Genomic DNA, 57,671 nt, shown 5'->3' with positions numbered 1-57,671 from the left:
GGCGATTCACAAGAAGAAGCCACTAAAACAACCAAATTAACGTTTACGGAACCGGGCTATAGCGAGCATCATACCGGGTTGGCCATCGATGTCGTGGATAAAGCGTGGTATCAAGATCATACCACCGATGTCTTAGATCATCAGTTTGGGGATACGGACGGGGGCAAGTGGATTCAAGTCCATGCCCGAGAATATGGGTTTATTGTGCGCTATCCAAAAGGTAAGTATGCCATTACGCAAATCGATTACGAACCATGGCACTTGCGTTATGTCGGCGTCGAAGCAGCTACCTATATTGAAGACAATCAATTGACGTTTGAAGAATTTATTGACCAAGCAAAGGAGCGGTAATCACTGAATGGCACGAAAAAAGAAAAAGAATAGCCGTTTTCCTTTGGTCTTTTTAGGGCTGATATTGATCGGGATCGCTTTTATTTTTACATTGAATAGTTTAGCGGATCCAGTTCCGCAAAGTGATCAAGCGGCATCTGAAGAATTGACGCAGCAGGAGTTTATCGATTATTTGGCCCCTCATGCCGAGGAATTGCAGAAGGGCTATGGCATCTTACCCAGCATCATTTTAGGACAGGCGATTTTGGAATCTGATTGGGGCAAAAGTACCTTAGCGAGCGAATATCACAATTTATTTGGTATTAAATCATTTGGTCATTCAAAAAAAGTGACATTAGATACCCAAGAGTTTTATAATGGAGAATGGGTAACGATTCAAGGAGATTTTCGGGTATATGACTCATGGGAAGAATCAATGGATGACCACACCATGCTGTTTGTGAATGGGGTCGATTGGAATCCCGCACTGTACGAGCAAGTCCTAACTGCCACTGACTATCAAGCGGCTGCACAGGCGTTGCAAACGGCAGGTTATGCGACGGATCCAGATTATGCCACTAAGATTATTTCGGTGATCGAAACCTATCAATTGGATCGTTTTGACCAATAAATGATAAAGAGAGTTGGTTGGCGATGGAAGACAAATATATGCCAAAAATCACCACGGATCTGCGCAAAGATATCGTGAAAGTACCAAAAGTGATTCGGGAAGCCAGTGGGATACAAATATTCGGTAAACAAATTCGTTCAATTATTTTTACAACAGATATCGCGATCATACGCAATACCAATGCGGATGCTGTGATTGCTGTTTATCCTTTTACACCGCATCCGGCTATTACCAAAGCAATTATTGAAGCGGCGGATATCCCGGTCTTCTCTGGGGTAGGGGGCGGCTTGACACAAGGCTTTCGTTCTTCTTATATGAGTATGTTTGCAGAAGCGCAAGGTTCGATCGGGGTGGTATTGAATGGCCCGACACCACTGAAGACCGTCGAGCAAGTTTGTAAAGTGGTAGACATTCCGGTCATCAGCACGGTCACCAGTAAATATACGGAAATCGATGCAAAGTTGGAAGCAGGCGTGAAGGTCATCAACATCAGTGCCGGAAAAGATACGGCTGAGACAGTTGCTTTTTTCCGCAAAAAATATCCGAAGCTGCCGATCATTGCGACTGGCGGACCAACAGAAGACAGTATTTTGGAAACCATCGAAGCAGGCGCCAACGCGATTACGTACACACCGCCTTCAAATGGCGAGTTGTTCAGTAAGAAGATGGACCACTATCGTGATATGGAAAAACCTGAACAATAAATGAGAATAATCTTATTATTTACGGGGTTTCTGGACTTGCTATTTTAATCAAATCAAGGCATAATCGATTTTATCATAAAAAATTACTTGTATATCGTCGAAATATGGTCGACAGTATCTACCCAATACCTTAAATATTGGACTATGAGTAAAAATCGTGCCTGAGGACACTTTTTTTGCTTTTCGCAGAAGAAGTGTCTTTTTTTAGGATGAAATAGAAAGGAACGAACGTTAGGATGGAAAAATTGGTTGAACGTATCAAAGAACAAGGAAATGTATTGGATGAAGGTGTATTGAAAGTCGATGCTTTCTTGACGCACCAAGTCGATCCCCACTTGATGAAAGAAATCGGCAATACCTTTGCAGATGTGTTTAAAGACAAAGGCATCACGAAAGTCGTGACGATTGAAGCATCTGGGATCGCACCGGCATTGTATACAGCTGAGGCATTAGCGGTACCCATGATTTTCGCCCGTAAAGCGAAGAGTTTGACGATGAATGAAGAACTGTTGACGGCTTCTGTGTATTCATTTACCAAGCAAGTGACAAGCCAAGTATCGATTTCAAAGAAATTCTTATCCAAAGAAGATACAGTCTTGATCATTGATGATTTTTTAGCCAATGGACAAGCTGCCAAAGGGTTGATCGAATTGTGCCAACAAGCCGGCGCAACAGTGGTGGGGATTGGCATCGTGATTGAAAAGTCTTTCCAATCTGGCCGGGCGTTATTAGAAGATATGGCGATCCCTGTGGTGTCATTGGCCCGTATTGCCTCTTTATCTGATGGAGAAGCAGCCTTTCTAGAAGGAGATGCCTAACATGAAAGAAACCAATAGTCGTGCTGCTGTCTTAGGTTTGCAGCATTTGTTGGCTATGTATGCTGGTGCTGTGGCAGTCCCTTTATTGATTGGTACTGGCTTGGGATTCAATGAAAGCCAAATGACCTATTTGATCTCGATCGATATCTTCATGTGTGGTGTGGCAACCTTGTTGCAATTAGTTGTGACACGTTTCTTCGGTATCGGATTGCCAGTTGTGTTGGGTTGTGCGATCCAAGCTGTGTCTCCTTTGATTCTGATAGGGACCAAATCTGGGATCACCGCCATATATGGTGCCGTCATCGCAGCGGGTATCTTCATCGTGTTGATCGCTGGGATTTTTTCAAAAATCAAAGTCTTGTTCCCCCCATTAGTGACGGGGACTGTGATCACAGTGATTGGATTGACACTTATTCCAGTCGCTATTACGAAGATTGGCGGCGGCGATGCTGCAGCTGCTGAATTTGGCAGCAGCACCAACTTGCTGATCGGTTTTGTGACGATTGCATTGATCATTGGCGTGCAAGTAGTAGGCAAAGGCTTTGTGCGCTCGATTGCTGTGTTGGTTGGACTCGTAGGGGGAACGATTTTGGCGGCTTTTCTTGGCCTTGTTGATTTATCTGCAATCAGTCATGCGCCGATGTTTCATTTGCCCCAACCTTTTTATTTTGGCAAACCGACCTTCGATGTTTGGTCGATCTTGTTGATGATCATTATTTCAATCGTGAGTTTAGTCGAATCGACAGGTGTCTATTTTGCGTTAGGCGATATCACTGAAAAACCTATTACTGGCAATGACCTGAAAAGAGGCTATCGGGCAGAAGGGTTGGCGGTAATTCTAGGGGGCATCTTTAATACATTCCCTTATACCGGCTTTTCTCAAAATGTTGGTTTGGTGCAATTATCTGGGATCAAAACTCGAAAACCCATTTTTTTCTCCGCAATCTTTCTGATCATATTGGGTCTTTTTCCGAAAATAGGTGCAATCGCCCAGATCATCCCAGAAGCTGTATTAGGTGGCGGGATGCTGGTCATGTTCGGTATGGTGGCTGTTCAAGGTATGAAAATGTTGAGCAAAGTTGATTATGCCAACGACAAAAATCTACTGATTATCGCAGTGTCGATTGGTTTTGGGTTAGGATTCAACACGATGCCCGCTTTATTCAGCCAGATGCCAGAAACGCTGCAAATGTTCACTGGCAATGGCATCGTGATGAGTAGCCTAACAGCAATTGTATTGAATGTACTCTTTAATGGCCTACCAAAAAAGGCTGAAGAAAGTGCCACAACTTTTTCTGTAGAGACAACGAAAGAAGCGTAGTCTTTGGTGTTCTTAACACATACACTACCAGATGTATCCCTTGTTAGAAATAGCAAAGGACATCTGGTTTTTTTCGTGAAAAATGTGTTGAAGAAGTGTTGTAGTACGATTTTATTGATTAAAACGAGTATAAAGCGAACATTCGGGTGGTAAATTATAAAATAGTTCGAAATCGTTTTGACTTTTCCTCCCTCTGTTGCTAGTATTTAGGAAGAAGTGACACGTATTTGTTACAAGCTTTTGATACGTTCAATCATGTGCAATCAATCATTGGAGGAGATAAGATGAAACCATTAGTGGCTGTAATCATGGGCAGTACATCGGATTGGGAAACAATGCAAGCAAGCTGTGCGATTTTAGATGAGTTAGAGATTCCATATTTGAAAAAAGTTGTGTCTGCACATCGTACACCAGATTTGATGTTTTCTTTTGCTGAACAGGCGAGAGAAAATGGACTAAAGGTCATCATAGCAGGAGCTGGTGGGGCGGCCCATCTGCCTGGTATGGTGGCTGCTAAGACGACATTACCTGTCATTGGTGTGCCGATCCAGTCGAAAGCGTTGAATGGATTAGATTCACTGCTATCCATCGTTCAGATGCCAGCTGGCGTGCCAGTAGCGACAACTGCAATCGGAAAAGCAGGAGCTTCTAATGCAGGACTACTTGCAGGACAGATGCTTTCCATGTATGATTTAAAGATAGCGGAGAAATTAGATGCGCGAAGAAATAATATAAAAGAAATCGTAATGGAAAGTAGTGATCAACTTGATGAAACCATTAATGCCTAATGGCACCATCGGCATTGTCGGCGGCGGTCAATTAGGACGGATGATGGCAATGAGTGCAAAAAAAATGGGCTTTCGTGTCGGCGTCCTAGACCCAGCAGCAAATTGTCCTACGGCACAAGTCGCAGATTGGCATATCGTTGCAGCGTATGATGATGTTTTTGCTTTAGAAGAGATGGCGCGCCGAGCAGATGTGATCACCTATGAATTTGAAAACGTCAGCGTCGAAGCGTTGAATTCGATCTTGCCTTATGCCAGCATTCCTCAAGGAACCGATCTATTGGCGATCACCCAAGACCGCTTATTAGAAAAATCATTTTTAGAAGCCAATAATATTGTGATTGCACCTTATGCCACAATTATCAGTCCAACGGATATTCAAGACGCGATCGAAAGTATTGGTTATCCTTGTGTGTTGAAAACCACCCGCGGCGGATACGACGGCAAAGGACAGTATGTCTTATATAGCACTGCTGATCTTGCGCCTTCAATGAATTTACTGCGAGAAGGAACCTGTGAATTAGAAGCTTGGATTCCATTTGAAAAGGAATTATCGATTTTAGTTGCGGGGAATGGCAAAACGTTTACCACATTTCCAGTGGTGGAAAACATTCACCGAAACAATATTTTGCATCAAACGATTGCACCAGCAATGATCGATCCAGAAGTGGCTGAAGAAGCCAAACGAATCGCCCATATTATTGCCAAAGCATTGGACTTGCAAGGTGTCTTGGCTATCGAAATGTTCTTGACCAAGAGTGGCGGATTGTATGTCAATGAATTGGCACCGCGGCCGCATAATTCTGGTCATTACACGATCGAAGCTTGTTCGATGAGTCAATTTGATGCCCATATTCGCGGGATTTGCGGGTGGCCATTACCAGAAGTTGATTTATTGTCACCTGCATTGATGGTCAATGTGTTAGGCGAAGTTTTGACAGATACCTATGATTTGATTGCTGTCAAACCAGATTGGCAATTTCATTATTATGGAAAAGAAGAAGCCAAAAAAGGTCGCAAAATGGGACATATCACGATTTTGACCGAGGATATTGCCGAAGTTTCAGAAGAAATCTATCAAACCAATATTTGGGATTAAAGGAGAAATGACATGTTAGAGCGTTATACAAGACCTGAAATGGGTGCAATTTGGACCGATCAGAATCGCTATCAAGCTTGGCTTGAAGTGGAGATTTTGGCAGACGAAGCGTGGGCTGAATTAGGAGAAATCCCGAAAGAAGATGTGGCTTTGATTCGTGAGAATGCCACTTTTGATATCGACCGAATCTTGGAAATCGAAACGCAAACAAGACACGATGTGGTTGCCTTTACCCGTGCTGTTTCAGAATCTTTGGGTGCTGAAAGCAAATGGGTCCACTATGGATTGACATCAACGGATGTTGTGGATACTGCTTATGGCTATTTGATGAAACAAGCCAATGATCTGATTCGCGAAGATCTTGCGCGTTTTGTTGAGATATTGGGCAACAAAGCCAAAGAGTATAAAGATACAGTCATGATGGGCAGAACCCATGGTGTCCATGCAGAGCCAACCACATTTGGTTTGAAACTGGCATTATGGTACGCTGAAATGAAACGCAATGTGGAACGGTTTGAACGGGCTGCGGCTGGCGTAGAAGCAGGGAAAATCAGTGGTGCGGTGGGGACATTTGCCAACATTCCACCTTTTGTAGAAACGTATGTCTGTGAAAAACTAGGGATTCGCCCACAAGACATCTCCACCCAAGTCTTGCCACGGGATCTTCATGCAGAATATTTTTCTGCTATGGCATTGATTGCGACAAGTATTGAAAAATTTGCGACAGAGATTCGCGGATTACAAAAGTCTGAGACCCGAGAAGTGGAGGAATTCTTTGCGAAGGGGCAAAAAGGCTCTTCTGCTATGCCGCATAAACGCAATCCAATCGGCTCTGAAAATATGGCAGGTTTGGCCCGTGTCGTACGGGGACATATGGTGACAGCCTATGAAAATGTTTCATTGTGGCATGAACGGGATATCTCGCATTCTTCTGCAGAACGGATCATTGTACCGGATACCACGATCTTGATTGATTATATGTTGCATCGTTTTGGCAATATCGTCAAAAACTTGACGGTCTTCCCAGAGAATATGAAGCGCAACATGAATGCGACCTTCGGCTTGATATATAGCCAACGGGTATTATTGAAGCTGATCGATCATGGACTGACTCGAGAAGAAGCGTATGATTTGGTCCAACCGAAAACAGCGGAAGCTTGGGATGAGCAAACCGATTTCAGACCGTTATTAGAAGCAGATCAAAAAATTATGTCGATTTTAACCACTGAAGATTTAGACGATGCCTTCGATTATCGCCACCATTTAAAGCAAGTCGATACGATTTTCGAACGTGTAGGATTAGGGGAATAAAACAGAAAGAAGCTTTGCCGTCTAAGGATAGGCAAAGCTTCTTTTTTATCTTGTGACACTGGAAATGGAAAACGAATTCCTCAGTATTTCCCAGCCAAATAGGTTAACAAATCCGGTGCCAATTTGGTTGCTGATTGACCTTCTTCCCGGTCATCGAGCATCGACAACAGAAGGTAGCCTTGGTCTTCGCTGTCAAACGCGAAGAGGAAGCTGTTTTCTTGTCCTTGTTCGTCTTGTGTTTCTTTGATTTCAGCGGTTCCGGTTTTGGCTGCTAATGGTATGCCTAGGCTAGCCAATGTATGGGCGGTGCCATTTTCATCAGACACAACGGCTGTTAGATCTTGATTGATTTGGGTGATGGTTTCAGCTTTGAAGACAGCTTTGTCTCTGGTATCGGCATCCAGCAATAATTTAGGGTAAACAAGTGTCCCTTGATTGGCGAAGACGGAGTAAGTAGTTGCTTGTTGGATCGGATTCATCAACAGTTCACCTTGACCATAGCCAGTATCGGCCAAAAGAATCTCGGAATCGAAGGTATCATCGTTTGAAATCTGAGCAGCGTTCATTGAAAATGGCAAGTCTAGATCTTCACCAAAAATCAAGGAGGACAAACCTTCACGAAATGCATCTTCCCCCATAGCTAAGGTTTGTTGTGCCATATAAATATTGTCCGAATAGACCAAGGCTTGTTCTAAATTGACAGAAGCGACATCCGTTACCCGTGTCACATAATAATCACCCCATGAACTGTCTTTTTGCCATTTGAGTCCAGAAATCGCTACAGATGTATCGGGATCGATCGTCCCGTTTTCCAATCCAATGGCAGCTGTGATGGTTTTAAAGGTTGAACCTGGTGCATAGGAGGTAGTGAAACGACTAATGAATGGCAATTTTTCGTCATTCTCATAGGCATCATAAGCTTCTTGCGAGATGCCATTGGTCATCAAATTAGGGTCATAGCTAGGTGAACTGGCTAATACCAGTAGATCGCCCGTTTTTGGTTCAGAGACCACGGTGGCACCCGCTTGGCCGTTTAATGCATCAAAGGCGATTTGCTGGGCTTCTTGATCAATCGTCAGTTGGATGTCTTTTCCGTCTTGGCGTTCTTTGGCCAATAAGACCTCTTTTTCCGTGCCGTTTTCATCCGTGATCGAGATTTGACCACCGTTTTCGCCACGCAGCTCTTGATCATAAGCTGCTTCCAAGCCTGCTCGGCCGATTTGATTATTACTAGATAATTCAGGATTATTTTCAATATCTTCTGCAGTGACGGTGCCGATATAGCCAATCAATTGTGCGGCTGCTTCTCCAAGGGGATAGGTTCTGCCGGATGTTTCTTGAATTGATGTGCCGGTCGGCAAATTAGCGGTTTGGTCCACGATTTTCAATGGGACAAAATAATCGTCTTGGACCCAAGATTGAGAAAGTGCGGCATTGATTGTGTCTTCTGTCATATTAAACTGTGCGGCGATCGTTTTGATATTTGCCGTTTTTTCATCGCCGGTACCCAATTGACCAGGGGTAACGCCTAGCTGGTAAAGGGTGCCGTTTTCTGCCAATGGCTGCTTGTTGCGATCCAGGATTGCACCGCGGTTGGCGTTGTCGACAGTGATACTGACTTTGTCATTGCCGCTCATCGTTGGAAAAATCAATTCAGGAGACCATTCAATCAACGCTTGATCGCCATCAACGGCAATGCTGCCACTGTATGTTAAATCGGTCAATTCACCCAAAGAAGTCGACATGGATGCTGTGTAAGTGAAATCATAGACATCTGCATTCTGAGTGTTTTGGGTGACGGTCACATCATCGCTTGTATAATTTTCAGCACCGATCCCTGTCAAGATGGCTTGATACTTCTCAATCAATTGGTCTTGATCGTAATGATTTTCGGTTAAACTATTCTCGGTCATCAATGCAGGGAGTGCGTCAAAGTCATTGTCCTTCAACGCATTGACGAATGTTGTGAGCACCTGTTTGGCTGCGTTCATTTTTTGATTGGTTTGATAGGTCTGATACCCATAAAAACCGCCGCCAATCAGTAGGGCTGCAAGAGGGAGCAACAACCATACCCATTTGCGCTTGGTTGATGTAACTGGTTTGTTTCTGCGGGATTTATTCATGATTTGATCGACTCCTTTTCTTTGGTGCCATGTCGTTGCATGTACAAGGGCAGTAATGCTTCATAGGCAGCTAAGATGTCTGACAGGGTCGCTTCATTGATTTGTTCTTTGGGAAATATCTTACCAATTTGGCATTCACTTTTTTTGATGGTCTTCAAACGTGACAGTGCTGCGGGCCATTCGCTGATAGAAACAACATCGTACCGGGTATGGTCCGGCGAAAGCACAAAGTCAGCAGGTAATGCTGAAAATAAATCTGGCGCGTCAAGCCAAGCATCAGCAATGGTCTGTTGGTTTTTCGGTTGATCGATCACGCTTAACCAAACAAAAACATAGTCGGCGTTGATCCCGATTTGAAAGTGGGCATCCATTTTGTACCCCCGCTTATTTGGTCCGATCCCTGCCCATGTTTCTGCAGGAGGATACACTGTGCGGCGGCGATGCTGCGCGATATGGAGATAAAAGGGAACGTGGCACTCTTTTTCGAATAAAGGAATCGCTGCATCACCGATCTGTTGGAATACCGGTTGGATCTGGGCGCGGATCTGCGCCATACGCGCTTCCAGTGTGTCAGTTGTAAATATATCAAAATGTTCTTTTGTAAATAGCATAGTCAAGTCCTTTCTTTTCACTATGTACAGTATAACAAAAAAAAGCACGAAAAGATTCGTGCTTTACCTTTTTCATTTTATGACAGGAGCATTCTTTTTCCACACTCAAGCTAGTTTGGGTGTCCACAGAGGGGCGGACTGCAGCGCTTGCAATCGTTCCAATAAAACATCGATAAATACTGCATCCATTTCCACTAAGTCAAAATAGACGCGGAAAGAATAGATGTGTTTAAACAAGTGCTGGCGGTGGATCTGGTGAATGATCAATTCTTCATTGACACCATTCCGATACTGCAATACCCGTTTTCGTTCTTCAAGATAGTGGGGACGACTGCCTTTCTTTAGTAAACCAAATGCATAAAAGCTGGTTTGCTGGTTCAACGCCACAATTTGATTGACGGCCAGCAATTCGTTATGCAATGCCACTCTTTCTTTGTCTGTCAAATGGGCCAAAAAATGATCGGCACGTTCCTTAAGCGACCACATAGATCTACGCCTCCTCGAATGATCCTGATTACGATCTTATAATAGCATGAAACAAAAATGATGTAAACGCTTCATTTGGACGAGATGCGCTATGGCAAGAGAATAGCTAGAAAGTATCTGTTAATAAATACGAACGTTCGGAGAAAAACATCTGATAAATGTCCATATATTCGTTGACCCCTTTTCGAACGGTTGCTAAAATAGAATCAATCAACAGAAGTGTCATTGCTGTGTGAATCTGAAAGATTGAATGAGGTGGCGTATGGAAACGGAAGTGCTTCTTTATGAAGGAAAAGCGAAAAAATTATTTAAAAAACCCGATTCAAAAGAGTTAAGAGTCGAATATCTTGACCAAGCGACAGCCTTGAACGGTCAAAAAAAAGATGCGATCCAAGGCAAAGGCGCCTTGAATAATCAAATCACGAGTATTCTTTTTCAATTGCTGGCCCAAGAAGGCATTCAAAGTCATTTCATTAAAATCATATCTAAACACGAACAATTGATCGAAATGGTAGATATGATCCCTTTAGAAGTTGTTGTACGCAATGTGGCGGCGGGGAGTTTCTCTAAACGATTGGGCATTGAAGAAGGCACGACTTTACCGCAGCCAATCGTTGAGTTTTATTACAAAGATGATGCATTGGATGACCCGTTTATCAACGATGACCATATTGCCTATCTTGGTTTAGCAACTGAAGCGGAACGCCAACAACTGCGGACGTTAGCTTTGACGGTCAATCGCGCTTTGCAGCATATTTTTGCGCAAATCGATATTCGCTTGATCGACTTTAAAATCGAAATTGGCAAAACGGCGCAGGGGCACTTGCTTTTGGCCGATGAGATTTCACCGGATACTTGCCGTTTGTGGGATATGGCCACAAATAACCATTTGGACAAAGATATTTATCGTCGTGATCTAGGTGATATTTTGCCGGTCTATCAAGAGGTATACAATCGATTAGAAAAGGAGTTTTCATCATGTATTTAGTCAAAGTCTATGTTACGTATAAAGAATCTGTTTTGGATCCTCAAGGAGAGGCGGTAAAAGGGGCTGTTCATCGTTTGGGATACCAAGATGTCACGTCGATTCGGATCGGTAAATATTTTGAAATCAAGGTAGCTGCTTTAGATGAGAAAACTGAAACAGATGTGCAGCGAGAAATCGAAGCGATTTGCGACAAACTGTTAGCCAATGTCAATATGGAAACCTATCGCTATGAAATCTCATTATTGGAGGAAGTCAGTGTATGAAATTCGCAGTGATTGTTTTTCCGGGATCAAACTGTGATGTCGATTTGATGTGGGCGATCAAAGATATTATGGGTGCAGAAGCAGCGTATGTGCGGCATGATGCTGATAGCTTGGCGGGATTTGATGGTGTGTTATTGCCTGGTGGTTTTTCGTATGGTGATTATCTGCGTTGTGGCGCAATTGCGCGTTTTTCGACGATCATGACTGAAGTGATTCGTTTTGCCGAAGAGGGCAAACCAGTTTTTGGTACCTGTAACGGATTTCAGATTTTGACAGAAGCAGGTTTGCTGCCGGGGGTGTTGCAACGGAATAAATCCTTGCATTTTATCAGTAAACCGGTCCAACTGATCGTTAATAATCAAACGGCATTCACCTCAGAATATGCCGAGGATGAAGTCATTACGATTCCCGTGGCCCATGGTGAAGGCAATTATTATTGTGATGAAGAAACGTATCAAGAACTGGTTGCCAACAATCAGATCGTTTTTCGCTATACCGAGAATGTCAACGGCAGTATCCACAATATTGCAGGAATCTGCAATCGTGCCGGCAATGTATTGGGAATGATGCCACATCCGGAACGAGCAATGGAATCTTTGTTGGGTTCTGAAGATGGCAAGCGTTTCTTTGCTTCGATCCTAAAAAATTATGGGCAGGTGCCAGTGAATGGATAAATTACTTTCGAATGAACCCTCTCCCCAAGCAATCAAAGAGACCAAGCTGTATGAACAATGGGGATTGACTGAAGAAGAATACCGAATGATCAGTGAGGATATATTGGGTCGGTTGCCTAATTATACTGAAACCGGCTTGTTTTCCGTAATGTGGAGTGAACACTGCTCTTACAAGAATTCTAAACCGGTCTTGAAAAAATTTCCCACAAGCGGACCACATGTCTTGCAAGGACCGGGAGAAGGTGCGGGAATCGTTGATATCGGGGACGATTTAGCGGTTGTTTTCAAGGCAGAAAGCCACAATCATCCATCTGCTGTGGAACCATATGAAGGAGCAGCAACCGGTGTCGGCGGTATCATTCGCGATATTTTTAGTATGGGCGCGCGGCCGGTGGCTATCTTGGACTCGTTGCGTTTTGGCGAATTAGACAACCAACGGACGAAGTATTTGTTAGAAGAGGTCGTGGCTGGAATTAGCGGTTACGGCAATTGTATCGGCATCCCGACTGTGGGGGGAGAAGTTGCCTTTGACCCTTGTTATGAAGGAAACCCATTGGTCAATGCCATGTGTGTGGGGATCATTGAGCACAAAGATATCCAAAAAGGACAAGCCAAAGGTGTTGGCAATACGATCATGTATGTCGGAGCGAAAACAGGACGCGATGGCATCCATGGTGCGACGTTTGCCTCTGAAGAATTCGTCGAAGGCGAAGAACAACAACGCTCAGCCGTGCAAGTAGGAGATCCTTTCATGGAGAAGCTGTTGTTGGAAGCGTGTTTGGAGTTGATTGTGGATCATGCAGAGATTTTAGTAGGGATTCAAGATATGGGGGCTGCAGGTTTGGTTTCTTCTAGTGCCGAGATGGCGTCAAAAGCTGGTTCTGGTCTGAAATTGTACCTTGATGATGTCCCACAAAGAGAAACCAACATGACCCCTTATGAAATGATGTTGTCTGAATCACAAGAGCGGATGTTGATCTGTGTCAAAAAAGGCCATGAAGCGGAAGTAGAAGCATTATTTTTGCAATATGAGTTAGATGCAGTCGTTATCGGTGAAGTAACAGATGATGGCAATTATCGGTTGTTCCATCATGGTGAAGAAGTGGCGAACTTGCCAGTTGATGCATTGGCAGAAGATGCGCCGACGTACCATAAGCCGATGGCTGAACCAGAACGAATTGTTCGATTTCATGCGTTGGCTGATTTTGAACCACAAGGGGTTGCTAAGGACTTGTTCTTGCAGTTGCTGCAACAACCGACGATTGCTTCAAAACGCAGTATATTCGAAACCTATGATTCAAAAGTACGGACCAATACAGTGGTCGGACCAGGTAGTGATGCGGCAGTGATTCGCATCAAAGGAACCAACAAAGCATTGGCGATGACGACAGATTGCAATGGGCGATATTTGTATCTTGATCCTGAAGTAGGTGGACAGATCGCGGTGGCGGAAGCTGCCAGAAATATTGTTGCATCTGGTGGCAAACCATTGGCGATCACGGATTGCCTGAACTTTGGTTCTCCAGATAAACCGGAAGGCTTTTGGGAGCTGGCTACAGCTGCGGATGGTATCTCAGCTGCATGTACAGCTTTGTCTACACCAGTGATTTCCGGAAACGTATCATTGTACAACGAAACAAATGGACAAGCGGTCTATCCAACACCTGTAATTGGCATGGTTGGTTTGATTGAAGATTTGGCGCATATCACGACACAAGACTTCAAACAGGCGGATGATCTGATTTATGTGATTGGGGCCACCCAGGCTGATTTTAATGGCAGTGAAATCCAGAAGTTATTGACCAAAGACATTGCGGGTCGATTGATGGCATTTGATCTAGCGGCTGAGAAGAAACATCAAGACATTGTGTTGCAAGGGATTCAAGCGGGTGTCATCAATAGTGCCCACGATTGTGCCGAGGGCGGATTGGCTGTTGCGATGGCCGAAGCGGCTTTCGGCGGCGGGTTTGGTTTTGAGGCAACGTTTGATATGCCTGCCACTTGGTTGTTCGCTGAAACACAATCACGTTTTGTCGTTTCCATAGCAAAAGAAAACCAAAAGGCTTTTGAAGCCATAGCAGGAGATGCCGCCAAACAAGTGGGACAAGTGACTGCCTCAGGCGAGATGATGTTTCGCACGCAAGATGAAACCTTTGTTGTGCCGGTTAATGAGGCCAAAGCCAAATGGGAGGATGCGATTCCATGTCTTATGAAGTAAGAAGTTTAAATGAGGAGTGCGGTGTCTTTGGTGTCTGGGGTCATCCAGACGCCGCCCGTGTGACTTATTTTGGCTTGCATAGTTTGCAACACCGCGGTCAAGAAGGTGCAGGAATCGTCGCCAACCACCAAGGCAAGCTTTCTGGACATCGCGATCTTGGTTTGCTGGCAGAAGTCTTTTCAGATGAGCGTATTTTGGATCGCTTGACGGGGGAAGCGGCCATAGGACATGTGCGTTATGCGACTGCAGGCAATGGCAGTGTCGATAACATCCAGCCGTTTTTATTTAAGTTTTTTGATCAGCAGATTGCGTTGGCTCATAATGGCAATTTGACCAATGCCAAAACATTGCGTAAAGCGTTAGAAACGGATGGGGCGATTTTTCATTCAAATTCAGATACTGAGATTTTGATGCATCTGATCCGCCGCAGCAGTCAACCTGTATTTATGGATCGGATCAAAGAGGCATTGAATCAGGTCAAGGGTGGATTTGCGTACTTATTGATTACAGAAGATTCAATGATCGCAGCACTCGATCCCAATGGTTTCCGGCCGTTGTCGATTGGCCAAATGGTCAACGGTGCCTATGTGGTCGCTTCAGAGACCTGTGCCTTAGAAGTGATCGGGGCATCATTTATTCGTGATGTCAAACCTGGTGAAGTGGTGATCATCAATGATGATGGTGTGCAGATTGAGCAGTACACGGATGATGTGCAACCGGCAATCTGCTCAATGGAATTTATTTACTTTGCGCGGCCTGATTCGAATATTGCCGGCGTCAATGTGCATCGTGCCCGTAAGAATATGGGACGTCTGCTAGCACAAGAAGCTGCAATCGACGCAGATATGGTGATCGGTGTACCGAATTCTTCCTTGTCCGCCGCTAGCGGATATGCAGAAGCTTCTGGCATTCCGTATGAATTGGGATTGGTCAAGAATCAGTATATTGCCCGAACGTTTATTCAACCGACGCAAGAATTACGGGAGCAAGGCGTGCGGATGAAGCTATCTGCAGTCCGTGGTGTCGTGGCAGGAAAACGGGTAATTCTAGTTGATGATTCGATCGTTAGAGGAACGACGATACGGCGGATCGTTCAGTTGTTGAAAGAAGCAGGTGCCAAAGAAGTTCATGTGCGGATTGGGTCGCCCCCGTTAAAGTATCCTTGCTTTTACGGCATTGATATCCAGACACGGGAAGAGTTGATCGCGGCACAATATAGCGAAGCGGAGATTTGTGAAAAAATTGAAGCAGATTCTCTTGCGTTTTTGAGTGAAAATGGGTTGATTGAGGCAATTGGCTTGCAATTTGATGCCCCTTATTCAGGGTTATGCATGGCGTATTTCAACGGAGATTATCCAACCCCTTTGTATGACTATGAAGCGAGTTATTTGGCATCTGTGGAGTAAATCAAAGGCAGGCTGATGATCACATGCCGTGGCTGAAGGTACAGCGTGTCTCATCACGGCAATCAAGGTGTTTACTTTATCCAACCCAAGGAGGAAAAAAAGTGGCAAATGCGTATGCAAAGGCTGGCGTGGACGTTCACGCTGGTTATGAAGTAGTTGAACGGATCAAAAAACATGTGAAAAGAACAGAGCGTTTAGGCGTGATGGGCGCAATTGGTGGTTTCGGCGGTTGCTTTGACCTCTCTGCCTATCAGTTGAAAGAGCCAGTGTTGGTTTCTGGAACAGACGGCGTCGGCACCAAGCTGTTATTGGCGATCCAACGTAATCAGCATCAGACGATCGGTATCGATTGTGTAGCGATGTGTGTCAATGATATCGTGGCCCAAGGAGCAGAACCACTCTACTTTTTGGATTACGTAGCAGTGGGCAAAAATGATCCCACCAAAATCGAACAAATCGTTGCAGGTGTAGCAGAAGGTTGTGTGCAAGCTGGTGCCGCACTGATTGGTGGCGAGACGGCTGAAATGCCTGGCATGTATGCGCCAGAGGAATATGATTTAGCCGGTTTTGCGGTAGGTATCGTGGAAAAACAGCAACTAGTGACCGGAGAGTCGATCAAAGCAGGCGATCATTTGATTGGATTGCCATCATCAGGCATCCATTCGAACGGCTATTCATTGGTGAGAAAAGTCCTATTTGAGCAAGCGGGATTAACAGGAGATGAAGTTTTTGCCGAGTTGGGGGACCAATCTTTAGGAGATGTCTTGTTGGAACCCACCAAAATTTACGTGGATGCGTTAAAACCAATTTTGCAACAACGATTGGCGGCGGGACTTTCCCACATTACGGGGGGCGGATTTGTTGAAAATATTCCTCGCATGTTGCCAGCTGGATTAGGCGCTGAGATTCAGTTAGGGACTTGGGATGTTTTACCGATCTTTTCATTGATTGCGTCTCTTGGTGATATTCCTGCACATGAATTGTATGAAATTTTTAATATGGGCATTGGTATGGTCATTGCAGCAACACCGGAAAATAGCCGCGAAATCCTTGATTTGCTGGCTGCAAATGGGGAACCAGCTCATATGATCGGCAAAGTGGTAGCACTTGAATCAGCAGACCAGGCGGCCGTTCGTTTTGTTGAGGAAATACGATGAGAATCGCTGTGTTTGCCTCAGGAACAGGCTCCAATTATCGTGCCATCGCTGAGGCAGCTGCCAATGGACGCTTACCTCAAGTAGAATTGGCGTTGGTATTGTCAGACCGTCAAGACGCACCTGTGCTGGACAAAGCCGCTGCTGACGGTGTCTTGCACAGGTTTGTTGATCCGAAAGGCTATGAGACCAAAGCTGATTACGAGACAAAACTATTGCGTATCCTAGAGGAACAGCGAATCGACCTGATTGTGTTGGCTGGCTACATGCGGATTATCGGTCCAACGCTGCTACATGTATACCGGGGCAGCATCATCAATATTCATCCATCATTGTTGCCCAGCTTTCCTGGAAAAAGCGGCATAGCGGATGCCTTTGATTATGGGGTCAAAATCACAGGAGCCACAGTCCATTATGTCGATGATGGAATTGATACCGGACCAATCATCGCCCAAGAAATGATTCGGATCACGGCGAATGATACATTAGCGACCGTGACGGAAAAAATACATCAAATCGAACATCAATTATATCCAGCTGTATTGGCTGAACTGACTGAAAAGGGGTAGTATTTTGAAAAAAAGAGCATTGATCAGCGTTTCAGATAAGAATGGAATTGTCGCCTTCGCACAAGCATTGCATGACATGGATATAGAAATCATCTCCACTGGAGGAACCAAAGCAGCCTTAGAAGCAGCAAATCTACCAACGATCAGCATCGAAGAAGTCACAGGTTTTCCCGAAATGATGGATGGCAGAGTGAAGACATTGCATCCACTGATCCATGGCGGTCTATTAGGACGACGTGATCTATCAAGTCATATGGAAGCCATGGCACAGCATAATATCCGACCAATCGATTTGGTCGTAGTCAACTTGTATCCTTTTAAAGAAACAATCAGTAAAGAAGGTGTTGCTGAAGCTGAAGCGATTGAAAACATCGACATCGGCGGACCAAGCATGCTGCGTTCGGCGGCCAAAAACTTTGCTGCTGTGACTGTCGTGGTAGATCCAACCGATTATGAGGTGGTCTTGGCAGAATTGGCAAACGGAGAGACGACAATGGATACCCGAAAAAAATTAGCCGCCAAAGTCTTTCGCCATACAGCTGCTTATGATGCACTGATTGCTGGGTATCTAACGGATCTCGTTGCGGAAGAACAACCGGAAACGTTGACGAAGGCCTATACATTGAAACAAACATTGCGTTATGGTGAAAATAGTCACCAACGGGCGTTGTTCTATCAATCTGCTTTGCCAGTACCATATTCAATTGCCAGCGCTGAACAAATTCACGGCAAAGAATTGTCTTATAACAATATCAAAGATGCCGACGCCGCTTTGCGAATCGCGCAAGAATTCAGTGAACCGGCTGCGGTGGTCTTGAAACATATGAATCCTTGTGGTATTGGGACAGCTGATACGATTGCAACTGCTTTTGCAAAAGCCTTTGAAGCAGACCCTGTATCGATTTTTGGTGGCATAGTTGTCTTGAATCGCCCAGTTGATGTAGCGACCGCTGAACAACTTGCTACGATCTTTTTAGAAATCGTGATCGCGCCTAGTTTTGCAGCCGATGCATTAGCCGTGCTGACGAAAAAGAAAAACTTGCGTTTATTGACAGTGACTTTCGCAGAAACTGCCAAAGAACCAGAAATCGTTTCGGTTTTAGGCGGCTTATTGGTTCAAGACCAAGATGATCGCATAGAAACAGCGGATGATTGGCAAGTGGTTACGAAGCGGGCCCCTTCAGCGGCAGAAGCAGAAGCTTTGGCCTTTGCTTGGAAAGCGGTCAAACATGTCAAATCAAATGCTATCGTTTTAGCCAACCAGCAGCAAACGGTCGGCATCGGAGCTGGACAAATGAATCGCGTAGGTTCCGTTAAACTTGCGATTGAACAAGCAGAAGCCAGTGGAATGATCAATGGTGCGGTTTTAGCCAGCGATGCCTTTTTCCCGATGGATGATAGTGTCGCTTATGCGGCTGAGCATGGCATCAAAGCAATCATCCAACCAGGTGGCAGTATCAAGGATCAAGCGTCGATCGACATGGCGGATAAATATGGCGTAACGATGGTCTTCACTGGCGTCCGTCATTTCAAACATTAAAAGTAGGTGGACCAAATGAAATTATTGATTATCGGTAGTGGTGGTCGAGAGCATGCCATCGCCAAAAAATGTTTAGCAGATCCAGAAGTACAGCAGGTGTTTTGTGCCCCGGGGAATCCCGGGATGCAAAAAGATGGCATTGACTTGATTGCGATTGCAGAATCAGATCATCAAGGGCTGATCGACTTTGCCATCGACCAGCAGATCACTTGGACTTTTGTTGGGCCTGAAGTACCATTATTGAATGGTATTGTGGACGACTTTCGTGCTGCTGGTTTACCGATTTTTGGCCCAAGTAAGCAAGCAGCGATGATTGAAGGATCAAAGGAATTTGCCAAAGAAATCATGGTCGCTAATCAGATTCCGACAGGGGCATATCGCAGTTTCAGCAACAGCCGCGAGGCCAAAGCCTATATAGCAGACAAAGGTGCACCAATCGTCATCAAAGCGGATGGGTTAGCGGCTGGCAAAGGCGTGGTTGTCGCATTGACGCTTGAAGAAGCTTTTGACGCAGTGACAGCGATGCTGGAGCAAAATGCCTTTGGCGAGAGCGGCGCCAAAGTCGTCGTTGAAGAATTTTTAGCAGGGGAAGAATTTTCGTTGTTGGCTTTTGTCAATCAGGAGAAGGTCTATCCAATGGTGATCGCCCAAGATCATAAGCGTGCCTTTGACCATGATTTAGGACCAAATACTGGTGGTATGGGGGCATACTCGCCAGTACCACAAATCAGTCAAGCCATCGTTGATCAAGCGGTACGGGAAGTTTTGCGACCAGCGGCCCAAGGAATGATTGATCATGGCACACCGTTTATCGGGATTTTATACGCCGGATTGATCGCGACGGCAGAAGGGCCGAAAGTCATCGAATTCAATGCCCGCTTTGGCGATCCAGAAACCCAAGTCGTCTTGAATCGTCTTGATAGTTCGTTGCCGCAGATCATCAGCGCGCTCTTGGCCGATGAGGAACCGGAAATTGTTTGGAACAACCAAGCGTCCATTGGTGTGGTCCTGGCTGCTGAAGGGTATCCTGGCATCTATCAAAAAGGGATGATCGTACCAACAGAAGCGCCAGACGCTGCGCAATTGTATTATGCTGGTGTCGCAACGTCTGCTGAGGAAAATCTTTTGGTCGCAAACGGTGGTCGGGTGATGCTAGTGGAGGTCACGGCGCAAGATTTAGCAACTGCGCAAACTGGCGTGTATCAGGTCATTGATGAACTGACGTTAGACGGTTTGTTTTACCGCAAGGATATAGGGGATAAAGCCTTGCGATTAGCGAAAGAAATATAGAACCGAAACAGCGGACTGTCAATCGGAAGGTTGACAGTTTTTTGTTTTTTTTTTCGAATAATCTGTATAGCGTTTTCATAACATTGTGTTAAAATATAATGGTACTGTATAAAGGAGGAACACGCATTGAAAAAAATGAAATTTGGACCAACAGATATTGAGGTTTCTAGTGTTATTCTGGGCTTGATGCGCATCAACAACGCCAAAGACCCTGTAAAAGTATTAACAACAGCGATCGAGAACGAGATTACGTTCTTTGACCATGCGGATATTTATGGCGGCGGCGAATGTGAAACGATTTTTGCCGATGCTTTGGCGAAAACAGATGCGAAGCGGGAAGCATTGTTTATCCAATCTAAATGTGGCATCGTACCTGGTAAAATGTTCGACTTTTCTAAAGAACATATCATTGCTTCAGTGGAAGGCAGCTTGAAGCGGTTGAATACAGACTATCTAGATGCGTTATTGCTGCATCGTCCAGATACGTTGTTTGAACCAGAAGAAGTAGCCGCAGCCTTTGATCAGCTTGAAAAAGATGGCAAAGTCAAACATTTTGGTGTCAGCAACCAAAAACCTGGACAAATCGAATTGTTGAAAAAATATGTATCACAACCATTAGTAGCCAATCAATTACAATTTGGTATTATGCATACTGGCATGATCGATCAAGGCATTCACGTCAATATGACGGATGACGGCAGTGTGGATCATGATGGCGAAATTCTAGAGTACTCACGCTTACATGACATGACGATCCAAGCATGGTCACCTTATCAGTATGGTTTCTTTGAAGGTGTCTTTATCGGCAACGAGAAATTCCCAGAATTAAATGAAAGATTGACTGCATTAGCAGACAAATACCATACAACACCGACAGGGATTGCTTCTGCTTGGATTTTGCGCCACCCAGCGAATATCCAAGTAATTGCGGGAACGATGACACCGCATCGTATCGAAGAAATCGCCCAAGCCTCTGAAATCGTCTTGACGAGAGAAGAGTGGTATGACGTCTACAAAGCAGCGGGCAATATTCTGCCTTAATTCAGATAAATCGGCAAAATCGCGATGAATAAAGTATTAATGTTCGTAAAACACGAACGTTAATACTTTTTTTTATAAAAATATTTTGATAATGCTTGAATTAAACGTGGCACTGGTTTAAATTGTTGTGGGCGCTAAAAATAGGCTTGGCCATTTATCGCTTGCTTCACTCTTAGTAAGATTTGGAGGATATTTTTATGTTTGACATGAAAGTTTTTGATTACGAGGATATACAATTAATCCCAAATAAATGTATTGTGGATAGCCGTTCCGAGTGTGACACGACTGTGACACTAGGAAAGCATTCTTTTAAAATGCCGGTCGTTCCTGCGAATATGCAAACGATCATTGATGATACGATTGCCGAATTTTTAGCTGAAAATGGCTATTTTTACATTATGCACCGCTTTGATGAAGAGGCACGGATTCCTTTTATCAAGAAAATGAAAAGTCGCGGCTTGATTGCTTCGATCAGTGTTGGTGTCAAAGAAAACGAATATCGTTTTGTAGAAGAGTTAGCTGCTGAACAATTAGTCCCTGATTACATCACGATCGATATTGCCCATGGTCACTCAAATGCCGTGATCAATATGATTCAACACATCAAAAAACACTTGCCGGATGCTTTTGTGATCGCTGGTAATGTAGGGACGCCTGAAGCTGTCCGTGAATTAGAAAATGCAGGCGCAGATGCGACAAAAGTCGGCATCGGACCAGGGAAAGTTTGTATCACGAAAATCAAAACTGGCTTTGGTACTGGCGGCTGGCAATTGGCGGCTCTGCGTTGGTGTGCCAAAGCAGCCCGCAAACCAATCATCGCAGATGGCGGCATCCGTACCCATGGCGATATCGCGAAATCTGTTCGTTTTGGGGCAACAATGGTGATGATCGGTTCATTGTTTGCTGGTCATGAAGAATCACCAGGTGAAACCAAAGTTGAAAATGGCGTTGTGATGAAGGAATACTTTGGTTCTGCATCAGAATTCCAAAAAGGTGAGAAGAAAAACGTCGAAGGCAAGAAAATCTGGATCCAATACAAAGGTTCTCTGAAAGATACCTTAGTAGAAATGCAGCAAGACCTGCAATCCTCGATTTCTTATGCTGGCGGGAAAGATTTAGAATCAATTCGCAAAGTCGATTATGTGATCGTCAAAAATTCGATTTTTAATGGGGACACAATCTGATTTTTTGTAGAAAAAGTCGGTGTAAGCAGTGCTGTTTGTAAACAGTGCTGCTTTTTTGCACCAGAAAGATTTCGTTTTGGCGCATTCTTCGTTATAATAGTAGAAAGTGAAAAGATATCCATTGGAAATAAAGAATGCAGGTGAATGATGACGATCAAAGTAATGTCCATATTTGGAACAAGACCAGAAGCAATCAAAATGGCACCGTTAGTGAAGGCGTTGCAAGCAGATGTTCGGTTTGAATCTGTCGTGACTGTGACAGCCCAACATCGAGAAATGCTGGATCAAGTGTTGAACGTTTTTGCCATCGTGCCGGATTATGATTTAGATATTATGACACTGGGACAAACCTTAACTGGTATCACCACGAAAGTTTTATTGGACCTTGAACCGATCTTGCAGAAAGAACAGCCAGCTATCGTGTTGGTCCATGGGGATACAACGACTGCTTATGCAGCAGCGACAGCTGCTTTTTATCAACAAATACCAGTAGGACATGTCGAAGCTGGGTTGCGCACTTGGAATAAGCAATCGCCTTATCCTGAAGAAGCGAATCGCCAATTGATTGACGTGTTGGCCGATATCCATTTCGCACCAACAAAGGAAAGCCAGCAAAACTTGCTGAAAGAACATCGTGATCCGCAAACGATTTTTGTGACAGGTAATACCGCAATCGATGCGATGAACTATACGATCCAAGATAACTATGTGCATCCGCAGCTCTCAGGTGTCGAAGGGAAACAAATTTTATTGACGATGCATCGACGGGAAAATGTCGGACAGCCAATGGCTCAAGTTTTTCAGGCATTGGCGCGGGTGGCGCAAGAATATCCTGAAATCCATGTTGTCTTTCCGATGCACAAAAATCCGCAAGTGCGAGGTATTGCCCAAAAGATCTTAGGCAACATCGACAATGTCGCTTTGATCGAACCGCTGGATGTCATTGATTTTCATAATGTGGCCAATCAGAGTGCTTTGATTTTGACGGATTCAGGCGGTGTCCAAGAAGAAGCGCCTTCATTAGGGGTGCCTGTCTTGGTGTTGAGAGACACGACAGAACGACCAGAGGGAATCGCGGCGGGCACTTTGAAGTTGATTGGTACACGAGAAGAAGACGTTTACCGAGAAACAAAACGCTTACTGGATGATCAAGCAGCCTATCAACAAATGGCCCATGCAGAGAATCCTTATGGCGATGGACGAACCAGCCAACGGATCGTGGAAATCCTTGCTGAGAAGTTTGGCGTTTGATAAATCTTTTGAATGAAACAACAGTGAAAAAAAGGAAATGACGGGTAAAGTAATCGTGATTCTGAATGTTCTGGAAATAAAATAACGTATTTTTTTGAATGAAAGTGGTTGACCTTGGCGTGAAGTTGGCTTATAGTGTCAATAGAAAGAAATAATTGTTAGGTGAGGCTCCTATACGGACACAAGCTGCTGCCGCAAAAGTATCGAGAGATACTTAGTTGGTAGGACAGGTCTAATCGTGAAGGTTAAACCCAAAGCAGCTGATAGTGATAAACTATCTACGCCCTATAGTGCTAAAGCTCTACAATGATCATGAGTTTTTTGCGCATGCTTATTGGGAGCATGCGCATTTTTTTGCATACGCGCGTGATCCAAGAGTGGCTTACTTATCAAATAGAAAGGAAGATTCACATGGATAACCCCAGTCCCCAGATGAACGAATGTTCACAGCGTAGAATTGCTAGGGGTGGCGCGAGCAACTCCTAAATATAGGAGGAAAAAAGTATGTTGAAAAAATTATCTAAAGACCAAGAATTGAAATTATTGGCAAAATTATCAGAACGTGAATTATTAATGGAAATGCGGACATCTTTTCAAGGTTTGTCTGAAAAAGATGCCCAAGAACGTTTGGAGGAATATGGTCCCAACAAAGTGGATGCCCAAAAACCAACACCTGCTTGGTTAATGATCTTAGGCGCATTCAAAGATCCTTTTGTCCTAGTGTTGGCTCTATTGATGGTTATCTCCTTTATGACAGGAGATATTGAAGCCGTGATCGTGATGGGGATCATGATCTTAGCCAGCGTGACAATTACGTTTGTACAAGAATTTCGTTCCCAAAAAGCAAGTTTGGCTTTAAAAGAGTTGATTGAAAATACTTGTTCGGTAACGAGAGAAGGGGTAACAAGAGAAATACCGATGGATGAGGTTGTACCGGGTGATATCGTCACTTTGGCGACAGGAGATATGATACCAGCCGATGCAATCTTGATCTGGACGAAAGATTTATTTATCAATCAGTCTTCATTAACTGGAGAGTCAATGCCAGTTGAAAAATTTGTCGATGCTGGGATCAAAGAAAGTGATACCAATGTCTCCGCGTTAGATATGCAGGATTTGGTATTTATGGGTACAGATGTCTTGAGTGGGCAAGGCAAAGCAATCATTTTGAAAACTGGTCAAAGTACATTCTTTGGTGATATTGCCCGCAACGCAACCACGAAACGCGGCAAAACAGCTTTTGAAGATGGCTTGACCAAAGTCAGCAAGTTATTATTAAGAATGGTGATGGTATTATTCCCAATCGTTTTGTTGATCAATGGATTCACAAAAGGGGATTGGAGTGAAGCACTGTTCTTTGCCATTGCAGTAGCAGTGGGTCTGACGCCTGAAATGCTGCCAATGATCGTGACCAGCAACCTTGCAAAAGGTGCGATGTCCCTTGCCAAAGAGAAAGTCATTGTCAAAGAATTGCCTTCCATCCAAAATCTCGGCAGTATGGATGTCCTTTGTACGGATAAGACAGGCACGATCACGGAAGATCGAGTTGTGCTGGTACAGCATCTGAATCCTTTTGGTCAAGAAGACCAACAAGTGCTGGATATGACTTATTTGAATTCTTACTATCAAACAGGTTGGAAAAATCTGATGGATATTGCTGTGCTGAATTATTATGAAGAAGCGCAGTTGGCTGAACCTTTCCAAGAAGTGACCAAAATCGATGAGATTCCTTTTGATTTCTCACGTCGTCGTCTGACTGTCGTGGTCAATGCAGATGGACATCAACTAATGGTCACAAAGGGTGCAGCCGAAGAAATGGAACAAGTCTGCAATTATGTGGAGATCGATGGCAAAATCATGGACCTGACAGAAGATATTCGTGAAAAACTGCGCCAAGTCAATCTCCGATTGAACAAACAAGGCATGCGTGTCTTGACAGTGGCTGTCAAACGAGATGCCCATGCGGATGCCGTTTATTCTGTAGCTGATGAGCAAGACATGATCATGATCGGCTTTATGGGTTTCTTAGACCCAGCCAAAGAGTCAGCCAAAACAGCGATTGCTTCTTTACATGGCCATGGCGTCAATGTCAAAGTCTTGACGGGTGACAACGCGATCGTTGCCCAAAAAGTCTGCAAAGATGTGGGGATCGAAGCCAGCGAATATTTGCTGGGACCAGAAATCGACCGTTTATCAGACGAAGATTTGGCGGAAAAAGCAGCAACGACCAATCTGTTTGCCAAACTGAATCCAATGCAAAAATCACGGATCATTGAAACAATCCAAGCTGCCGGTCACACGGTTGGCTTTATGGGGGATGGCATCAATGACGCCCCTGCTTTGCGCACAGCTGATGTTGGCATCTCGGTGGATACAGCAGCAGATATCACCAAAGATGCCAGTTCGATCATTCTTTTGGAAAAAAGTTTGAACGTATTAGACAAAGGTGTCATTGAAGGACGCAAAGTATTTACCAATATGATGAAATACATCAAAATGACCTTGAGCTCCAATTTTGGCAATGTCTTCTCGATTTTGGTTGCTAGTGCTTTCTTGCCGTTTCTACCAATGCTTTCGATTCAATTGCTCGTACAAAACTTGGTCTATGATATGGCACAATTGACTATTCCGTGGGATAATGTCGATCAAGAAGAATTAGCAAAACCAGTCAAATGGCAAGTACGAGGACTCTTGAAATTCACGGTCGGCATCGGTCCTGTCAGCAGTATATTCGATATTACGACGTTCTTAGTGATGTGGCACGTCTTTGGTGCAAATACCGTGCAAGACCAAGCCTTGTTCCAAGCCGGCTGGTTCATGATTGGTTTGACTACCCAAACATTGGTTGTTCACATGATCAGAACCCGCAAACTGCCATTTGTCAAAAGCAGTGCTTCACCAGCAGTCATGCTATCTAGTGTCTTAGCAATCGCGGTCGGCTTTGTGATTATCTTGACTTCATTACATCATGTATTTGATTTCGCTGCATTGCCTGCTTCTTATTGGCCATGGTACATCGGGATCAATATTGCTTATTTAGTAACAGTTGAATTGGCAAAAAGAATCTACATTCATGTAACGCAAGAATGGATCTAAAATAGCGGATCGATGTTTCCTTTCGGTGGAAGGGGAACGTCGATCTGTTTCTTTTTGCCCTCTTTCTGTATTATTTTTTTCTCATATTCAAAATATCCACTATGACACAAGTCGGTTCTTTCACAATTGTAAATGAGAAATAGTTGATTCGCCTGTTAGGGTAAACACTCATTGCTGTACTATTCTTAAATGAAAAAAAGATTTTCCTTAGAAGAAAACCAAGAAAGCGATTCCGTAAATGTGATTTATTTCACTAATCTTTTCTTAAGAGTTGCTACACTGGGCATCCTTTTATTAAAAAAAATACCCTTTTCACTTGTCATTTTCCAAGTTAAATGATAATTTATAAGAGTAAATGAAATTTCGATAGTACAGATTTAAACCCTGTTACATACGAAAATGACTTTTTTAACAGAGAGGAAAGTGTGTCAAGATGGCAAAAAAACAAAAAGCACTTGATTTCCAAGCAATCTTGGAGCAAGTCAATGCAGATTTTCCAACTTACCAAGCTTTGGATAAAGATGGAAAAATTGTAAACCCGGATTTAGTACCAGATCTAAGTGACGACGAATTAGTGGAATTGATGACTCGAATGGTATGGTCACGCGTATTGGACCAACGCTCAACTGCGTTAAACCGTCAAGGACGTCTAGGTTTCTTCGCGCCAACTGCTGGTCAAGAAGCAAGCCAACTAGCAAGTCAATTTGCTTTTGAAAAAGAAGATGTTTTATTACCAGGTTATCGTGATGTGCCTCAATTGATCCAACACGGTTTGCCATTGAAAGAAGCTTTCCTATGGTCACGTGGACATGTAGCAGGTAACTTATATCCTGAAGATTTGAAAGCTTTGCCACCGCAAATCATCATCGGTGCACAATACGTGCAAGCAGCCGGCGTTGCTTTAGGTTTGAAAAAACGCAACAAGAAAAATGTTGTATTTACGTATACAGGTGATGGCGGTTCTTCACAAGGGGACTTCTATGAAGCAATCAACTTTGCTGGTGCTTACCATGCAAACGCTGTATTCTACATCCAAAACAATGGTTTTGCGATTTCTACACCACGTGAAGTCCAAAGTGCTGCACCAACATTGGCACAAAAAGCAGCTGCTGCAGGTATCCCTGGTATCCAAGTAGACGGTATGGATCCATTGGCAGTCTACTATGTATCAAAAGAGGCGCGTGAATGGGCAGCAAACGGCAACGGTCCTGTGTTGATCGAAACATTGACATACCGTTACGGCGCACATACTCTATCAGGTGATGATCCAACCCGTTACCGTACAAAAGAAATGGATACTGAATGGCAAGAAAAAGATCCATTGGTACGTTTCCGTAAATATCTAACTGAAAAAGGTTTGTGGACTGAAGAAAAAGAAGAACAAATCATCGAACAAACAAAAGAAGAAATCAAAGCAGCAATCGCTGAAGCAGACCGTGTACCAAAACAAAAAGTGTCTGACTTCTTGAAAAATATGTTTGAAGTTCAACCACAAAACATTAAAGAACAAATTGCAACTTATGAAGCGAAGGAGTCGAAATAGTCATGGCACAAAAAACAATGATCCAAGCAATTACAGATGCCTTAGCTGTTGAAATGGAAAATGACAAAGAGATTTTAGTCTTTGGTGAAGACGTCGGTAAAAACGGCGGTGTATTCCGTGCAACAGAAGGTTTACAAGAAAAATTTGGCGAAGACCGTGTATTCGATACCCCTCTTGCTGAATCTGGTATTGGCGGTTTGGCTTTTGGTTTAGCATTAGAAGGCTTCCGTCCAGTTCCTGAAATTCAATTCTTCGGTTTCGTATTTGAAACATTTGATGAAATCGTAGGACAAATGGCACGTACTCGTTACCGCATGGGTGGTACGCGCAACTTACCAATCACGATCCGTTCACCATTTGGTGGTGGCGTGCATACACCAGAATTGCACTCAGACAACTTAGAAGGTTTGATTGCACAATCTCCTGGTATCCGTGTCGTGATTCCATCAAATCCATATGATGCCAAAGGATTATTGATTGCAGCGATCCGCAGCAATGACCCAGTTGTCTTCTTAGAACATATGAAACTGTATCGTTCTTTTCGTGAAGAAGTGCCAGAAGAAGCATATGAAGTGCCTTTGGACAAAGCAGCTGTTACACGTGAAGGTTCAGATGTATCAATCATCACTTACGGTGCAATGGTTCGTGAAGCAATCAAAGCGGCAGACAACTTAGCAAAAGAAAACATCAATGCTGAAATCATCGACTTGCGTACAGTTGCACCTCTTGACGTTGAAACAATCATCAAATCAGTAGAAAAAACTGGTCGCGTGGTCGTTGTTCAAGAAGCACAAAAACAAGCAGGTGTTGCGGCTCAAGTCGTTTCTGAAATTTCTGAACGTGCGGTTCTATCACTTGAAGCACCAATCGGACGTGTATCTGCACCAGATACTATTTTCCCATTCGGTCAAGCTGAAAACATTTGGTTGCCAAATGCAAAAGATATCGAAGACAAAGTGAAAGAAATCGTCAACTTTTAATAGTTAAGAAGGGAAGAATAGACAATGGCATTTCAATTTAAATTACCGGATATCGGTGAAGGTATTGCGGAAGGCGAAATCGTAAAATGGTTCGTCAAAGCAGGAGATACCATCAATGAAGATGATACCCTACTAGAAGTACAAAATGATAAATCAGTGGAAGAAATTCCATCTCCAGTGACAGGTACTGTTAAAAGTATCGTCGTTCCTGAAGGCACTGTTGCCAATGTTGGTGATGTCCTTGTAGAAATCGACGCACCTGGTCATGAAGACAACGAAGGCGATTCAGGTGTTGCTGCTGAATCACAAACTCCAGCGAAACCAGCTGCTGAGCCAACAACAGAATCAAGCACTGAAGCATCTTCAGGTTCATCTGAAGGTTCAGGTGTCTTCCAATTCAAATTACCAGATATTGGTGAAGGTATTGCAGAAGGCGAAATCGTAAAATGGTTCGTTAAAGCTGGCGACACGATCAATGAAGATGATACTTTGTTGGAAGTTCAAAATGACAAATCAGTGGAAGAAATTCCATCTCCTGTAACAGGAACAGTAAAAACAATCGTTGTAGCAGAAGGTACTGTTGCCAACGTTGGGGATGTATTGGTAGAAATCGATGCACCTGGTCACAACGATGCGCCTGCTTCTTCTGGTGCCTCAGCATCAACAGATGCACCAAAAGAAAAAGTGGAAACTTCTGGTTCAGCAAGTGTTGTTGAAGCAGCAGATCCAAACAAACGTGTCTTGGCTATGCCATCAGTACGTCAATTTGCCCGTGAAAAAGATGTAGATATTTCTCAAGTATCTGCAAGTGGCAAAGGCGGACGTGTCACAAAAGAAGATATCGAAAGCTTCTTATCAGGCGGTGGATCATCTGCTCCAGCAGTAGCTGCAGCCCCAGCCAAAGAAGAAACAAAAGCGCCAGCATCTGAAAGTAAACCTGCTGCACCTGCAAAAGCCTTCAAATCTAACTTAGGTGATTTGGAAGAACGTGTTGCGTTGACACCTACACGTAAAGCGATCGCAAAAGCAATGGTCAACAGCAAACAAACTGCACCTCATGTGACATTGCATGATGAAGTAGAAGTAACCAATCTTTGGGATAACCGTAAGAAATTCAAGGAAGTTGCCGCAGCAAACGGTACGAAATTGACATTCTTGCCATATGTTGTGAAAGCATTGACTGCAACAGTCAAAAAATTCCCGATCTTGAATGCATCCATTGATGATGCAAAACAAGAAATTGTTTACAAAAACTACTATAACATCGGTATTGCAACAGATACGGATCATGGTTTATATGTGCCTAATGTGAAAGATGCAGACCGTAAAGGTATGTTCGCTATTGCAGATGAAATCAACGAAAAAGCAAAACTTGCCCATGATGGCAAACTTGCTGCTGATGATATGCGTAACGGCACGATCACAATCAGTAATATCGGTTCAGTTGGCGGCGGCTGGTTCACACCAGTGATCAACTTCCCTGAAGTAGCTATTTTGGGTGTGGGTACAATCGCGCAACAACCAATCGTCAATGCTGAAGGTGAAATCGTTGTGGGCCGTGTGATGAAATTATCACTAAGCTTCGATCACCGTATCGTTGATGGTGCGACAGCACAACAAGCAATGAATAATATCAAACGTCTATTAGCTGATCCTGAGCTATTAATGATGGAAGGATGATTTACAAATGGTAGTAGGAGATTTTGCTGTTGAATTAGATACAGTTGTAATCGGTGCGGGACCTGGCGGCTATGTAGCTGCCATCCGCGCTGCTGAAATGGGCCAAAAAGTAGCAATCATTGAAAGAGAATATATCGGCGGCGTATGTTTGAATGTCGGTTGTATTCCTTCTAAAGCGTTGATCGCTGCAGGACACCATTACCAAGAATCATTAGATTCAACGATGTTTGGTGTGAATACTGAAAATGTCACACTAGATTTCACGAAAACTCAAGAATGGAAAGACAACAAAGTCGTTAAAACATTGACTTCTGGTGTTGGATTCCTATTGAAAAAACACAAAGTTGAAAGTATTGAAGGGGAAGCATTCTTCGTTGATGACCACACATTGCGTGTGATCCACCCAGATTCAGCCCAAACGTATTCTTTCAACAATGCGATCGTCGCAACAGGTTCTCGTCCGATCGAAATCAAAGGCTTCAAATTCGGTGGCCGTGTGATAGACTCTACTGGCGGATTGGCACTAAAAGAAGTACCTAAAAAATTAGTAGTTATCGGTGGCGGTGTCATCGGTTCTGAACTAGGTGCCGCTTATGCGAACTTAGGCGCTGAAGTAACGATCCTTGAAGGTTCTCCGCAAATTTTACCTACCTATGAAAAAGACATGGTGAAATTGGTTGAAGAAGACTTCGCGAAAAAAGGCGTGACTGTAGTAACGAATGCAATGGCCAAAGAAGCTGTTGACAATGGCGATAGTGTCACTGTTAAATATGCTGTTGACGGCAAAGAAGAAGAAGTAACTGCTGACTATGTGATGGTCACAGTTGGTCGTCGTCCAAACACAGACGATATGGGCTTAGAACAAGCCGGTGTCGAAGTAGGCGAACGTGGTTTGATCACTGTCGACAAGCAAGGTCGCACAAATGTATCAAATATCTATGCAATCGGTGATATCGTTCCTGGCGCTGCTTTAGCACATAAAGCCAGCTACGAAGCGAAAATTGCTGCTGAAGCAATCTCAGGCAAAAAAGTAGCTGTTGATTACAAAGCGATGCCAGCTGTAGCCTTTACAGATCCTGAATTGGCTTCTGTTGGGATGACGATCAAAGATGCCAAAGATGCTGGAATCGATGCAAAAGCATTCAAATTCCCATTCTCTGGTAACGGTCGTGCCTTATCATTAGGCAAAACAGAAGGATTTATCCGTCTGGTTACTACTGTTGAAGACAATGTAATCATTGGCGCGCAAATCGCAGGCCTAGGCGCAAGCGATATGGTATCAGAATTGGCACTTGCCATTGAATCTGGTATGAACGCAGAAGATATTGCTTTAACGATCCATCCACATCCATCATTGGGAGAAATCACAATGGATGCAGCTGAATTGGCATTAGGAATGCCAATCCATATCTAAACAAATTCAACCCGTTGACTGATCAGTCAACGGGTTTTTTTGTAAGTAAAAAGAGCGTGCGTAAGTGAAAATCTTAAGCATGCTCTTTTTTATCTAGCAGGTTTACTTTTCAAACATCACTGCAATTCAATCGTCAAACTGCCTTTGGTTGCTTTGCCCAGTGCAAGCATCCCACGATAAAAGATATACGTTAAGGTACCAGACAAGAGTACGCCAATCAAGCAATAGACTAAGAAACCTGACCGGTCATTGGCGAAGAGATTCAGCGGTGCAATCAATGAATTCAAGCCTAATCCTGCCAATTCATAACTGGTCGTAAAATGAAACAGCGTTGTTGCCAATGGTGCGCAAATCGCAGCAGAGAGGAATGGTGGGATCACCAATTGCGGATTCTTGGTCAAATTGGCAAACTGGACTTTAGGTGTGATCAATCCTTGGGCGATATTGGCCCCTAAATTGTTTTCCTGAAACGACATGACAGTAAATCCGACAAATTGTGCGGTACAACCAATCAATGCAGCTGCCGAGGACACTGGGTCCAATTGTAATGCGATTGCCAATGCGACCGAAGAAGCGGGCGTCATTAAGAGTGTACTCCAAGCGACAGCAATCACGATCGATCCCAAAATCGGTGAAATCGTGATCGATTGGGCCATAAAGCCACTGATCGCTAATAACATCGGTGTTGTGACATATGCAAAACCAACACCAGCTAAACCGCCAAAGAGTAAACTGCCTAAAGGAACCAAAATCATATCCAAAGGTGTTTTGCCCGTCAGCCACTTACCGATCAAAGCAGCCACCAGCCCTGCCATCACAGCACTGATCGGTTGACCGCCAGTCAGTACGACGGCACCGATGCCTTGTGTTGCGTTGATGCCAGTCATCGTCGTTGCATCAATAGCCGCTTGTGAAAAATACAAGCCGTCAGATGCGATGGTCGCAGCAATCATCGAGGTGAATATAACCAGTGTATTTGTTTTTAATTGATAGGCTATCCCTGCACCAAAAGCGGGGGCCAAAAGTAACTTTGATACGGTACCAATCGTGCCAATCGTGGCAATCCCTGTCAATTGGCCGATCGTTTCTAACAATAAGCCGACACCCAGCGCAACCAACACGGCATTCGACACACCCAAAGAAACTTTGTAAACATATTCTTTTACTGAAATCTTTTCATCCATTCTTTACTTCCTTTCAAGATCTAAATTGTTTGAAATTTTAGATTTTTCAAATTATAACAATTTAGAATCTGTCTGTCAATTGAAAATACACGATTTATTGTGAATAAAAAAACAAATAGCTTGTGATTTTGGGCGTTTGGTATTTATGCTTAGTGATAAGGTGTTTTTATGTGCTTATCGCGATATTTATGTCTTTATTCAATTTTTTTTATAGTAAATTTGACGATTATGACGTTTTTTTGTTTTTTGAGAGGGTGATTATGCTACACTAAAGACAAAGAAAGGAAGATGACTATGGATGTAAACGCACTTTTTCAAAGACGGGTATCTCTAAGACGCTATGCCCAGCGAGAGATTGCTGAAGCGGATCTTGATTTTATTTTACAATCTGCTCTGCGGGCTCCGACAGCTGGGAATATGATGTTGTACTCGGTGATCAAGGTCACTGACCCGGTGAAGAAATTGCTGCTCAGCAAGAGTTGTGACAATCAGCCCTTTATTGCCCGAGCGCCAGTATTGTTGATTTTTTGTGCTGATTTTCAACGGTGGTACGATTACTATAAGTACAGTAACGTACCAGAAAGTTGTGCAGCACGTGGCGTTCCTTTTCGAAGGCCAGCAGAAGGGGACTTGGTACTGGCCATGTCAGACGCCTTGATTGCGTCAAGTTTTGCGACAATTGCTGGAGAGTCAAGACAGATTGGTAGTTGTTATATAGGAGATATCATTGAACAGGTTGAGTACCATGCGGAACTATTGGATCTGCCGCAATGGGTCGTCCCGGTAGGTATGCTATGTTTGGGGTATTATCCAGACAACTACCGCCGACAGATCTCCCCTCGCTTTCCACAAGAATCGATTGTTTTTGATGAAGGTATCAGCGGCTTTCGACGGAGCAATTACAGAACATGTTCCAACCAAATGAAACAGCTTTCAAATCAAAAAATAAATGTGCAGCTGAGAATTTTGGTCAATTCAATTACTATCGCAAAACAGGCACGGCATTTTCAGAAGAAATGACCCGGTCGGTAAAAGCGATTATTGCGCGCTGGTGCAGTAACTGATTCAGTCTTTCAATATGGCGCAAAGGGTGCGTGTAGCATCGTCAATGTGAAATACGTATAAATTTAATCTTGGTTGATCAGAAATTGCGATCACCAAAAGCTGTCGAGGCAATTGACAGAAAAATCTGACGATGCTACGCTACAGCTAGCAATTTAGTTCGTGACAGGTGAGAGACGCTGCATATCTGTAACGGTGACACATTGAGTAGGAGGGAACTATATGACAGAACATTTCGAAACGATTCAATTACACGGCGGACAATATCCCGATAGTGAGACTGGCAGTCGTGCCGTCCCAATCTATCAGACCACTTCTTATGTATTTAAGGATGCAGATCAGGCAGCTGGGCGCTTTGGCTTGAGTGAGTCAGGGAACATTTATACCAGAATCACCAATCCCACAACAGCTGTTTTAGAAGAACGTCTAGCGTTGCTTGAAGGCGGTGTCGGTGCATTGGCAACCGCTTCTGGTTCAGCCGCGATCACCTATGCCATTCAAAATATAGCTAAAGCAGGGGATCATATCGTATCGGCAGCAACGATTTATGGTGGGACCTACAATTTGTTTGCCCACACGTTTCCTGATTTTGGGCTCACCACCAGCTTTGTAGATAGTGAAGACCTTACAGCGATCAAAGGAGCAATACAAGAAAATACCAAAGCGATTTTCTTAGAATCATTGGGCAATCCGGATATCGATATTGCTGACTTTGATGCAATCGCAGCAATTGCCCATGAGGCTGGTATTCCAGTGATCGTGGACAATACATTCGCTACGCCGTATCTATTTCGTCCGTTTGAACATGGCGCCGATATTGTTGTGTATTCAACAACGAAATTTATTGGTGGGCATGGGGTCGCGCTGGGTGGTGCAATCGTCGATAGCGGTCGTTTCGATTGGACCAATGGCAAGTTCCCGAAATTGGTTGAACCAGATGCGAGTTATCACGGGATTTCTTGGACGGATGCGGTAGGTGCAGCTGCTTATATTACCCGTGCCCGGACGATTTTGCTAAGGGATACGGGCGCAGCAATCTCTCCATTCAACGCATGGACCTTGTTATTAGGGATCGAAACTCTTTCTTTGAGAATGGAGCGTCATGTGGCCAACGCCCAAGCTGTTGCTGAGTATTTAGCAGCACAACCGCAAGTGGCTTGGGTCCATTATCCGACATTGAGCAGTAGTAAATATTTTGAACGAGCGCAAAAATATTTTCCAAAAGGAACGAGTGCAGTCTTTTCCTTTGGTTTGAAGGCAGGTAGTGAAGCGAGTAAAACATTCTGCAGTGATACAAAGTTGTTTTCCCTACTTGCCAATGTTGGCGATGCCAAATCTTTGATCATTCATCCGGCTTCCACGACCCATTCGCAATTGAGTGAAGCGGAACTGCTTGCTGCCAATATTCAACCAGAAACGATTCGTTTATCAGTCGGTTTAGAACATGTAGATGATCTGATTGCTGATTTAGCCCAAGCATTGGCGCAAGTGGAGCAATAATTTCCTAAGTAAATCGTTAGGTCAAAGCAAATCAAGTATGTTGTGATTTGCTTTTTTAGTTGGTCTCAGCCTGTTTCATCGGTTGGGAAAACGCTATAGGCTGATAGCGGAAAAGGTCGTTATATGATATAGTTATCACGACTAAATCTCTGTTAAGGCGGTATATGTATGCGCACACAATCAAAGGCCCCACTCCGTTTGTATTATACGAGTATCCAGTGTTTGTACTGGATGATGTTTTGTTCGATCTATGGTTTTGCTACATTGTTTTTGATTGATTATGGAATCGATCCTGCCAAAATCGGTGGTATGTTGGCTTTGATCAATATCGTATCAGCGATTTTGCAACCAATGATCAGTCAGGTGATCATAAGAAAATTCCACAGATCTTTGGTGCAAGTCTTGAAAGTCATGACCTGCCTAATGATGCTTGTATTAAGTCTGGGTGTGATCATACCTGCTTGGTCGATCAGCAGTTATATCATTGGCGGTATATTGTTGGTTTCGATGCAATCTTTTGTCAATGCATTGGCTTTTGCTTATATGAATCATGGACACTCATTAAATTTTGGTTTTTCTAGAGCAGGGGGGTCATTAGGCTATGCGGCGACGTCATTCGTGCTGGGCCAATTGCTGGCACGTTATTCAGCCGCTGTTTTGCCATTGATCACCTTTGCAGAGGGGGTAATATTCTTCATCATTTTATGGTTGATGCCGGCTATAGAGGAAGAACCGCAGCCGATAGCAGCCGGCGGGAGCCAACATTCTGAACATCTGTTGAAGAAGTATCCTTTCTTGTTATTTCTATTCATCGGGTTTACTTGTTTGTTTAGTTTTCATACCATGATCAATAGTTTCTTGGCACAAATATTTGGGCATATTGGCGGTGGCAGTAAGGAAGTAGGCATTGCTTTGATGATTGCCGGTTTGTGTGAATTACCGGGCATGATATTGTTTGAACGTCTTGTCAAACGGAAAAATAGCCAATTTTGGCTGTTCTTTTCCAGTATCGCGTTTGGAGTTCGAGGGTTGTTGATGCTGTGGGCCGGCTCGATCGTTTTTATGGAACTGACCCATGTGATGCAAGGGCTGAGTTTTGCCTTGTTTATTCCAGCTTCAGCCTACTTGTTCAATCAAGTCTTGGCCGATGAAGACCGGGTGTTTGGCCAGACATTGATTATCATTGCCACCACGATCGGCGGGGTGCTGGGGAATATTTTAGGTGGATTCTTGGTCCAAGCATCTGGTGTCTGGATCATGCTGCTATGTGGGACGATATTTGCGCTAACAGGTGCGGTTTTGACTTATTTTGGGTTGTTGAAGCTGCCGGGAAGTGCACAGCTTTAAATGACAGTATGTTCTGCAAGAGTTGATTTCTTGTGCTTGAAAGTGACAATCAATTAAATCAGCTCATAAGAAAAGAAAAATTTATGTAAATTATGACAGTTCCCTTGCTCAAAATTTGGATTGTGATTTAATAGTAATTAGAATGAACATGTTTTAGCAGCGTGTCAATGAATCGGATAGGAAAGCGCAATTTTTGTATTCAAAAGTTGCGCTTTTTATGCGTTGTCAATAAAGGAGGGAACATGAATATAGTCCAAGTATTTAAAATCTTTCTATTAAATCTGTATACAATTTTATTGATTGCTATGTTTCTTTCTGTTAAGGAACAGCGATTAACATTTTTATCTATTATTTTCTTCATTGTATTAAATATCAGCATCTCTGCATTGATTACGCTAGCAAACAAAAAAGTATTACAAATAAAATATATCGTTGGGCTGTCGAGGCGGAAAATTATGAACTATTTGTATTGGATTGATGGCTTGTCCATAGTTGCCAGTTTAACTCTCGTTGGCGGTTGCATTGTTTTATTTCGTATGCCGAGAGAAATCCTTCTTTATTTAGGATATACAACCATCATCGTTTTCGTTTTAAAGGCAATCGTTATGAAAATAATCGTTGGGAGGTTTTTATGAAAAGAATAAATGTATTGATTTTCAAGAAAAGATTTTATTTGTTTGCTATTCTATGTCTCTCCTCTTTTTTTATGAATCTGTTTCTTTGGAATGAAACGACGCAGTTGATAAGGGCACAACCTGTTATGAACAGATTAAAACATTTATCCGCCAATAACATATATTTGATTAATTATGTGCCTGACGCGGATGGAAATGGTGCTATTAAAGAGCTGAGTGATCAAGACAGAGCAGATATAGCCTCTTTTTTACTCACATTTCAACAGTATCTTTATAGTGGTACAGCGCGCTATCTTCATGAAAATAATTTTGATACTAGTTCACTCACGGTAATCAGCAAGTCTGATATTGAGCGTAATGTGAAGGATCTGTATGTAGATATTGCTTTTATGAATAATATGTTTTTATTGGAACCGCCTTCGGATATACGCACAAAATTTGAAGATCACTCAATCTCTATAAAAGGCACCTTTACTCAGCAATCTATGTCTGACAGGTACCAGAACGAATACAAGTATTATTTTGGTAACTTTTTGTTTGGTTTGAGTGTGTCAGGGGTTCTGCTATCATTTGGTCTTTTGATCATCTATTTGCTGGTTAGTTCTAGTGTAGCTATTTTTTCTGAAGAACTAAGGCTATTAAGAATGATAGGTCTACCGCGTATAAAAATAAGAAGAAATATTGAATGGTTATTTGCAATGCCAATTCTATTTTCTGCTATTGTTTTCATCATATTCATCAACAATATTGGCTTTGACATGATCATAGAGGATTACATATATATAACTTTCTTGAACATGCTATTGTGTTTTATTTCAAAGTTCATGGTAGATAGAAAATTGAAAAAAGGAGTTTATGATGATTAGAATAGATGGACTAACAAAATACTATCATAAGAAGCCACTCTTGATAAATACAAGTTTCATTGCAGAAAAAGGGCAAATTACGTTATTGACAGGTAAATCAGGAGCAGGAAAGACTACTTTATTAAATATTATAGCAGGTTTACAAGCATTTGATTCTGGTACCTACTGGATAAATGATGATAAAATCGATGTGCGTAACGATCAATGGATGAGCCAATTTAGAAACAAGGAGATAGGCTATATTGTCCAGGACTATGCGCTGATTAGCGATTATTCAGTTTTGGAAAATATTCTATTGACTTCATTCTACAACAAAAACCATAACAAACAGGATGCACTTGATAAAGCGACTCAACTTGCCAAAAATTTTGGCTTGTCAGAAATCTTGGATAAGAAAGTGAAACGCATTTCTGGTGGTCAAAAACAAAGAACTGCGATCGCGCGGAGTTTGATTTTAGACCCTTCGATTATTCTAGCTGATGAACCAACAACTCATCTGGATGAAGAAAATTTCAAATTGATTATGCAATTGTTTGAATCGTTAAAAGAAGCCAATACATTGCTTATTATCGCAACCCATGATGACAGGATAAAACTGATTGCAGATAAAATATATCGAATTGAGGACTGTTTGCTTAAGCAACAATCTTGAGTGGCTTGAATGCATAGAAAAAACCGCCAAAATCAGCGGTTTTTTCTTATTTTTTTTCTAATACTGCGATGAATTCACGCATATAATCAGGTAGATCCGGTGGTCGGCGGCTTGATACGATATGACCATCTGTGACAGCTGGTGTATCGACCCAGGTTGCGCCAGCATTTGTCATATCATCTTTGATACCAGGCGTACTGGTCACGGTTTTGCCTTGCAATATGTTGGCAGAGATCAAGACCCAGCCAGCGTGACAGATTTGACCGATGATTTTTTCATCTTTGTCCATCTCTTGTACAAAAGCAATCACTTCTGGGAAACGGCGTAATTTATCCGGTGCCCAACCGCCGGGAACCAATATCGCATCATAATCGGCAGCTTTGATATCCGTAAAAGCGTAAGCAGATTCAGCAGGAACGCCGTATTTACCAGTATAAGTTTTATGGGCTTCTTGACCAACCAAGTCAACTTGAGCGCCTTCTTCACGTAGCCGATGTACGGGGTACCACAATTCTAAATCTTCAAAATCGTTGTCAACAAGGGCAATGATTTTTTTGTCTTCTAAACGCACAGCTATTCCTCCTTTTTTGTATGATGTAAGTGTAACAAAAGCACAAACAAACAACAAAATATCCGCTTAAAAAAACCGTCGATACAACGAGTATCAACGGTTTGGTTTCAAATCAATGTTTGGGCTTGCGGTCTTGACGTGATTGACGTCGTCTTGTTTCTGAAGTGACACGTGCTAGGGTTTTCTCTGCTTTATTTTTTTCATTTTGCAATCGCCGTTGTTCCATTTCCAAATGCGCGCGCTCTTGTTCATTGGTTGAAGCGGCCAAGCGGCGATTGGTCTCAGCTAGCTTATTTTCTAACTGCTGCTGCCAATTATGATTGAACTGAATCCACCACTGCGGATCCGAAAAATCTTCTGCTCGACCATTTTCACCATTGGCCAGAATTTGTCTGTAGCGTGCCAGTGAATGGCCCATTGGTTGCCGCCATTGTTGTAAATAATAGTCTCGTTGATCGTCATTCATTTGTTCAATATAAGTATCCTCTTCTAGATCAATCATATTTTGCAAAAAGCCCAAAATCGGCAGAATCAAATAAATGATCAACCCAAAACGAGGGAAGAAAAAGGCAATCACCAATAGTAAGATTCAAAAAATCAGCATCATTCGCTGCCGCTGCCGTTCTTTATTTTGGATGAAGGAAGACTGTTGCTGCGTTTGTTTGGTCAGCGACAGTAAAAGATAGGTCCATAAAGCAGTTACGATAAAACTTAGCAGTCCATAGATCAAGACAACTTGTTGATTGGTATCTTCGATCAACAAACGGGTAAACGTCGGAATCAAAGACATAAAAAATAAGAAAAACATATAAAAAACGAAATCTTTGTTGCTGATTTTCTCGATTTTATTAAAAACACCAGCACCTTGATACCAAAGATCAGCAACAAAACAAAAGCTAATAAAATAAATACCGATAGCCCGCAGCAATTCCCAGACTTCGATCGTTCCAGATTGGGTCAATTGTATGGGTAACTCCAATACGATAATAGTAATGATGATCGCGATGATCGCGTCACCAAAAGCAACGATTCTTTCTTTCATATAAAGGACCTTTCTTCTTGAAGATGACTCTATTTTGGCACAGAATCGCCAAAAAAAGAAATCACTCATTTCGCAACCAGAGATTTTCCGTCTTCAAACAGTTTTATGGTACACTAGAAGAGAAAGAAAATAGAGGTGAAGACAATGCGGGATTATCAATATCCGCTTGATTTGGACTGGACCACAGAAGAGATGGTCGCTGTCATGAAACTATGGGATCAATTGGAACAAGCATATGAAAAAGGCATCGATGCCAATGACTTTTTGACGACTTATCAGGCATTCAAGAAGGTGGTACCAAGTATTGGTGAGGAGCGGCGGCTAGGTCGTGAATTTGAAAACCTTTCAGGGTATTCATTGTACCAAACCGTCAAGGCTGCCAAAGAAACAAAAGGCAAACTAAAAATGAAAGCATAAGAAAGGACAGATAAAAGCATGCAAGATATCGTCAAAGCAGTACACAGCTGGATGATCGACGCTGGTGAGCAGATCAAGGAAAGTTTGAACAGAGAAGATTTATTGATAGAAACAAAATCAGGTCGTAAAGACTTAGTGACTGAAATGGATAAAGCGACCCAAGACTATCTCATTGATCAAATCATGGCCTATGATCCAGCTGCGAAGATCCTAGGAGAAGAAAACGGCTTGGATCAATTAGCAGACTTAAGCGGTCGGGTGTTCATTATCGATCCAATCGACGGTACGATGAATTTTGTGCTGGAAAAAGAGAACTTTTGTATCATGATTGCCATTTATGAGGAAGGCAAAGGCCGATTTGGCTTTGTATACAATGTCATGAAAGACGAGTTCCTATGGGGCGGTCCTGAAATCGGGGTATTCAATAATGGCAAAGAAATCAAGGCGCCTAAAAATATTGCGTTATCAGAAGGATTGGTCGGACTGAATTCGCCGATGCTGATCCATAATCGTCACCACGAGACAGACATCAGTGATCGTTCTCTTGGCATCCGGATGACAGGGTGTGCTGGCGTTGAATTGATTGCATTGGTCAAAGGGCAAAGAGCTGCGTATGTATCTCATTTGGCACCGTGGGACTATGCCCCGGGCGGTGTCTTGTTAGAAACCCTTGGTTTGAAGATGGCGAATATCTCAGGAGAACCTTTATCTCTGTCAGGGAGAGAATTATTCGTAGGCGGTACACCGCAAGCATTTGATGAGTTGATGGAATTGATGCATCAATAAGTGGATCAGGATTTAAATTGGCGATTCATTCCTCCTTAAACACGAAAGATCGACTGTAAAAAAGAATAAAATGGCAGTGAATAACAGATATTTTCCCAATATCTGTTTTTTTCTGTAAAAATGAAAACTTTACACTATATTTCAGAAAGAAATTCTGTTATAATGGCTTGTCGAGTGCAATGTCAACAAAGAAGGAGCAAATAGATTGAATTTTAGAAATGATATCCGTAACGTAGCCATTATTGCCCACGTTGACCACGGAAAAACAACATTAGTTGATGAATTATTGAAACAATCACAAACATTGGATAGCCATACGCAACTGCAAGAACGTGCGATGGATTCAAACGCGATCGAAAAAGAACGCGGTATCACGATTTTAGCCAAAAACACAGCGGTTGAATACAACGGTACCAAAATCAACATCATGGACACACCAGGACACGCGGACTTCGGTGGTGAAGTTGAGCGGATCATGAAAATGGTTGATGGGGTTGTATTGGTCGTTGATGCTTATGAAGGTACGATGCCTCAAACACGTTTCGTATTGAAAAAAGCGTTAGAACAACATTTAGTCCCAATCGTCGTTGTAAACAAAATTGACAAACCTTCAGCACGTCCAGAACATGTTGTCGATGAAGTATTAGAATTGTTTATCGAATTGGGTGCAGATGATGATCAATTGGATTTCCCAGTGATCTACGCTTCAGCAATCAATGGTACATCTAGTGAATCAGATGATCCTGCAGATCAACAAAAAACAATGGCGCCATTGTTCGACACAATCGTTGAACATATTCCAGCACCAGTAGACAATAGCGATGAACCTTTACAATTCCAAGTATCATTACTTGATTATAACGACTATGTTGGTCGTATCGGGATTGGCCGTGTTTTCCGTGGCGCAATCAAAGTCGGCGACCAAGTTGCATTGATGAAATTAGATGGAACAGTCAAGAAATTCCGTGTCACTAAATTATTCGGTTTCTTTGGTTTGAAACGTTTGGAAATCCAAGAAGCCAAAGCTGGTGATTTGATTGCCGTTTCAGGTATGGAAGACATTTTCGTTGGTGAAACTGTTACACCGATCGACCATCAAGATTCATTGCCAGTATTACACATTGACGAACCAACATTGCAAATGACATTTATCGTAAACAACTCACCTTTTGCAGGTCGTGAAGGTAAATTTGTCACTGCAAGAAAAATTGAAGAACGCTTGATGGCACAATTGCAAACAGACGTATCATTGCGTGTTGATCCAATCGGACCAGACGCATGGACTGTTTCTGGTCGTGGCGAATTGCATTTGTCGATCTTGATCGAAAATATGCGTCGTGAAGGCTTTGAATTGCAAGTATCACGTCCTGAAGTCATCGAACGCGAAATCGATGGCGTCAAATGTGAACCTTTTGAACGCGTACAAATCGATACACCAGAAGAATATATGGGTTCAGTTATCGAATCATTAGGGTTACGTAAAGCTGAAATGCAAGACATGATCAACACAGGTAATGGACAAGTAAGAATCATCTTCTTGGCACCAGCACGTGGCTTGATCGGCTATACCACAGAATTCTTATCGATGACTCGTGGTTACGGCATCATGCACCATACCTTTGATCAATATCTACCAATGATCCAAGGCCAAATCGGCGGCCGTCATCATGGTGCTTTGGTATCGATCGATACAGGAAAAGCAACGACTTACTCAATCATGAGTATCGAAGAACGTGGAACTGTCTTTGTAGAACCCGGTACGGATGTCTATGAAGGCATGATCATTGGTGAAAACTCTCGTGACAACGACTTAACAGTCAATATCACAAGAGCGAAACAAATGACCAACGTCCGTTCAGCAAACAAAGACCAAACATCAGTCATCAAGAAACCAAGAATTCTTTCACTTGAAGAATCATTAGAATTCTTGAATGAAGATGAATACTGTGAAGTAACACCAGAAAGCATCCGTTTGAGAAAACAAATCTTGAACAAGAGCGAACGTGAAAAATCACAGAAAAAGAAAAAATAGGCTGATCATTCAGCCCGCTAAAGTCAGAGCGAAATGCTCTGGCTTTTTTTACGGCAGTCAGATGAGCAGCAACCCTTGCAATTTCTTCATAACCTTTTTAAAATGAAGAGAGCAAACGAAAAGGAGAGAGCAATGAAAAATTATCCAGTAGAAAAAAATCAAGAAATTGAAGTCGAGATCCTCGATCTTTCCCATGAAGGAAACGGTATTGCGAAAGTCGATGGCTATTTATTGTTTATTGAAAATACCTTGCCAAAAGAAAAAATCGTAGCCAAAGTTTTGAAAGTCGGCAATAAGTTCGGCTTTGCCAAAGCAATCAAATTTTTGGAAACCAGCCCTGATCGTCAAGAACTGCCGAATGAAGCATTGCTGCGTACAGGTATTGCTCCATTAAGTCATTTAAGCTATGACAAACAATTGGTATTCAAACAACAACAAGTTGAAAATGTCTTGACCAAAATCGCGAAACTCAATGTACCAGTCTTGCCGCCAATCGGCATGGAGCAACCATTTGGCTACCGCAACAAAGCGCAGATTCCAGTCCAAAAAATCCATGGAGAATTGACAACTGGTTTTTATCGGAAGAATAGTCACACGTTGGTCCCAATTGAAGACTTTTATATCCAAGATCCGCAAATCGATCAAGCAATCATCAAAATCAGAAACATTCTGCAACGCTTCAATGTGAAAGCCTACAATGAAGAAGCACATGAAGGATTTTTACGTCACATCGTTGTACGCCGCGGTCATCATTCAGGCGAGATGATGGTTGTGTTGGTGACAAGAAAGCCTAAATTCTTCAAAGGAGAAGAAATCGCGACAGTGATCCACGATGAAATTCCGGAAGTGGTATCTGTTATCCAAAATATCAATGAAGAAAAAACCAATGTCATTTTAGGCGAGTTTGGCCGTGTGCTATATGGCAAAGAAACGATTGAAGATCAGCTATTGGGCAAAACCTTCCAAATCTCAGCGAAATCATTCTATCAAGTCAACACAGAAATGACCGAAGTATTGTACCAAAAAGCTTTTGAAATGGCTGCATTGCAACCTGATGATGTCGTTGTTGATGCTTATGCCGGGATCGGTACGATCGGTATCAGCTTGGCAGACAAAGTCAGTGAAGTGTTGGGGATGGAAGTTATTCCTGAAGCGGTAAATGATGCCAAAGCGAATGCCAAACGAAATGGTGTTGAAAACGTCCATTATTTCGTCGGCAAAGCTGAAAAAATCATGCCGCAATGGCTACGTGAAGGTATCCAGCCAACTGTAGTCTTCGTCGATCCACCACGCAAAGGATTGGATGCGTCATTCATCGAAACCACTGCAGCGGTCAGTCCAGAACGGATTATCTATATCTCATGTAATCCAGCAACATTGGCCCGTGATTTGGCATTGTTTTCAGAACAAGGATATGAAACGAAACAAGTACAACCTGTTGATTTGTTCCCGCAGACCACGCATGTGGAGTGTGTCGTGTTGCTACAAAGACAATAAGGCTTGAAATCCTTAATTTTATGCAATTCCACAGGCATGTAGTAATCACAGTTGAGGTGATAAATTACGGAATAAAGAGATCAGAGACTTTATAAATGTTTCAGTAGTTGTAGACCTAGAGTGTGGAAATACAAGAAACGAAAATTAAATAAATAAGGAATATACTTCCAAACAACTTTAGACGTTTCTGTAAAAAGAAGCGTCTTTTTTGTAGTGTGCCAGGCATGGCAACAATCTACGTGATGAATCTCTATGGGGGGACACATCCACCAACCATTAGGGAAGCGCAAAGGGTGTAGCGTGAGGTACTGGCTGAAGGAAGCGTGATACAAAATCATAAGCCGACGAAAAGAATTCTGGAATGGTAACCCTTTTTTGACAAAAATTATAATGTTTAAAAAACAGGTGCTTGTTATCTAATCCGATTGTCCTTGACAACGAGCTTTCATGGACGTTGATCAACCGTGGCGAAGCAACGATCAAAAGTATCTACCACTACGCAACGCTACCACATCTATGGTCATTAGCAAGGATTCGATACGTCAAATCCCGATTTCGAATGGCGATTGGTGTCTCATATCCTAAAGAGCCATGCAACCGAAGATGGTTCTACCAATTGACGTAATCAAATAATAGCAGTTTAAGTTGATTCAATGTATTAAATGTATTTGGATACACAAATTCTGCCTTGAATGATTTATAGGTCGAATCTGCCAATGCATTATCATAAGGACAACCTTTCTTGCTTAATGATCGTTCGATGTCAAATATCTCTAAAATCGTATCAATCAGTTTATTATCAAATTCCTTCCTTCGATTTGTATGGAAAATCTGAACCTCAGTCAAAGGACGAAGAGGCCAGTTCATATTCTCTGATGATGTCATATCTGGTTTTCCTGAGTTTAGTAAGTCGACCATTTGTTGATTGAATTCTTCTGTGTAAGTCCTTCATTTTCTTCTTTGTGACATGAAATGTTTCCTCATGTGTTTTCTTATAGTTTACACACCGTTTTTTTTAGTCTAGTTTATTGTAGCCTATCCAAATTAATAACTAACTATGAAACGCTTACTGATTTAATCATATCCATTTGCTTCTTTTTTGCACCTCACACTAAGCAAATATGAGGTACAAAAAACTGATCTCAAGGATGCTCTAGGTGAAGGAAAAATAGAATATATCGGATTAGTTTAAAAATAGGTCGTATTTTATTGTTTCGCTTATTTTTAACTGTGTTATAATCAAATTATCAGTTAATATGGGCTTTAAATGGTGATTTTTAAGCAAAAATAGCTAAATGATTTCTTGGTGTAAACATTTTCGCTTTGGGAAATCTGTCATTAGGTTTATTTCAAGAGAATAGCCGATTGTAAATAATATTACAAAAGAAAAGTAAGTTTTATCTAATTACATTCATGGAAGAGAGGAGGATTTAGTAGTAATAAGACGTTATTAGAAGTACAAAGCTATTTCAATAAAGCCTACATACTGTTTATATAGATGATTATAAAAAAATCAGAGTAGGAAATAGAACGTTTAGTGCTGAGAGGATGGGATATTGCCTTTCTGACAAAGGACAATTAGATGTTCGCGGTTTTATTTTCGCATTCGCTGCATAAAATTGTAGCAACTCTAAAAGGAGATGCTTGATATGAAAAGAAAAGTCGATGCCCATATGATCGCAACTATGGGGCTTTTGATTGCTTTGATGGTGGTCTTGTCGCAAATTTTGGGTTTTGAAACTCCATATATAAAGCTTACTTTTTCCTTTATCCCACAGATGTTGATGGCAATATTATTTGGTCCCTTTTGGACGGGGGTTGGAGCGGCCTTAGCTGATATAATTGGAATGATGATCTTTCCAAAATCCGCCTATTTTTTTGGGTTTACAATCAATGCCTTTTTAGGTGGGGTAATCTATGGTTATTTCTTTTATAAAAAAGAAATTACTTTAAAGCGAAGTTTAATCGTTGTAATATTAAGTACTTTATTAATTTCCTTCATATTAACACCAATTTGGTTATCTATAATGTTGGATATTCCATTAACAAGTTGGGCAATTTGGTCTGCTCGATTGATACGAGGAGCTATTATGGTTCCGATTCAAAGCGCTTTACTCTGCATTGTTGGTCGAGCTCTTCCCTATAAACATTTTAGAAAGTATTTTGTTTAATTTTTAATCATGAAAATATTGATTAAAAAGATGCAAGAATGAAATTTGAGGTGGTTACTTTAATTTAAAGCACAGTAAAAGAACATTCTCCTTAAAATCAGGTGTCATGATTGTTTTTTGAAGACTGTGCATATGCAAGCGAACTGTGAAACGGTCCTTTTGAGAACAGAAATAAATCATTTGTAAGAATACTATCTCTTTTGAAATTCAATAATGTGAGGGAGAGAGGGGCAATGGACATTATCTTCTCAAATATTTCTAAAGTTTATCATGTTAGAAACAGGCAAGGGAATCTTTTTAGAGATCTTTTTATCAGGAAATCGATTGAGAAAGTAGCTTTATCTGATGTCAGCTTTCAAATAAAAGAAGGAGAAATTGTCGGATACATTGGGCCCAATGGTGCTGGTAAATCAACTACGATTAAGATTATGACTGGTATTTTGAAGCCTAGTAGTGGTTTTTGTAGAGTGTTAAATGTAGATCCAACCGAAAATCGTATTCAATTTGTCAGGAAAGTTGGTGCGGTTTTTGGAAATCGTTCAAATTTAATGTGGGATTTGCCTGTTTTAGATTCCATTAACCTCATGCAAAAAATCTATAAGATTCCTCAAAAAAAATTTAAGGAAAATCGAGTGGAATTGGTTTCTTTATTAGAAATCGAAGATCTTTTATCTATACCGGTACGACAACTAAGTTTAGGGCAACGGATGAGGTGTGAGATTATTGTTGCTTTATTGCATGATCCTGAAATACTATTCTTAGATGAACCAACCCTTGGTCTTGATGCTCGTTCAAAGTTAGCTGTGCATCGGTTTATAAAAACGATTAATCTTAGGAGACGAATGACGGTTGTTTTAACGACTCATGATATGAATGATATTGAGGCGTTGACAGATCGGGTGATTATTATTGGAAAGGGAAAAAAACTTTTTGATGGAGACTTTGTTGAGATCAAGAATAGATTTGCAAACTTCAAGAAAGTAACTATTAAATTTAATGCGTCACATCAATTAAATAAAATAGTAAAAAAAATACAAGAGAACTTTGAGGAAAACATTCTATCAGAACAACCAAATGAAATGATTGCGGAGTTTCGGGAAAAATCAAGCAAGTTTAGTGAGTTACTTGCTTATCTTTCTACAAGTGAAGTGGTATGTAGTTATCAAATACAATCATTAACGATTGAAGAAATTATTGCACGCTACTATACCGAATTAGATATTTGATCCGAAAATGCTATCGAAGGGAAGGAGGTTCTAATGTATCTAGAGATTTTCATTTATCGTGCTAAGCAGATATGGCAATACAAATTAGCAATATTTTCTTCGTTGCCATTATATTTTCTTAGAGGACTTCTGTCAATTTCAATATTGATGGCGTTTAATTCTTTATCCTTGGATTTGGAACAAAGAGGAGAATTGATAAACTATATTTGGATTCAAACTTGCTTAGCGCCCTTCATCTCTTCTTGGATAATCGATAATGATTTAGCCATTCTTATTAAGAGTGGGGACATTGCATGCGATTATATGAAACCTGTCAACTTATACTGGTCATGGTTTACTCGACTAATTTCACAGCGTTTTTTTACAGGGGTTATTTCAAGTTTACCCTTACTTCTCATTGTTGGTTTTTTTCCCATAGAATATAGACTCGTTCTAACGATTTCTATGGAGAGAGGTTTCATTATTTTCTTAGCGATTTTACTCGCTTTAATTTTAAATACGGTTTTATCGTTGCTGGTTTATATTTCAGTTTTTCACACATTATCAATTATTGGCTCATTGCTGGTTTTTGGCTCAGTGGTGGAATTTTGTGGGGGATTAGTGCTTCCTTTCACGCTTTTTCCAGACTCATTGAAACAGGTACTAAGTTTATTGCCGTTTAAATATGGTATTGCATATCCGATTCAACTTGTGAGTGGGAATACTGGAGAGCTATCAGGGATATTTTTTCAAGTCATTTGGATCTTACTTTTGATCGCTTGTGGGCAAAGATGGTTAAACGCAAATTTGAAACAAATTATTGTGCAAGGGGGCTGACAAATGATTGCCTATATGACATTAGTAAAAAAAAATATTCAAGCTCAGTTTGAATATAATATTTCCACGTATTTACTGATTGCTGGTCAATTTATTGCACAGTTTACCTTTATATTCACTTTCTATTTACTTTTTCAATCATTAGGATCAATAAGAAATTATTCATTTGCACAAGCCTTGCTCGTCTATGGATGCGTTAACATCTCATATACTTGTGGTGAAATTTTAGGAAAAGGAATAAATAATATTTCAGAGCTGATCAGACAAGGCGCATTAGATATCTATTTTCTTCGACCTCAGGCCATCTTATTGCAAGTTATGGGAAGTGGTGTCGAGATTTCGAGAGTAGGTCGATTAATTCAGTCTTTTATCTTATTAGGCATGGCGCTAAATCTAAATGAAATCGAATGGAATCTCATCCAAGTTGTGACACTGTTTCTTATTGTAATCGGTGGAATTATATTATTTTTAGGGATCTACCTTTTTTTTGGATCGCTAACGTTTTTTTCAATTCAATCGATCAATATTTCCATCCTTCTGATGGGGAGTGGATCAGATTGCCTACATTATCCTGTCGATGTTATGGGGCAAAGAATCCAGCAGGTGTTAACCTATGTTTTTCCATTTGCAATAATTAATTACTATCCGTTTTTATTCATCTTTGGTAAGTCTGAGCAGGTGCTTTTTGCATTTACTCCATTGGTATCGATTCCATTTTTTATCTTGACTTTAGGTTTTTGGGTTTATTGTATCGGTCGATATTCTTCAACAGGTTCATAGGAGGAGAAAAATGTATGTAATCAAAATAAATAATATGAAGTTTCGTAGTCATATTGGTGTATTTCAAGAGGAGAAAAAGCTTGGTCAAAATTTAGAAATTGATTTAGCTGTTCAAATTAATCATTCGATTGAAGTGGATAACATTGATACTACGATTAATTATGCTCATTTTTATCAACTAGTATCAGAAGTGGTTTCAAATAGTCAAGTTGACTTGGTTGAAACCTTGGGAACAATTATAGTTACTCGTATAAAAGAAATAGATACCCGAAAGATTGCAGGTGTCAAGATAAATATCCGAAAAATCAATGTTCCAATTGAAGGGATTTTTGATTGTGTAGAACTTGAAATGGAAGGTTAAAAAATGAATCAAGTATATTTAAGTCTCGGAAGTAATCTTGGAGATCCAGTCAGTCACTTGCGAAAAGCAATTGAACTCCTTGTGAGTGATCAGCATATTTTCGTTAAGAGGATATCTCCAATTTATCAGACATCTCCTGTTGGTGGAATTGATCAATCAGATTTTTTTAATCTAGCCTTACGAATGGAAACGATCTATACATCCTCACAATTACTTGAAAAAATACAACTAATTGAGTCTCAGTTAGGTAGAAAAAGGGAAGTGAGGTGGGGACCACGAACGATAGATATTGATATTTTATATTTCAATGAAGAAGAAATTCAGTCACCATCCTTAGAGGTACCACATAAAGAGATTGGCAACCGATTGTTTGTGCTAATCCCATTACTAGATATATGTGGAATTAACTTCTATCAATATAAATATCTTAAGTCACAAATTTTAAAACTTCAATTTGACACACAAGAAATAAATCGAATAGGGAGCATAGAGTGAGGCATGTTACACCTCTACAAAATAAGGCTAAAATGATGCGACAAAACATTTAAATATTTGATTAAAATCAAATAGCATGAAAATTTATTGTTGATTACTTAACTTGAGTAGTAAAAAGGATTGAATCAAAAAGGAGGCTATAATGGATAGAGAACAAGTTACAATAGAAGATTGTGTGAGAAATATTATCAAAATTACTGGAGATAACCCGACAAGAGAAGGTTTACTTGATACACCGAAAAGAGTTGCTAAAATGTATCAGGAAATCCTTTCATCTCAAGGAGAAGATGTATTTAAAGATTATAAGATTTTTACGACAGATCCATCAAGTAATTCTCAAATGGTTTTGATCAATAACATTCCTTTTTATTCGATGTGTGAACATCATATGCTTCCCTATTTTGGTGAGGTACATGTTGGGTATATTCCAAATAAAGGGAAAATAATTGGTCTGAGTAAAATACCTAGATTGGTTGATTTTGTTTCAAAAAAATTAAGTGTTCAAGAAAATATTACCAAAGATATTGCCTTGATCTTAGAAGAAATCTTGATGCCACAGGGGACAGCTGTCGTAATAGACGCTCGACACATGTGTGTTGAAATGCGTGGGATAAAGAAAGGAAATTGTGTAACCAGGACAACGTTTTATACCGGATGTTTCAATAAGAATACAGTAGTAAGATCAGAATTTCTTCAAACGTTGAATAGAACATGATTGAGTGTAAACGATATTTAGATAGTTAGACCACATGCAAAGAAGGTGAATTCAATGATAGTAAGTGAGGTAGGAGAAAGTGACTATACTAAAATTTTAGTACAGTTTTCAGACGTAAATCATAAAGAATTGTTAGAACTAAAATTTTTAGTGAAAAAAGTTGGAGCCCGTATAGAAAAAGTTAACGGTTGTTGGCTAGTTAGCTTTAACTTAACCGAGATTGATTTCTTTATCAATGAGTGTGAGAAACTTAATTATTTTGTAAATAACATAGAGATATTAGAGAAAATATTTCAAGAAAATAGATTAGTTTGGAAAGGGAGAAACTTTAGTTTTGATTTAACTAAAAAACCTATTATTGTCTCTATAGTAAATTGTACTCCAGATTCTTTCTATAATAGTAATAACCACAACGAAATATCTAAAATTCTTCACAAGGTTGAAAAAGACTTGGTCCAAGGCGCTTCAGTGATCGAACTGGGCGGAAAATCAGTACGACCTGGATTTAAAGATATTTCACCAGAGGTAGAGTGGATGAGACTAACTCATGTCATAGAAAATATTAAGAAGTATTTTCCCAATACAGTATTATCTGTAGACACAGATAATGCTTATGTTATGATGTATGCGCTTAAGGAGTATCAAGTGGATATTATTAATGATGTAACTGGGTTTGATAACTCCAAAAAAATAGAAATAATCAAAGATTTCCAGCCGAGTTTAGTGGTCATGAATAATGGAAGAAAAAAAATCGAGTTCCGGTTACTGATCTTCCTCAATATTTTAGTAACAAACTAAGTGAATTGGAATCTATTGGTATTCAAAAAAATAAAGTTGTTATTGACCCAGGTGTGGGATTTTCTTTTGGCGGGGATGCTAAAGAGGATTTAATGAGAATTAAAATGGTCTCACAATTAAGTCAGTTAAAAGTTCCCACTATGATTGCTATCTCAAGGAAGAGCTTTTTGGGTAAATTATTTGAGATTGAGGTGAGTGGTCGGTTGCTTTCAACAATTTTATTAGAAAGTTTAATGATTAGAAATGGTGGGAGAGTTTTGCGTGTTCACGATATTGAAGAGACCAAACAGATGATTGATATAATGACTTGTTATTATGAAACTTTGGTGGGAGAGCTTTAGAATGGATATTACCAAAGAAATACTGCGCGAATTGAATTTAACGGCAACTCCTTTGTCGAATTTTACAGGTCAGGACAAACTAGCGAGAATTAAGAAATTGATTGTTGATTCTAATGGAAGAGTCTTAAGAGAAAATAACCGTAACATTCATTTATCTGCAAGTGCTGTTGTTTTTAATCAGGACACTATGTTTTTTATAGAACATCCATACTTAAAGAAAAGACTTCTGCCAGCAGGGCATGTTGAGTTTGGAGAAACACCATTAGAAACAGCAGTTAGGGAATTTAATGAAGAAACTGGATATTTTGTTATCCCTAATAAACTATATCCATTACTTGATGTAAACCTAATCAATATTCCTGAAAATACTTTTACTCAAGAACCTGCTCATACACATATCGATTTTCGGTATAAATTAAGTCTGTCGTTGAAAAAGCCAATTAGAGCAGAACTTGAAACTTACTTGATGGGTAAATATCAAGTACCAAATGAATTCTTAAAATACTTCGAGTTAGTAAAATAATGTAATGGGACATCATATTTTGTCGATTTTTTGGTCATCGTAGCACTTGGATTTTCGGGCAAAGAAATAACGAATAATCTCTGACTTTCGTTATTTCATCTGGTATAACTTGACAAGGAAGCTTCTATAATAATCCCATGGCAGAATCGACCAATAAGTCATTCAAAGCAGAATTTGTGTATCCACATACATTTAATACATTGAATCAACTTAAACTGCAATTATTTGATTACGTCAATTGGTAGAACCATCTTCGGTTGCATGGATTTTTAGGATATGAGACACCAATAGCCATTCGAAATCGGAATTTGGCATATCGAATCCTTGCTAATGACCATGGATGTGGTAGCGTTGCGTAGTGGTAGATATTTTTGATCGTTGCTTCGCCACGGTTGATCAACGTCCATGAAAGCTCGTTGTCAAGGACAATCGGATTAGATAACAAGCACCTGTTTTTTAACCTTTTAATTTTCGGCAAAAAAAGAGTTGCTATTCCAATATGACATATAATCCCAAATACAAATCATTTATCCTCCTTCTCTTGCTATATATTTGTAGTATTCACATATAGAATCGCGTACAATATGTAAAAAACGACAACATGCATCAACTACAAGGAGGAATACAATGAATACAGATACAGCTTTATTGATTATAGATGTGCAAAAAGCATTTCAAGCACCTTCTTGGGGAAACAGGAACAATCCGCAGGCAGAAGACAATATGTTGCGAATTTTAGAGGTCTGTCGTAATCAGGGATGGACGATCATTCATATCCGTCATCGCTCGGAGAATGAGCAATCTCGATTTTATATCCACCATGAAGGCTTCGAACCTCAAACAGGGTTTGAGGCTACGGCAGGTGAGAAGGTCATCGAAAAAGAGGTCAATAGCGCTTTTATCGGAACGGACTTACAAGCTTATTTGACATTACTGCAAATCAAACATGTTGTGATCATCGGTTTGACCACACCCCATTGTGTCTCTACAACCACTCGGATGAGCGGCAACCTTGGGTACCAGACCTATCTCGTTGAAGATGCTACAGCAGCCTTTGATCTGGTGGATCATCATGGACAGCTGATAGATGCAGAACAGGTTCATCAACTCACGTTGGCAACCTTACATGATGAATTTTCAACGGTGTTGTGTACGGATGAATTGCTAAAGAACATACAATAAAAATCAGCCTCTAAAATGGACGATATACCATTTTGGAGGCTGATTTTAGGTATGTTAATCTTTCTTCATCAAATCAGAAGCGCCAACAAAATTCTCTATCAGTGCTTTTACATCCAAACCAGTTGTTTCCTTTAAAGTTTCTTGGCTGGATGCCAACAGATTGGTGGCATAATTGGTCACGCGATTGGCACCGCCGCCTTCGCTTGAACCGGTATCGACAACAGATATTTTGTCGATATTGCCTAATGGAGCTGCTGCTTCTTTGACCAAAGCTGGCATGATTTCGACGATCATGCTAAGGATTGCTGCTTCGTCATATTTTTTGAAGGCTTCGGCGATTTTCTCTTTGGTTTCTGCTTCAGCAGTTCCTTTGGCCAGAGTGGTCTCCGCTTCTGCTAATCCAATCAAACGGATCTTGTCAGATTCCGCTTTGGCCATGGATTCGGTGCGGAATTTCTCCGCTTCTGTCGTGGCTTGCGCTAGGCTCTTTTTCGCCAAAGCGTCTTGTTCAAGGGCATAGCGGTCGGCATCAGCTTTCTTTTTGACTTCGGCATCGTACTGCCGTTCACGTCTTTGAATCTCTTTTTCTTCCAATTCGATTTGCTTTTGTCGCTCGATGACTTGGACTTCGATTTCTTGTGCAACGACTTGTTGTTTGATGATCGCACTTTGCAGGTGATAAGCTTGGTCCGCATCAGCTTTGGCAATATCTTGTTCTTTCTTATAGAGTGCCAGCTTTAATTCTTTTTCTTTCAATGCTTCAGCGATTTCTGTCAATCGCTTTGATTCGGCTGTTTGTGATTCTTGTTCTGAGCGGGCTTTTTTGATTCGGGTTTCTTTCAGTGCTTCGGCTTCTGCAATTTCTGCATCTCGTTTGACTTGCGCGATACGTGGTTTTCCTAGTGAATCGAGGTAACCATTCTTATCCCGAACTTCCTTAATGGTAAAGGAAACGATGATCAGTCCCATTTTCGCCAAATCAACAGAGGCTACTTCTTGGACGCTCTGACTGAACTTATCGCGATTTTGATAGATTTCTTCAACGGTCATTGAGCCAAGGATCGAGCGAAGATGACCTTCTAAGACTTCTCTGGCTTCATTTTCCAATTCATCTCGCGTCTTTCCGAGAAATTGCTCGGCTGCTGTGGCGATTTCTTCAACTGATGAACCGATCTTGATGATCGATGTGCCATCGCACATGACTGGCACGCCTTGTTCGGTATAGACTTCAGGCGTGGAAACATCAAGTTTGCTGGACAATAAGCTGATGCGATTTGATCGCTGGAAGACTGGGAGGACAAACGCACCACCGCCACGAACGATCTTGATGCGATTGTTGCTTTCATCAGCATGGACATTTTTCTTGCCCAAATAACTGCCGCTAATGATCAATGCTTCATCGGGTTTGGCCGTTTGGTACTTTGATACGAAAACAATCAGCAACATCAGGAGAATAAACAATAGTAACGCGATTGGAATGAACAATGTTGAGTATAGAATTGACATAGAACCACCTCTTTTAAAGTTTTAGTTGTTGGTCGACGTAGGGTACGACATAACAGACCCGGTCTTTGACTTCGATAATCAAAACACTCGTCCCGGCTGCCAACGGTTCTTCAATGGGTTGGAAGGCGGCGGCTGGTCGATTGGTCGAGCCAGTCACACTGGTCAATTGGATCTCACCAAGACCTTGACAGGGGATAGGGGTCAGTATGGTGGCCACGCGGCCTTCAAAACTTTTTTCAGAACTAGACAATGTGGATTCGGCTTGGCGTAATGGGACTAAGATGTAAAAGTTTAACAGGAAAACCAGACCGGTGGATAAAGCGCTGCTGATCAGGAAGATACTCGTTGAGGAAAGTGTGAACCATTGTTCGCCGATGTAACCGAGTAAACTGAGAAAGGCGATCCATGGAATGATCAACATTGGATCAATTGGACCATCGAAATCAAAGACATCACCGAAAATCAGCAAAACCACCGCTAAAAAAGCACAAATGAGTAACAGTGTAAAATAGATTTGCTCTGGGGCATAGCTCTGGAGCACGTATCATACCTCCTTTCATACTTATTGGACTAGCCAGATAACAATCAATCACCAAAAAAAATGTAGAAGATTGGTAAGAATGGATTGTAAGCGATGTCCTACTTCTATTATATGC

The 57,671-nt window shown here is 41.6% G+C and carries 55 protein-coding genes, 2 pseudogenes and 3 riboswitches (1 of these 60 only partly in view); of the genes and pseudogenes, 47 read left to right on the top strand and 10 right to left on the bottom strand.

Annotated elements, in window-relative coordinates:
• The 8 genes from A5886_RS08880 to purB form a co-directional block, all read left to right on the top strand.
• Window positions 1-351 carry the 3' end of a M15 family metallopeptidase gene (locus A5886_RS08880; RefSeq protein WP_256926188.1) on the top strand. It extends 492 nt beyond the left edge of the window, so only the last 351 of its 843 coding nucleotides appear in the window; its start codon lies off the left edge, out of view; the stop codon is at window positions 349-351.
• A 7-nt stretch (window positions 352-358) separates the two neighbouring features.
• Window positions 359-961 (top strand): glycoside hydrolase family 73 protein, encoded by a 603-nt coding sequence (locus tag A5886_RS08875; RefSeq protein ID WP_086274625.1) that lies wholly within the window; start codon window positions 359-361, stop codon window positions 959-961.
• Window positions 962-984: 23 nt separating this feature from the next.
• Window positions 985-1,665: a beta/alpha barrel domain-containing protein gene (locus A5886_RS08870; RefSeq protein WP_086274624.1), complete on the top strand. Its 681-nt coding sequence runs from the start codon at window positions 985-987 to the stop codon at window positions 1,663-1,665.
• A 67-nt stretch (window positions 1,666-1,732) separates the two neighbouring features.
• Window positions 1,733-1,830: riboswitch (purine riboswitch) on the top strand.
• A 71-nt stretch (window positions 1,831-1,901) separates the two neighbouring features.
• Complete coding sequence (locus A5886_RS08865) at window positions 1,902-2,483, top strand: xanthine phosphoribosyltransferase (RefSeq protein WP_086274623.1); 582 nt, start codon at window positions 1,902-1,904, stop codon at window positions 2,481-2,483.
• Window position 2,484: 1 nt separating this feature from the next.
• Window positions 2,485-3,804, top strand: coding sequence for a nucleobase:cation symporter-2 family protein (locus tag A5886_RS08860; RefSeq protein ID WP_086274622.1), 1,320 nt, complete (start codon window positions 2,485-2,487; stop codon window positions 3,802-3,804).
• A 284-nt stretch (window positions 3,805-4,088) separates the two neighbouring features.
• Entirely contained in the window at window positions 4,089-4,592 is a 504-nt protein-coding gene (gene purE, locus A5886_RS08855) for a 5-(carboxyamino)imidazole ribonucleotide mutase (protein ID WP_086274621.1), read from the top strand.
• Complete coding sequence (gene purK / locus A5886_RS08850) at window positions 4,561-5,688, top strand: 5-(carboxyamino)imidazole ribonucleotide synthase (RefSeq protein WP_086274620.1); 1,128 nt, start codon at window positions 4,561-4,563, stop codon at window positions 5,686-5,688. The genes purE and purK overlap by 32 nt, the downstream gene beginning before the upstream one ends.
• Window positions 5,689-5,700: 12 nt before the next feature.
• Entirely contained in the window at window positions 5,701-6,999 is a 1,299-nt protein-coding gene (gene purB / locus A5886_RS08845) for an adenylosuccinate lyase (RefSeq protein WP_086274619.1), read from the top strand.
• An 80-nt stretch (window positions 7,000-7,079) separates the two neighbouring features.
• Here the strand turns inward: purB and pbp4 are convergent, their stop codons facing one another.
• The 3 genes from pbp4 to A5886_RS08830 form a co-directional block, all read right to left on the bottom strand.
• Window positions 7,080-9,122 (bottom strand): penicillin-binding protein PBP4(5), encoded by a 2,043-nt coding sequence (pbp4, locus tag A5886_RS08840; protein ID WP_086274618.1) that lies wholly within the window; start codon window positions 9,120-9,122, stop codon window positions 7,080-7,082.
• On the bottom strand, window positions 9,119-9,733 hold the full coding sequence (locus A5886_RS08835; protein WP_086274617.1) for a DUF1054 domain-containing protein: 615 nt from the start codon (window positions 9,731-9,733) through the stop codon (window positions 9,119-9,121). The genes pbp4 and A5886_RS08835 overlap by 4 nt, the downstream gene beginning before the upstream one ends.
• Before the next feature lie 105 nt (window positions 9,734-9,838).
• On the bottom strand, window positions 9,839-10,219 hold the full coding sequence (locus A5886_RS08830) for a hypothetical protein (protein ID WP_086274616.1): 381 nt from the start codon (window positions 10,217-10,219) through the stop codon (window positions 9,839-9,841).
• Window positions 10,220-10,481: 262 nt separating this feature from the next.
• Here A5886_RS08830 and purC point away from each other — a divergent pair, with 262 nt between their 5' ends.
• The 17 genes from purC (at window position 10,482) to lpdA (ending at window position 32,510) form a co-directional block, all read left to right on the top strand.
• The gene (purC, locus tag A5886_RS08825; protein ID WP_086274615.1) at window positions 10,482-11,207 is read left to right on the top strand and encodes a phosphoribosylaminoimidazolesuccinocarboxamide synthase; all 726 of its coding nucleotides are present in this window, start codon (window positions 10,482-10,484) and stop codon (window positions 11,205-11,207) included.
• A complete protein-coding gene (gene purS / locus A5886_RS08820) occupies window positions 11,198-11,470 on the top strand; it encodes a phosphoribosylformylglycinamidine synthase subunit PurS (protein ID WP_086274614.1) in 273 nt (90 codons plus the stop codon). The genes purC and purS overlap by 10 nt, the downstream gene beginning before the upstream one ends.
• Window positions 11,467-12,144: a phosphoribosylformylglycinamidine synthase subunit PurQ gene (gene purQ / locus A5886_RS08815; RefSeq protein ID WP_086274613.1), complete on the top strand. Its 678-nt coding sequence runs from the start codon at window positions 11,467-11,469 to the stop codon at window positions 12,142-12,144. Before purS ends, purQ begins: the two co-directional genes overlap by 4 nt.
• On the top strand, window positions 12,137-14,362 hold the full coding sequence (gene purL / locus A5886_RS08810; RefSeq protein WP_086274612.1) for a phosphoribosylformylglycinamidine synthase subunit PurL: 2,226 nt from the start codon (window positions 12,137-12,139) through the stop codon (window positions 14,360-14,362). Before purQ ends, purL begins: the two co-directional genes overlap by 8 nt.
• The gene (gene purF / locus A5886_RS08805) at window positions 14,347-15,768 is read left to right on the top strand and encodes an amidophosphoribosyltransferase (RefSeq protein ID WP_086274611.1); all 1,422 of its coding nucleotides are present in this window, start codon (window positions 14,347-14,349) and stop codon (window positions 15,766-15,768) included. The genes purL and purF overlap by 16 nt, the downstream gene beginning before the upstream one ends.
• Before the next feature lie 101 nt (window positions 15,769-15,869).
• Window positions 15,870-16,925 (top strand): phosphoribosylformylglycinamidine cyclo-ligase, encoded by a 1,056-nt coding sequence (gene purM, locus A5886_RS08800; protein ID WP_086274610.1) that lies wholly within the window; start codon window positions 15,870-15,872, stop codon window positions 16,923-16,925.
• Window positions 16,922-17,491 (top strand): phosphoribosylglycinamide formyltransferase, encoded by a 570-nt coding sequence (gene purN / locus A5886_RS08795; RefSeq protein WP_086274609.1) that lies wholly within the window; start codon window positions 16,922-16,924, stop codon window positions 17,489-17,491. Before purM ends, purN begins: the two co-directional genes overlap by 4 nt.
• Window positions 17,492-17,495: 4 nt before the next feature.
• A complete protein-coding gene (gene purH / locus A5886_RS08790; protein WP_086274608.1) occupies window positions 17,496-19,031 on the top strand; it encodes a bifunctional phosphoribosylaminoimidazolecarboxamide formyltransferase/IMP cyclohydrolase in 1,536 nt (511 codons plus the stop codon).
• A 15-nt stretch (window positions 19,032-19,046) separates the two neighbouring features.
• Window positions 19,047-20,321 carry a phosphoribosylamine--glycine ligase gene (gene purD / locus A5886_RS08785; RefSeq protein ID WP_086274607.1) on the top strand — a complete coding sequence of 425 codons (1,275 nt, stop codon included), beginning with the start codon at window positions 19,047-19,049 and terminating at the stop codon, window positions 20,319-20,321.
• 135 nt (window positions 20,322-20,456) lie between these two features.
• Window positions 20,457-21,362, top strand: a complete 906-nt coding sequence (locus A5886_RS08780) for an aldo/keto reductase (protein WP_373404601.1) — start codon at window positions 20,457-20,459, stop codon at window positions 21,360-21,362.
• Between the two features lie 206 nt (window positions 21,363-21,568).
• Entirely contained in the window at window positions 21,569-22,546 is a 978-nt protein-coding gene (guaC, locus tag A5886_RS08775; protein ID WP_086276029.1) for a GMP reductase, read from the top strand.
• 147 nt (window positions 22,547-22,693) lie between these two features.
• Window positions 22,694-23,797, top strand: a complete 1,104-nt coding sequence (gene wecB, locus A5886_RS08770; RefSeq protein ID WP_086276028.1) for a non-hydrolyzing UDP-N-acetylglucosamine 2-epimerase — start codon at window positions 22,694-22,696, stop codon at window positions 23,795-23,797.
• Window positions 23,798-23,944: 147 nt separating this feature from the next.
• A riboswitch (M-box (ykoK) riboswitch) is annotated at window positions 23,945-24,115 on the top strand.
• Between the two features lie 186 nt (window positions 24,116-24,301).
• A complete protein-coding gene (mgtA, locus tag A5886_RS08765; RefSeq protein ID WP_086274605.1) occupies window positions 24,302-26,893 on the top strand; it encodes a magnesium-translocating P-type ATPase in 2,592 nt (863 codons plus the stop codon).
• A gap of 433 nt (window positions 26,894-27,326) precedes the next feature.
• The gene (gene pdhA / locus A5886_RS08760; protein WP_086274604.1) at window positions 27,327-28,436 is read left to right on the top strand and encodes a pyruvate dehydrogenase (acetyl-transferring) E1 component subunit alpha; all 1,110 of its coding nucleotides are present in this window, start codon (window positions 27,327-27,329) and stop codon (window positions 28,434-28,436) included.
• Window positions 28,437-28,438: 2 nt separating this feature from the next.
• Window positions 28,439-29,416: an alpha-ketoacid dehydrogenase subunit beta gene (locus A5886_RS08755; RefSeq protein WP_054116776.1), complete on the top strand. Its 978-nt coding sequence runs from the start codon at window positions 28,439-28,441 to the stop codon at window positions 29,414-29,416.
• A 24-nt stretch (window positions 29,417-29,440) separates the two neighbouring features.
• On the top strand, window positions 29,441-31,096 hold the full coding sequence (locus A5886_RS08750) for a dihydrolipoyllysine-residue acetyltransferase (protein WP_086274603.1): 1,656 nt from the start codon (window positions 29,441-29,443) through the stop codon (window positions 31,094-31,096).
• A 7-nt stretch (window positions 31,097-31,103) separates the two neighbouring features.
• A complete protein-coding gene (gene lpdA, locus A5886_RS08745; RefSeq protein WP_086274602.1) occupies window positions 31,104-32,510 on the top strand; it encodes a dihydrolipoyl dehydrogenase in 1,407 nt (468 codons plus the stop codon).
• A gap of 116 nt (window positions 32,511-32,626) precedes the next feature.
• Here the strand turns inward: lpdA and A5886_RS08740 are convergent, their stop codons facing one another.
• Window positions 32,627-33,694, bottom strand: a complete 1,068-nt coding sequence (locus tag A5886_RS08740) for a PTS sugar transporter subunit IIC (RefSeq protein ID WP_086274601.1) — start codon at window positions 33,692-33,694, stop codon at window positions 32,627-32,629.
• Window positions 33,695-33,988: 294 nt separating this feature from the next.
• Here A5886_RS08740 and A5886_RS08735 point away from each other — a divergent pair, with 294 nt between their 5' ends.
• From A5886_RS08735 to A5886_RS08710, 6 genes are all read left to right on the top strand, one after another.
• Entirely contained in the window at window positions 33,989-34,714 is a 726-nt protein-coding gene (locus A5886_RS08735) for a nitroreductase family protein (RefSeq protein WP_218776637.1), read from the top strand.
• A gap of 264 nt (window positions 34,715-34,978) precedes the next feature.
• On the top strand, window positions 34,979-36,256 hold the full coding sequence (locus tag A5886_RS08730; protein WP_086274600.1) for an O-acetylhomoserine aminocarboxypropyltransferase/cysteine synthase family protein: 1,278 nt from the start codon (window positions 34,979-34,981) through the stop codon (window positions 36,254-36,256).
• 168 nt (window positions 36,257-36,424) lie between these two features.
• A complete protein-coding gene (locus A5886_RS08725; RefSeq protein ID WP_086274599.1) occupies window positions 36,425-37,603 on the top strand; it encodes an MFS transporter in 1,179 nt (392 codons plus the stop codon).
• Between the two features lie 242 nt (window positions 37,604-37,845).
• Window positions 37,846-38,238: a hypothetical protein gene (locus A5886_RS08720; RefSeq protein WP_086274598.1), complete on the top strand. Its 393-nt coding sequence runs from the start codon at window positions 37,846-37,848 to the stop codon at window positions 38,236-38,238.
• Window positions 38,235-39,104 (top strand): hypothetical protein, encoded by an 870-nt coding sequence (locus A5886_RS08715; RefSeq protein ID WP_086274597.1) that lies wholly within the window; start codon window positions 38,235-38,237, stop codon window positions 39,102-39,104. The genes A5886_RS08720 and A5886_RS08715 overlap by 4 nt, the downstream gene beginning before the upstream one ends.
• Window positions 39,097-39,756 (top strand): ABC transporter ATP-binding protein, encoded by a 660-nt coding sequence (locus tag A5886_RS08710; RefSeq protein ID WP_179190013.1) that lies wholly within the window; start codon window positions 39,097-39,099, stop codon window positions 39,754-39,756. Before A5886_RS08715 ends, A5886_RS08710 begins: the two co-directional genes overlap by 8 nt.
• A gap of 46 nt (window positions 39,757-39,802) precedes the next feature.
• Here the strand turns inward: A5886_RS08710 and A5886_RS08705 are convergent, their stop codons facing one another.
• The 3 genes from A5886_RS08705 to A5886_RS08695 all read right to left on the bottom strand — a co-directional run bounded on the left by A5886_RS08705 (window position 39,803) and on the right by A5886_RS08695 (window position 41,369).
• Window positions 39,803-40,327, bottom strand: coding sequence for a type 1 glutamine amidotransferase domain-containing protein (locus A5886_RS08705; RefSeq protein ID WP_086274595.1), 525 nt, complete (start codon window positions 40,325-40,327; stop codon window positions 39,803-39,805).
• A 112-nt stretch (window positions 40,328-40,439) separates the two neighbouring features.
• Window positions 40,440-40,907, bottom strand: a complete 468-nt coding sequence (locus A5886_RS08700; RefSeq protein WP_086274594.1) for a hypothetical protein — start codon at window positions 40,905-40,907, stop codon at window positions 40,440-40,442.
• Window positions 40,908-40,916: 9 nt separating this feature from the next.
• Window positions 40,917-41,369, bottom strand: coding sequence for a TMEM175 family protein (locus A5886_RS08695; RefSeq protein WP_179190012.1), 453 nt, complete (start codon window positions 41,367-41,369; stop codon window positions 40,917-40,919).
• Between the two features lie 144 nt (window positions 41,370-41,513).
• Here A5886_RS08695 and A5886_RS08690 point away from each other — a divergent pair, with 144 nt between their 5' ends.
• The 4 genes from A5886_RS08690 (at window position 41,514) to rlmD (ending at window position 46,101) form a co-directional block, all read left to right on the top strand.
• A complete protein-coding gene (locus A5886_RS08690) occupies window positions 41,514-41,786 on the top strand; it encodes a UPF0223 family protein (RefSeq protein ID WP_086274592.1) in 273 nt (90 codons plus the stop codon).
• An 18-nt stretch (window positions 41,787-41,804) separates the two neighbouring features.
• Window positions 41,805-42,572 (top strand): inositol monophosphatase family protein, encoded by a 768-nt coding sequence (locus tag A5886_RS08685; protein ID WP_086274591.1) that lies wholly within the window; start codon window positions 41,805-41,807, stop codon window positions 42,570-42,572.
• A 205-nt stretch (window positions 42,573-42,777) separates the two neighbouring features.
• Window positions 42,778-44,604, top strand: a complete 1,827-nt coding sequence (gene typA, locus A5886_RS08675) for a translational GTPase TypA (RefSeq protein ID WP_086274590.1) — start codon at window positions 42,778-42,780, stop codon at window positions 44,602-44,604.
• Between the two features lie 132 nt (window positions 44,605-44,736).
• On the top strand, window positions 44,737-46,101 hold the full coding sequence (rlmD, locus tag A5886_RS08670) for a 23S rRNA (uracil(1939)-C(5))-methyltransferase RlmD (protein WP_086274589.1): 1,365 nt from the start codon (window positions 44,737-44,739) through the stop codon (window positions 46,099-46,101).
• A 495-nt stretch (window positions 46,102-46,596) separates the two neighbouring features.
• Here rlmD and A5886_RS08665 read toward each other — a convergent pair.
• A pseudogene (locus A5886_RS08665) lies at window positions 46,597-46,947 on the bottom strand (IS3 family transposase); the annotation flags it as partial.
• Between the two features lie 666 nt (window positions 46,948-47,613).
• Window positions 47,614-47,715: riboswitch (THF riboswitch) on the top strand.
• Between the two features lie 26 nt (window positions 47,716-47,741).
• On the opposite strand from A5886_RS08665, the gene A5886_RS08660 reads away from it, so the two are divergent.
• The 12 genes and pseudogenes from A5886_RS08660 to A5886_RS08605 all read left to right on the top strand — a co-directional run bounded on the left by A5886_RS08660 (window position 47,742) and on the right by A5886_RS08605 (window position 55,509).
• On the top strand, window positions 47,742-48,272 hold the full coding sequence (locus tag A5886_RS08660; protein ID WP_179190010.1) for a folate family ECF transporter S component: 531 nt from the start codon (window positions 47,742-47,744) through the stop codon (window positions 48,270-48,272).
• Window positions 48,273-48,505: 233 nt separating this feature from the next.
• A complete protein-coding gene (locus tag A5886_RS08655) occupies window positions 48,506-49,498 on the top strand; it encodes an ABC transporter ATP-binding protein (protein ID WP_086274586.1) in 993 nt (330 codons plus the stop codon).
• Between the two features lie 33 nt (window positions 49,499-49,531).
• Entirely contained in the window at window positions 49,532-50,314 is a 783-nt protein-coding gene (locus A5886_RS08650; protein WP_086274585.1) for a hypothetical protein, read from the top strand.
• Window positions 50,315-50,317: 3 nt separating this feature from the next.
• On the top strand, window positions 50,318-51,094 hold the full coding sequence (locus tag A5886_RS08645) for an ABC transporter permease (RefSeq protein ID WP_086274584.1): 777 nt from the start codon (window positions 50,318-50,320) through the stop codon (window positions 51,092-51,094).
• A gap of 10 nt (window positions 51,095-51,104) precedes the next feature.
• The gene (folB, locus tag A5886_RS08640; RefSeq protein WP_086274583.1) at window positions 51,105-51,455 is read left to right on the top strand and encodes a dihydroneopterin aldolase; all 351 of its coding nucleotides are present in this window, start codon (window positions 51,105-51,107) and stop codon (window positions 51,453-51,455) included.
• A 3-nt stretch (window positions 51,456-51,458) separates the two neighbouring features.
• A complete protein-coding gene (gene folK / locus A5886_RS08635) occupies window positions 51,459-51,950 on the top strand; it encodes a 2-amino-4-hydroxy-6-hydroxymethyldihydropteridine diphosphokinase (protein WP_086274582.1) in 492 nt (163 codons plus the stop codon).
• 142 nt (window positions 51,951-52,092) lie between these two features.
• The gene (folE, locus tag A5886_RS08630; RefSeq protein ID WP_086274581.1) at window positions 52,093-52,665 is read left to right on the top strand and encodes a GTP cyclohydrolase I FolE; all 573 of its coding nucleotides are present in this window, start codon (window positions 52,093-52,095) and stop codon (window positions 52,663-52,665) included.
• A gap of 54 nt (window positions 52,666-52,719) precedes the next feature.
• On the top strand, window positions 52,720-53,463 hold the full coding sequence (locus A5886_RS08625; protein WP_086274580.1) for a dihydropteroate synthase: 744 nt from the start codon (window positions 52,720-52,722) through the stop codon (window positions 53,461-53,463).
• 5 nt (window positions 53,464-53,468) lie between these two features.
• Complete coding sequence (locus tag A5886_RS08620; protein ID WP_086274579.1) at window positions 53,469-53,804, top strand: dihydropteroate synthase; 336 nt, start codon at window positions 53,469-53,471, stop codon at window positions 53,802-53,804.
• Between the two features lies 1 nt (window position 53,805).
• Entirely contained in the window at window positions 53,806-54,327 is a 522-nt protein-coding gene (locus A5886_RS08615) for an NUDIX domain-containing protein (protein WP_179190009.1), read from the top strand.
• Between the two features lie 113 nt (window positions 54,328-54,440).
• Window positions 54,441-54,686: pseudogene (locus A5886_RS16210) on the top strand (IS3 family transposase); the annotation flags it as partial.
• A 268-nt stretch (window positions 54,687-54,954) separates the two neighbouring features.
• Window positions 54,955-55,509: a cysteine hydrolase family protein gene (locus A5886_RS08605; protein ID WP_086274576.1), complete on the top strand. Its 555-nt coding sequence runs from the start codon at window positions 54,955-54,957 to the stop codon at window positions 55,507-55,509.
• Window positions 55,510-55,563: 54 nt separating this feature from the next.
• Here A5886_RS08605 and floT read toward each other — a convergent pair whose 3' ends face one another.
• Complete coding sequence (floT, locus tag A5886_RS08600) at window positions 55,564-57,015, bottom strand: flotillin lipid rafts scaffold protein FloT (RefSeq protein ID WP_086274575.1); 1,452 nt, start codon at window positions 57,013-57,015, stop codon at window positions 55,564-55,566.
• Between the two features lie 13 nt (window positions 57,016-57,028).
• Window positions 57,029-57,556 carry an NfeD family protein gene (locus A5886_RS08595; RefSeq protein ID WP_086274574.1) on the bottom strand — a complete coding sequence of 176 codons (528 nt, stop codon included), beginning with the start codon at window positions 57,554-57,556 and terminating at the stop codon, window positions 57,029-57,031.
• Window positions 57,557-57,671 lie beyond the last annotated feature (115 nt).

Source organism: Candidatus Enterococcus testudinis (assembly GCF_002140915.1).
Classification (GTDB): domain Bacteria; phylum Bacillota; class Bacilli; order Lactobacillales; family Enterococcaceae; genus Enterococcus_D; species Enterococcus_D testudinis.
The sequence above is the reverse complement of the archived record's forward strand: the minus strand, read 5'-3'. Positions and strand labels throughout refer to the sequence as shown.

Bases quoted from the DNA above. Each gene is read 5' to 3' on its own strand.
- A5886_RS08690 (WP_086274592.1), top strand. From the start codon at position 41,514: ATGCGGGATTATCAATATCCGCTTGATTTGGACTGGACCACAGAAGAG.
- folE (WP_086274581.1), top strand. From the start codon at position 52,093: ATGGATAGAGAACAAGTTACAATAGAAGATTGTGTGAGAAATATTATC.
- A5886_RS08710 (WP_179190013.1), top strand. From the start codon at position 39,097: ATGATTAGAATAGATGGACTAACAAAATACTATCATAAGAAGCCACTC.
- purL (WP_086274612.1), top strand. From the start codon at position 12,137: ATGGATAAATTACTTTCGAATGAACCCTCTCCCCAAGCAATCAAAGAG.
- folB (WP_086274583.1), top strand. From the start codon at position 51,105: ATGTATGTAATCAAAATAAATAATATGAAGTTTCGTAGTCATATTGGT.
- A5886_RS08655 (WP_086274586.1), top strand. From the start codon at position 48,506: ATGGACATTATCTTCTCAAATATTTCTAAAGTTTATCATGTTAGAAAC.
- wecB (WP_086276028.1), top strand. From the start codon at position 22,694: ATGACGATCAAAGTAATGTCCATATTTGGAACAAGACCAGAAGCAATC.
- floT (WP_086274575.1), bottom strand. From the start codon at position 57,015: ATGTCAATTCTATACTCAACATTGTTCATTCCAATCGCGTTACTATTG.
- A5886_RS08605 (WP_086274576.1), top strand. From the start codon at position 54,955: ATGAATACAGATACAGCTTTATTGATTATAGATGTGCAAAAAGCATTT.
- A5886_RS08755 (WP_054116776.1), top strand. From the start codon at position 28,439: ATGGCACAAAAAACAATGATCCAAGCAATTACAGATGCCTTAGCTGTT.
- A5886_RS08730 (WP_086274600.1), top strand. From the start codon at position 34,979: ATGACAGAACATTTCGAAACGATTCAATTACACGGCGGACAATATCCC.
- purE (WP_086274621.1), top strand. From the start codon at position 4,089: ATGAAACCATTAGTGGCTGTAATCATGGGCAGTACATCGGATTGGGAA.
- folK (WP_086274582.1), top strand. From the start codon at position 51,459: ATGAATCAAGTATATTTAAGTCTCGGAAGTAATCTTGGAGATCCAGTC.
- purD (WP_086274607.1), top strand. From the start codon at position 19,047: ATGAAATTATTGATTATCGGTAGTGGTGGTCGAGAGCATGCCATCGCC.
- purS (WP_086274614.1), top strand. From the start codon at position 11,198: ATGTATTTAGTCAAAGTCTATGTTACGTATAAAGAATCTGTTTTGGAT.
- A5886_RS08750 (WP_086274603.1), top strand. From the start codon at position 29,441: ATGGCATTTCAATTTAAATTACCGGATATCGGTGAAGGTATTGCGGAA.
- A5886_RS08735 (WP_218776637.1), top strand. From the start codon at position 33,989: ATGGATGTAAACGCACTTTTTCAAAGACGGGTATCTCTAAGACGCTAT.
- A5886_RS08835 (WP_086274617.1), bottom strand. From the start codon at position 9,733: ATGCTATTTACAAAAGAACATTTTGATATATTTACAACTGACACACTG.
- A5886_RS08870 (WP_086274624.1), top strand. From the start codon at position 985: ATGGAAGACAAATATATGCCAAAAATCACCACGGATCTGCGCAAAGAT.
- pdhA (WP_086274604.1), top strand. From the start codon at position 27,327: ATGGCAAAAAAACAAAAAGCACTTGATTTCCAAGCAATCTTGGAGCAA.
- lpdA (WP_086274602.1), top strand. From the start codon at position 31,104: ATGGTAGTAGGAGATTTTGCTGTTGAATTAGATACAGTTGTAATCGGT.
- A5886_RS08650 (WP_086274585.1), top strand. From the start codon at position 49,532: ATGTATCTAGAGATTTTCATTTATCGTGCTAAGCAGATATGGCAATAC.
- A5886_RS08645 (WP_086274584.1), top strand. From the start codon at position 50,318: ATGATTGCCTATATGACATTAGTAAAAAAAAATATTCAAGCTCAGTTT.
- A5886_RS08780 (WP_373404601.1), top strand. From the start codon at position 20,457: ATGAAATTTGGACCAACAGATATTGAGGTTTCTAGTGTTATTCTGGGC.
- purN (WP_086274609.1), top strand. From the start codon at position 16,922: ATGAGAATCGCTGTGTTTGCCTCAGGAACAGGCTCCAATTATCGTGCC.
- mgtA (WP_086274605.1), top strand. From the start codon at position 24,302: ATGTTGAAAAAATTATCTAAAGACCAAGAATTGAAATTATTGGCAAAA.
- A5886_RS08740 (WP_086274601.1), bottom strand. From the start codon at position 33,694: ATGGATGAAAAGATTTCAGTAAAAGAATATGTTTACAAAGTTTCTTTG.
- purC (WP_086274615.1), top strand. From the start codon at position 10,482: ATGGAAACGGAAGTGCTTCTTTATGAAGGAAAAGCGAAAAAATTATTT.
- A5886_RS08660 (WP_179190010.1), top strand. From the start codon at position 47,742: ATGCTTGATATGAAAAGAAAAGTCGATGCCCATATGATCGCAACTATG.
- A5886_RS08725 (WP_086274599.1), top strand. From the start codon at position 36,425: ATGCGCACACAATCAAAGGCCCCACTCCGTTTGTATTATACGAGTATC.
- purF (WP_086274611.1), top strand. From the start codon at position 14,347: ATGTCTTATGAAGTAAGAAGTTTAAATGAGGAGTGCGGTGTCTTTGGT.
- A5886_RS08875 (WP_086274625.1), top strand. From the start codon at position 359: ATGGCACGAAAAAAGAAAAAGAATAGCCGTTTTCCTTTGGTCTTTTTA.
- A5886_RS08865 (WP_086274623.1), top strand. From the start codon at position 1,902: ATGGAAAAATTGGTTGAACGTATCAAAGAACAAGGAAATGTATTGGAT.
- A5886_RS08615 (WP_179190009.1), top strand. From the start codon at position 53,806: ATGGATATTACCAAAGAAATACTGCGCGAATTGAATTTAACGGCAACT.
- A5886_RS08625 (WP_086274580.1), top strand. From the start codon at position 52,720: ATGATAGTAAGTGAGGTAGGAGAAAGTGACTATACTAAAATTTTAGTA.
- A5886_RS08685 (WP_086274591.1), top strand. From the start codon at position 41,805: ATGCAAGATATCGTCAAAGCAGTACACAGCTGGATGATCGACGCTGGT.
- guaC (WP_086276029.1), top strand. From the start codon at position 21,569: ATGAAAGTTTTTGATTACGAGGATATACAATTAATCCCAAATAAATGT.
- A5886_RS08715 (WP_086274597.1), top strand. From the start codon at position 38,235: ATGAAAAGAATAAATGTATTGATTTTCAAGAAAAGATTTTATTTGTTT.
- A5886_RS08860 (WP_086274622.1), top strand. From the start codon at position 2,485: ATGAAAGAAACCAATAGTCGTGCTGCTGTCTTAGGTTTGCAGCATTTG.
- A5886_RS08695 (WP_179190012.1), bottom strand. From the start codon at position 41,369: ATGAAAGAAAGAATCGTTGCTTTTGGTGACGCGATCATCGCGATCATC.
- A5886_RS08720 (WP_086274598.1), top strand. From the start codon at position 37,846: ATGAATATAGTCCAAGTATTTAAAATCTTTCTATTAAATCTGTATACA.
- pbp4 (WP_086274618.1), bottom strand. From the start codon at position 9,122: ATGAATAAATCCCGCAGAAACAAACCAGTTACATCAACCAAGCGCAAA.
- rlmD (WP_086274589.1), top strand. From the start codon at position 44,737: ATGAAAAATTATCCAGTAGAAAAAAATCAAGAAATTGAAGTCGAGATC.
- A5886_RS08830 (WP_086274616.1), bottom strand. From the start codon at position 10,219: ATGTGGTCGCTTAAGGAACGTGCCGATCATTTTTTGGCCCATTTGACA.
- purB (WP_086274619.1), top strand. From the start codon at position 5,701: ATGTTAGAGCGTTATACAAGACCTGAAATGGGTGCAATTTGGACCGAT.
- purQ (WP_086274613.1), top strand. From the start codon at position 11,467: ATGAAATTCGCAGTGATTGTTTTTCCGGGATCAAACTGTGATGTCGAT.